Annotated in this window: 51 protein-coding genes and 2 pseudogenes (2 of these 53 running past the window's edge); 32 read left to right on the top strand and 21 right to left on the bottom strand. The window is 60.9% G+C overall.

Annotated features, from left to right (window positions below):
• A protein-coding gene (locus OKW40_RS16750) for an XRE family transcriptional regulator (RefSeq protein ID WP_184060937.1) crosses the window boundary here: on the bottom strand, nt 1–48 show its beginning. The gene continues 216 nt to the left of window position 1, outside the view; 48 of the gene's 264 nt are visible here — the first part of the coding sequence; its start codon is at nt 46–48; the stop codon falls past the left edge of the window.
• Nucleotides 49–865: 817 nt separating this feature from the next.
• Between OKW40_RS16750 and phaP the strand changes: the two genes are divergently transcribed.
• Together phaP and OKW40_RS16740 are read left to right on the top strand one after the other, a co-directional pair.
• Nucleotides 866–1,438 (top strand): TIGR01841 family phasin, encoded by a 573-nt coding sequence (phaP, locus tag OKW40_RS16745; RefSeq protein ID WP_184060938.1) that lies wholly within the window; start codon nt 866–868, stop codon nt 1,436–1,438.
• Nucleotides 1,439–1,849: 411 nt separating this feature from the next.
• Nucleotides 1,850–1,957, top strand: a pseudogene (locus OKW40_RS16740) (cold-shock protein); the annotation flags it as partial.
• A gap of 442 nt (nt 1,958–2,399) precedes the next feature.
• Here OKW40_RS16740 and OKW40_RS16735 read toward each other — a convergent pair.
• A pseudogene (locus OKW40_RS16735) lies at nt 2,400–2,642 on the bottom strand (hypothetical protein); the annotation flags it as partial.
• Nucleotides 2,643–3,063: 421 nt separating this feature from the next.
• Between OKW40_RS16735 and OKW40_RS16730 the strand changes: the two are divergent.
• Both OKW40_RS16730 and OKW40_RS16725 read left to right on the top strand, forming a co-directional pair.
• On the top strand, nt 3,064–3,615 hold the full coding sequence (locus tag OKW40_RS16730; protein ID WP_429490568.1) for a hypothetical protein: 552 nt from the start codon (nt 3,064–3,066) through the stop codon (nt 3,613–3,615).
• A gap of 372 nt (nt 3,616–3,987) precedes the next feature.
• Nucleotides 3,988–5,763 (top strand): SWIM zinc finger family protein, encoded by a 1,776-nt coding sequence (locus OKW40_RS16725; protein ID WP_429491990.1) that lies wholly within the window; start codon nt 3,988–3,990, stop codon nt 5,761–5,763.
• Between the two features lie 10 nt (nt 5,764–5,773).
• Here the strand turns inward: OKW40_RS16725 and OKW40_RS16720 are convergent, their stop codons facing one another.
• Both OKW40_RS16720 and OKW40_RS16715 read right to left on the bottom strand, forming a co-directional pair.
• A complete protein-coding gene (locus OKW40_RS16720) occupies nt 5,774–7,300 on the bottom strand; it encodes a hybrid sensor histidine kinase/response regulator (protein WP_429490566.1) in 1,527 nt (508 codons plus the stop codon).
• A 186-nt stretch (nt 7,301–7,486) separates the two neighbouring features.
• Nucleotides 7,487–7,747, bottom strand: coding sequence for a hypothetical protein (locus OKW40_RS16715; protein WP_260321171.1), 261 nt, complete (start codon nt 7,745–7,747; stop codon nt 7,487–7,489).
• 197 nt (nt 7,748–7,944) lie between these two features.
• On the opposite strand from OKW40_RS16715, the gene OKW40_RS16710 reads away from it, so the two are divergent.
• A complete protein-coding gene (locus tag OKW40_RS16710; protein WP_429490564.1) occupies nt 7,945–8,778 on the top strand; it encodes a transporter substrate-binding domain-containing protein in 834 nt (277 codons plus the stop codon).
• A gap of 272 nt (nt 8,779–9,050) precedes the next feature.
• On the opposite strand, the gene OKW40_RS16705 is transcribed toward OKW40_RS16710, so the two are convergent.
• From OKW40_RS16705 to betC, 3 genes are all read right to left on the bottom strand, one after another.
• Nucleotides 9,051–9,941: a substrate-binding periplasmic protein gene (locus OKW40_RS16705; RefSeq protein WP_429490562.1), complete on the bottom strand. Its 891-nt coding sequence runs from the start codon at nt 9,939–9,941 to the stop codon at nt 9,051–9,053.
• A 179-nt stretch (nt 9,942–10,120) separates the two neighbouring features.
• Nucleotides 10,121–10,846, bottom strand: a complete 726-nt coding sequence (locus tag OKW40_RS16700; RefSeq protein WP_184060942.1) for a GntR family transcriptional regulator — start codon at nt 10,844–10,846, stop codon at nt 10,121–10,123.
• A 104-nt stretch (nt 10,847–10,950) separates the two neighbouring features.
• Nucleotides 10,951–12,501, bottom strand: coding sequence for a choline-sulfatase (betC, locus tag OKW40_RS16695; protein WP_429490560.1), 1,551 nt, complete (start codon nt 12,499–12,501; stop codon nt 10,951–10,953).
• Nucleotides 12,502–12,991: 490 nt separating this feature from the next.
• Between betC and OKW40_RS16690 the strand changes: the two genes are divergently transcribed.
• The 10 genes from OKW40_RS16690 (at nt 12,992) to OKW40_RS16645 (ending at nt 23,375) form a co-directional block, all read left to right on the top strand.
• Nucleotides 12,992–14,122 (top strand): porin, encoded by a 1,131-nt coding sequence (locus OKW40_RS16690; RefSeq protein ID WP_260321173.1) that lies wholly within the window; start codon nt 12,992–12,994, stop codon nt 14,120–14,122.
• 466 nt (nt 14,123–14,588) lie between these two features.
• Nucleotides 14,589–15,422: an amino acid ABC transporter ATP-binding protein gene (locus tag OKW40_RS16685; RefSeq protein ID WP_184060944.1), complete on the top strand. Its 834-nt coding sequence runs from the start codon at nt 14,589–14,591 to the stop codon at nt 15,420–15,422.
• Nucleotides 15,423–15,432: 10 nt separating this feature from the next.
• Nucleotides 15,433–16,104, top strand: a complete 672-nt coding sequence (locus tag OKW40_RS16680) for an amino acid ABC transporter permease (protein ID WP_184060945.1) — start codon at nt 15,433–15,435, stop codon at nt 16,102–16,104.
• Between the two features lie 10 nt (nt 16,105–16,114).
• A complete protein-coding gene (locus OKW40_RS16675; RefSeq protein WP_429490558.1) occupies nt 16,115–16,780 on the top strand; it encodes an amino acid ABC transporter permease in 666 nt (221 codons plus the stop codon).
• A gap of 41 nt (nt 16,781–16,821) precedes the next feature.
• Nucleotides 16,822–17,694: a dihydrodipicolinate synthase family protein gene (locus tag OKW40_RS16670; RefSeq protein WP_260321174.1), complete on the top strand. Its 873-nt coding sequence runs from the start codon at nt 16,822–16,824 to the stop codon at nt 17,692–17,694.
• 56 nt (nt 17,695–17,750) lie between these two features.
• Entirely contained in the window at nt 17,751–18,767 is a 1,017-nt protein-coding gene (locus tag OKW40_RS16665) for a 4-hydroxyproline epimerase (RefSeq protein ID WP_429490556.1), read from the top strand.
• Nucleotides 18,764–20,056, top strand: coding sequence for an NAD(P)/FAD-dependent oxidoreductase (locus OKW40_RS16660; protein ID WP_429490554.1), 1,293 nt, complete (start codon nt 18,764–18,766; stop codon nt 20,054–20,056). Before OKW40_RS16665 ends, OKW40_RS16660 begins: the two co-directional genes overlap by 4 nt.
• 13 nt (nt 20,057–20,069) lie before the next feature.
• A complete protein-coding gene (locus tag OKW40_RS16655) occupies nt 20,070–21,551 on the top strand; it encodes an aldehyde dehydrogenase family protein (protein WP_184060950.1) in 1,482 nt (493 codons plus the stop codon).
• Between the two features lie 12 nt (nt 21,552–21,563).
• Nucleotides 21,564–22,595, top strand: a complete 1,032-nt coding sequence (locus tag OKW40_RS16650; protein WP_429490552.1) for a proline racemase family protein — start codon at nt 21,564–21,566, stop codon at nt 22,593–22,595.
• A 72-nt stretch (nt 22,596–22,667) separates the two neighbouring features.
• Nucleotides 22,668–23,375 carry a GntR family transcriptional regulator gene (locus OKW40_RS16645; RefSeq protein WP_429490550.1) on the top strand — a complete coding sequence of 236 codons (708 nt, stop codon included), beginning with the start codon at nt 22,668–22,670 and terminating at the stop codon, nt 23,373–23,375.
• 48 nt (nt 23,376–23,423) lie between these two features.
• On the opposite strand, the gene OKW40_RS16640 is transcribed toward OKW40_RS16645, so the two are convergent.
• Nucleotides 23,424–24,836, bottom strand: coding sequence for a PLP-dependent aminotransferase family protein (locus OKW40_RS16640; RefSeq protein WP_429490548.1), 1,413 nt, complete (start codon nt 24,834–24,836; stop codon nt 23,424–23,426).
• Nucleotides 24,837–24,950: 114 nt separating this feature from the next.
• Here OKW40_RS16640 and OKW40_RS16635 point away from each other — a divergent pair, with 114 nt between their 5' ends.
• From OKW40_RS16635 to OKW40_RS16625, 3 genes are all read left to right on the top strand, one after another.
• Nucleotides 24,951–26,279, top strand: coding sequence for an aspartate aminotransferase family protein (locus OKW40_RS16635; RefSeq protein ID WP_184060954.1), 1,329 nt, complete (start codon nt 24,951–24,953; stop codon nt 26,277–26,279).
• 49 nt (nt 26,280–26,328) lie between these two features.
• The gene (locus OKW40_RS16630; protein ID WP_429491988.1) at nt 26,329–27,852 is read left to right on the top strand and encodes a CoA-acylating methylmalonate-semialdehyde dehydrogenase; all 1,524 of its coding nucleotides are present in this window, start codon (nt 26,329–26,331) and stop codon (nt 27,850–27,852) included.
• 159 nt (nt 27,853–28,011) lie between these two features.
• Nucleotides 28,012–28,176: a hypothetical protein gene (locus OKW40_RS16625; RefSeq protein ID WP_429490546.1), complete on the top strand. Its 165-nt coding sequence runs from the start codon at nt 28,012–28,014 to the stop codon at nt 28,174–28,176.
• A gap of 805 nt (nt 28,177–28,981) precedes the next feature.
• On the opposite strand, the gene gyrB is transcribed toward OKW40_RS16625, so the two are convergent.
• The 3 genes from gyrB to dnaA form a co-directional block, all read right to left on the bottom strand.
• The gene (gyrB, locus tag OKW40_RS16620; protein WP_429407884.1) at nt 28,982–31,453 is read right to left on the bottom strand and encodes a DNA topoisomerase (ATP-hydrolyzing) subunit B; all 2,472 of its coding nucleotides are present in this window, start codon (nt 31,451–31,453) and stop codon (nt 28,982–28,984) included.
• 114 nt (nt 31,454–31,567) lie between these two features.
• The gene (gene dnaN, locus OKW40_RS16615; protein WP_090802283.1) at nt 31,568–32,671 is read right to left on the bottom strand and encodes a DNA polymerase III subunit beta; all 1,104 of its coding nucleotides are present in this window, start codon (nt 32,669–32,671) and stop codon (nt 31,568–31,570) included.
• 531 nt (nt 32,672–33,202) lie between these two features.
• Nucleotides 33,203–34,792, bottom strand: a complete 1,590-nt coding sequence (dnaA, locus tag OKW40_RS16610; protein WP_429490544.1) for a chromosomal replication initiator protein DnaA — start codon at nt 34,790–34,792, stop codon at nt 33,203–33,205.
• A 383-nt stretch (nt 34,793–35,175) separates the two neighbouring features.
• On the opposite strand from dnaA, the gene rpmH reads away from it, so the two are divergent.
• The 4 genes from rpmH to yidC all read left to right on the top strand — a co-directional run bounded on the left by rpmH (nt 35,176) and on the right by yidC (nt 37,841).
• Nucleotides 35,176–35,310 carry a 50S ribosomal protein L34 gene (gene rpmH, locus OKW40_RS16605; RefSeq protein WP_004198824.1) on the top strand — a complete coding sequence of 45 codons (135 nt, stop codon included), beginning with the start codon at nt 35,176–35,178 and terminating at the stop codon, nt 35,308–35,310.
• A gap of 19 nt (nt 35,311–35,329) precedes the next feature.
• Nucleotides 35,330–35,809 (top strand): ribonuclease P protein component, encoded by a 480-nt coding sequence (locus tag OKW40_RS16600; RefSeq protein WP_429407888.1) that lies wholly within the window; start codon nt 35,330–35,332, stop codon nt 35,807–35,809.
• A 112-nt stretch (nt 35,810–35,921) separates the two neighbouring features.
• Nucleotides 35,922–36,152 (top strand): membrane protein insertion efficiency factor YidD, encoded by a 231-nt coding sequence (gene yidD, locus OKW40_RS16595; RefSeq protein ID WP_167050029.1) that lies wholly within the window; start codon nt 35,922–35,924, stop codon nt 36,150–36,152.
• Nucleotides 36,153–36,182: 30 nt separating this feature from the next.
• Entirely contained in the window at nt 36,183–37,841 is a 1,659-nt protein-coding gene (gene yidC, locus OKW40_RS16590) for a membrane protein insertase YidC (protein ID WP_184060959.1), read from the top strand.
• A 137-nt stretch (nt 37,842–37,978) separates the two neighbouring features.
• Here yidC and OKW40_RS16585 read toward each other — a convergent pair whose 3' ends face one another.
• The gene (locus OKW40_RS16585; RefSeq protein ID WP_018418931.1) at nt 37,979–38,386 is read right to left on the bottom strand and encodes a helix-turn-helix domain-containing protein; all 408 of its coding nucleotides are present in this window, start codon (nt 38,384–38,386) and stop codon (nt 37,979–37,981) included.
• 381 nt (nt 38,387–38,767) lie between these two features.
• Between OKW40_RS16585 and mnmE the strand changes: the two genes are divergently transcribed.
• The 3 genes from mnmE to OKW40_RS16570 all read left to right on the top strand — a co-directional run bounded on the left by mnmE (nt 38,768) and on the right by OKW40_RS16570 (nt 41,944).
• Nucleotides 38,768–40,162 carry a tRNA uridine-5-carboxymethylaminomethyl(34) synthesis GTPase MnmE gene (mnmE, locus tag OKW40_RS16580; protein WP_090802291.1) on the top strand — a complete coding sequence of 465 codons (1,395 nt, stop codon included), beginning with the start codon at nt 38,768–38,770 and terminating at the stop codon, nt 40,160–40,162.
• A 184-nt stretch (nt 40,163–40,346) separates the two neighbouring features.
• A complete protein-coding gene (locus tag OKW40_RS16575) occupies nt 40,347–41,516 on the top strand; it encodes a tyrosine-type recombinase/integrase (RefSeq protein ID WP_429490542.1) in 1,170 nt (389 codons plus the stop codon).
• A 266-nt stretch (nt 41,517–41,782) separates the two neighbouring features.
• Nucleotides 41,783–41,944, top strand: a complete 162-nt coding sequence (locus OKW40_RS16570; protein WP_184036753.1) for a hypothetical protein — start codon at nt 41,783–41,785, stop codon at nt 41,942–41,944.
• Between the two features lie 99 nt (nt 41,945–42,043).
• Here the strand turns inward: OKW40_RS16570 and OKW40_RS16565 are convergent, their stop codons facing one another.
• Nucleotides 42,044–42,373: an ecotin precursor gene (locus tag OKW40_RS16565; RefSeq protein ID WP_090802296.1), complete on the bottom strand. Its 330-nt coding sequence runs from the start codon at nt 42,371–42,373 to the stop codon at nt 42,044–42,046.
• Between the two features lie 285 nt (nt 42,374–42,658).
• On the opposite strand from OKW40_RS16565, the gene OKW40_RS16560 reads away from it, so the two are divergent.
• Nucleotides 42,659–43,774 carry a diguanylate cyclase gene (locus tag OKW40_RS16560; RefSeq protein ID WP_429490540.1) on the top strand — a complete coding sequence of 372 codons (1,116 nt, stop codon included), beginning with the start codon at nt 42,659–42,661 and terminating at the stop codon, nt 43,772–43,774.
• Between the two features lie 29 nt (nt 43,775–43,803).
• Here OKW40_RS16560 and OKW40_RS16555 read toward each other — a convergent pair whose 3' ends face one another.
• Nucleotides 43,804–44,643, bottom strand: coding sequence for an SDR family NAD(P)-dependent oxidoreductase (locus OKW40_RS16555; protein ID WP_184069921.1), 840 nt, complete (start codon nt 44,641–44,643; stop codon nt 43,804–43,806).
• Nucleotides 44,644–44,818: 175 nt separating this feature from the next.
• Between OKW40_RS16555 and OKW40_RS16550 the strand changes: the two genes are divergently transcribed.
• Both OKW40_RS16550 and OKW40_RS16545 read left to right on the top strand, forming a co-directional pair.
• Nucleotides 44,819–45,754, top strand: coding sequence for a GlxA family transcriptional regulator (locus OKW40_RS16550; RefSeq protein WP_429490538.1), 936 nt, complete (start codon nt 44,819–44,821; stop codon nt 45,752–45,754).
• 101 nt (nt 45,755–45,855) lie between these two features.
• The gene (locus tag OKW40_RS16545; protein WP_090805510.1) at nt 45,856–46,281 is read left to right on the top strand and encodes an HIT family protein; all 426 of its coding nucleotides are present in this window, start codon (nt 45,856–45,858) and stop codon (nt 46,279–46,281) included.
• Between the two features lie 205 nt (nt 46,282–46,486).
• Here the strand turns inward: OKW40_RS16545 and OKW40_RS16540 are convergent, their stop codons facing one another.
• Nucleotides 46,487–46,666, bottom strand: a complete 180-nt coding sequence (locus OKW40_RS16540) for a hypothetical protein (RefSeq protein WP_090805511.1) — start codon at nt 46,664–46,666, stop codon at nt 46,487–46,489.
• Between the two features lie 622 nt (nt 46,667–47,288).
• Between OKW40_RS16540 and sap1 the strand changes: the two genes are divergently transcribed.
• Complete coding sequence (gene sap1 / locus OKW40_RS16535; RefSeq protein WP_018418921.1) at nt 47,289–47,627, top strand: surface attachment protein Sap1; 339 nt, start codon at nt 47,289–47,291, stop codon at nt 47,625–47,627.
• A 60-nt stretch (nt 47,628–47,687) separates the two neighbouring features.
• Here the strand turns inward: sap1 and OKW40_RS16530 are convergent, their stop codons facing one another.
• The 5 genes from OKW40_RS16530 to OKW40_RS16510 form a co-directional block, all read right to left on the bottom strand.
• A complete protein-coding gene (locus OKW40_RS16530; protein ID WP_429490536.1) occupies nt 47,688–47,828 on the bottom strand; it encodes a hypothetical protein in 141 nt (46 codons plus the stop codon).
• Nucleotides 47,829–47,881: 53 nt separating this feature from the next.
• Entirely contained in the window at nt 47,882–48,886 is a 1,005-nt protein-coding gene (gene araH, locus OKW40_RS16525) for an L-arabinose ABC transporter permease AraH (protein ID WP_184060966.1), read from the bottom strand.
• 74 nt (nt 48,887–48,960) lie between these two features.
• Nucleotides 48,961–50,520 carry an L-arabinose ABC transporter ATP-binding protein AraG gene (gene araG / locus OKW40_RS16520; RefSeq protein WP_184060967.1) on the bottom strand — a complete coding sequence of 520 codons (1,560 nt, stop codon included), beginning with the start codon at nt 50,518–50,520 and terminating at the stop codon, nt 48,961–48,963.
• Between the two features lie 92 nt (nt 50,521–50,612).
• Nucleotides 50,613–51,617 (bottom strand): arabinose ABC transporter substrate-binding protein, encoded by a 1,005-nt coding sequence (locus tag OKW40_RS16515; RefSeq protein WP_429490534.1) that lies wholly within the window; start codon nt 51,615–51,617, stop codon nt 50,613–50,615.
• A 160-nt stretch (nt 51,618–51,777) separates the two neighbouring features.
• Nucleotides 51,778–53,226 (bottom strand): aldehyde dehydrogenase family protein, encoded by a 1,449-nt coding sequence (locus OKW40_RS16510; protein ID WP_429491987.1) that lies wholly within the window; start codon nt 53,224–53,226, stop codon nt 51,778–51,780.
• A 172-nt stretch (nt 53,227–53,398) separates the two neighbouring features.
• Here OKW40_RS16510 and OKW40_RS16505 point away from each other — a divergent pair, with 172 nt between their 5' ends.
• Together OKW40_RS16505 and OKW40_RS16500 are read left to right on the top strand one after the other, a co-directional pair.
• Complete coding sequence (locus OKW40_RS16505) at nt 53,399–54,376, top strand: LysR family transcriptional regulator (RefSeq protein ID WP_184060969.1); 978 nt, start codon at nt 53,399–53,401, stop codon at nt 54,374–54,376.
• 142 nt (nt 54,377–54,518) lie between these two features.
• Nucleotides 54,519–55,073 carry a YaeQ family protein gene (locus tag OKW40_RS16500; protein ID WP_026228986.1) on the top strand — a complete coding sequence of 185 codons (555 nt, stop codon included), beginning with the start codon at nt 54,519–54,521 and terminating at the stop codon, nt 55,071–55,073.
• Between the two features lie 44 nt (nt 55,074–55,117).
• Here the strand turns inward: OKW40_RS16500 and OKW40_RS16495 are convergent, their stop codons facing one another.
• Nucleotides 55,118–55,543, bottom strand: a complete 426-nt coding sequence (locus OKW40_RS16495; RefSeq protein WP_184060970.1) for a VOC family protein — start codon at nt 55,541–55,543, stop codon at nt 55,118–55,120.
• A gap of 463 nt (nt 55,544–56,006) precedes the next feature.
• Between OKW40_RS16495 and ada the strand changes: the two genes are divergently transcribed.
• On the top strand, nt 56,007–56,468 hold the start of the coding sequence (gene ada / locus OKW40_RS16490; protein WP_429490532.1) for a bifunctional DNA-binding transcriptional regulator/O6-methylguanine-DNA methyltransferase Ada. Its footprint extends 729 nt past the window's final position; 462 of the gene's 1,191 nt are visible here — the first part of the coding sequence; it begins with the start codon at nt 56,007–56,009; its stop codon lies beyond the right edge, outside the window.

Below are 56,468 nucleotides of genomic sequence, written 5' to 3'. Positions count from 1 at the left end.
TTTGAGAGTGCCTTGCAGATGTACATCAAGATTCGGACGACGATTCATGACGTGCAATGCTCCTGTAACTCATCGTGACCAAACCTACGTGCTTCAGGCTACGAAGGTGTGACACGACTTCGATGTTGATGCTTGCGGTCGAACGCCATCACTCGGGCTGGCATGTCGTTCGCGTGAACTTCACTGCACCTGAACGCCCGTTGCGGCGCGCCTTCCCCGCTCTGACTTAACGCTTTAAATGCCCGGTGTAATCGACACGGATACCGTTTTCCCTATCCCGTACGTGGCCAGAAGTCACTCCGCCGCTTTCTTCGAGTGAAGTAGCAGCGCAATGACAACGCTCGCAGACGTAGGTCTGTCGGAAAACCTACCCGGAGGTCGGCACCTGTTCGTGCGTCACCGGCTTTGGTCACCAGCAGGTCCGGGAAGTTCCAGTGGCGAATATCTGCTTGCGTGGAAAAGAGCGGCGTGCTGTTCCACGACCTCGTCACACATCGCGATGATGGTCTCCGGCGAAAGCGCCATCGCAATAAGGACGCAGACGCATCCAGCAGGTGGCGGCGAGAGAAAAAACACCCTTTTTCAAGTGTGCCCCAGATAGGCAGATTCAATTGGCGCCCCGACCGCTGCCGTCCTGTAATTGTATTTTCGTCGTTTGCAGTTCCTGCATCTGTCGACGTCCGCAGAGCACCCTTACGCAGCCCAGTGCTGAGGACGTTGTACGGGCTCGTGGCCAAGACCAATACGCCTGCGGAGCCGGTGTCGAAAATGCAGCTGCTCGGGAGCTTCCATACGACGCGCTTCATCAGTTGGTCACCGTTGCCGAACATGCTGGGCGTTGGGCATACATCTTCCGGAGGCGAACATGGCTGATTTTCAGGGACAGGCTGCTACAGCGCAGCAAGCTAATCTTGACTTCTTTTTCGGCCTGGCCAGCAGAATGCTGGAGGGCGAGGAAAAGCTCGTCAGACTGAATCTGGATACGGCCAAAACGACGCTTGCCGATTGGCACCAACGCGAGCAAGACGGGCTGGCGAAGAAGGACCGACAGGAAGTTACCGGTCTGCAAGATGCGCTGGCGCTGCACTCGGCGGAGAAGGTCCTGACGTACGAACGTCAGGTTGCGGAAATTGCGTCGACCACGCAAACGCAACTGGCAGAGGTCGTCAATGCGCGGTACCAGGAGGTCAGCCGCCAGGTTCAATCGTTCGTCGAGAATCTCGCGCAAAACGCCCCGGTCGGCTCCGAAGCCGCAATCGCATTTCTGAAACAAGCTATCACGCTGGCCAACACCACTCAGGAAAGCGTGCAAAAGGCCACGAAGCAGGCAGTCGAAGTCGCGCAAAGTAACCTGGACGCCGCAACAAAAGCCGCATCGGAGGTGACCGAAGCGGCTGACCAGGCAGTCGAGAAAGCAGCAAAAGCGGCGAAGCAATAATTTGAAGGAACGTTGAACCCGTGGTCGCACGGCGCGGCGACCTAACGCGCCTGGCCGCACACTGCGACCTGGCCGCTATCGGACAAGCCCAGCTCTCGTGGGCGCTGGTCGGCCGTTCGGGCGCACGTCATGTCCGCCCACGTCTGTTACCAGGCTCGCGCCGAGACGGGTGCTCTTCAAATTTTGTCGGGAACGGACGTCCCACGTAAAAAAACAGCCTCGTACAGAGGCGGCAAGTCACTACTTGGGAATACTGGGCGATGAAATCTCCCCTTAACGCTAAAGGGGCCTCAGACGTTCGAGTGAGCTGTGCGCCTATTGGACTTCCACTCAGAGAACATTGCGCAACGGGTATTGTTTCGTCAAAGCCATCCAATCCAAAACCGTGGGAGGATCTGTTGCGCACTTCCCGAGGTTCAGGCAAAAGGCTTCAAATCGCTGCAGGAAAACCAGAAGGTAAGCTTTGGCCGGAAGCAAGGCCCGAAGGGTAAGCAGGCAGCGAAAATCTATCCAAGCTAACACCTCAGCGCAACTCGCTGACACGCAAAAGAATGGCCTTAGCTCAATCGCAGTTACGTTATCCGAGACTCCGACAGTGAAGTTGTAGTCTGCTGTGGTACATGGGTCAATCCGGGTAAAACGCCGATTCTGAGCGCTCGACATTTCGCTCGTTCCCGGCGCGGCCGCGTCGAGATGCTTAGCAGCAAAACTCAGAACTCGTTCAGTTCCCGTCGCTCGGGCGGTCTGCACCTGCATAGCTCACGCTTGCTCGATTTGTGCCGGGACGGCCGAGGCGCCGTGCAGTGGCGCCCCACGTGTCCGTGGACTTCGCTCATCTTACGAAAATGCGGCTCGATAGCCGTGCACCGGCCCGAAACCAGATTGAATCCCGAGCGCCGCGATTGAGCGCGGCGAACTCGTGACCGTCATCAAAAGGTGGCGGCGGGGCCCCCTGCACGAGAGGGTGCTCTGCAGTTGACTTCCGCCTATTGGCAGTGGGCGGGAACACGCTCCACCTGCCGTCATCGTGCCTGAAGAAAAACAACGCGCGCGCTCCGGCTGGTGACGACGTTTCGACGCACACGTAGCGTCTCCCATTCCCTGCGGTGCGACTGAATCTGGTTACATGAACGTGCATCGTGGGAGCCGGTGCGAGCCACTTTTCGACCTGACAACGCAGGGACTGCCCGTTCGTGTTTTTCATGTTCCGCTCCAGCAGGTTTTCCGTTCAGGTAACGGGACGGTTTTCACCGTTCATCTCCTTAACGCCGCAGACGCCCGCAATGTTGACCAGGGATTTGTGATTTCTGAAACCGGATATTTCGAGGTGAGTGGGCCTCAGAGAATTGCCAGGAGCTGGACGGCCGACGGCACAGGCCGGCCCGAACCCTGACCATCGACATCCGCGGCGCCCGCGTTGCCTGAGGGCGACTCCTGTCGCCTCGCCATGCATCGGCAGTTCCGGGTTGCTGATAAATCGACAGGATGGACGCCTTGTCAGACAGGTCCGCGAAGAAGTCCGAGTTTTTGCCGCTCAAGGAAAACGCGAACACCGTGCCTCTCACAGCGCTGCGCGACGGGCAAGCTAGAATTGTGCTTCGACTCACGTAGAGAGAAATGAGCAGATGAATGATGCATTCGAGCGCCGTGCCTTGTTGCTTCACCTTGGAGATGTACTGGAGGTCGTGAACCGTCTCCTGAAATGTGGTGACGGCCACAAGACCGTACGCGAACTGGCCGCAGCGCACGACCCGCTTGGAGGCTTCCCGCTCCTCGAACAGGTATCGCCGCGGATGACAGCAGAGCAGTTTGTTCAGCGAGTGTCAGACGCCTTCTTCGCATGGCCACGGGAACTGCTTGAGCCTGAGCTGAATCGCAAGCGTCTTGCTTCCACTGTTCGACGGAGCCTGTTTGCCGACAACGCAAACGGATGGCGTGCGTACGTCGCAGCGTTGCGTAGCGACGTTCGGTGGTTCGGTGTGGGCCTGCCGTCGGTGAAAGCTGGCGAGGACGTGTGCGCTGATTCGACCGATGGCAGTTCCGAAAGCTTGCAGGCGGACGAGGCTCCGAGGGCTGGCGATGTCGAGCGTAATGGCGGACAAGCCGAGGACCAACGGGAGAGCGTTGAAAGCAGTGGGCGAGTCTACCCCTCATGGCCGTGGAAGTCCGACGCGTAAGTTGTGGAGACGACGTGAGGATGGGTGAACGGTTCGCTTGACCTGACTCCACGTCGCCGCTGATTCCGCTGCGTTCGTCGACGTCGACAGGGTCCGAATTGTGCGCTCCGCCGCTCTACGGGAGCGTTACGCTTGGGGCGCTGACAAACCGTGCTGGTAGTACCCCTCGACTGCTTATATCTGTCGTATCGCTCAAGGAAAGACGTAGTACCAACGGACGCGCCTGGTCCCTCCCGAAATTGGAATTCCTCCTGCAGAGTCAGGGAATTTCGCATGCGACGGGCGCCTTTGGGTGGCCGTTGGTTTTGCGGATTCGTGCCACAGCCGATTGGCTCGTGCATCCTTCTTTCTCGCATATCTCCAACGTACGCCATGTCCAGCCAGTCACCACTTCACGACATCATTACCCTCGCCGAAATCCAGTCGCTCGCGGACACGAAAACGTTCGGGCGCGGCAAGGCGTATTTTCATGAGGGCGCCGTATCACGCCTCGAAGAGCGCGATGGTGTCCTTCGCGCGAACGTACGTGGCACGCACAGGTACCGCGTCGAACTTGGCGCGGGCGACGACGGCGAGCTGACCTACGAATGCGACTGTCCGGTCGGCGAGGACGGTATCTTCTGCAAGCACGGGGTCGCGGTCGCCCTGTCGTGGCTCGAGAATACCGGCGCGGAAGTGTTTCATGCCGATGAGTCAAAGCCGGCAAAGCCTCGTAAAAAGCGCAAGACGTACGAGGAGCAGATTCGTGAATATGTTGCGACGCTGAATGCGGAAGCCGTGCGCGAACTGTTGCTGGAAGCGGTCGAGCGCGACATGGCGCTGCGCGACAGGCTGTTGCTCGCGGCGCGTGCGGCAAACGCCAGTGACCTCTCGGGCATGAAGACCGCGGTACGACAGGCGACGCGCATTTCGCGGCCGCTCGACTGGCGCGAAGCCGGCGCGTACGGCGACGGCCTGATGGCGCTCGCGGACATGCTGCGGCAGCGGCTTGCCAGTCCTCAGGCCGCCCAGGTGGTCGAGCTTGCGGAACTGGCGATTGCCGGCGCCGAAGCAAGTCTCGAGCAGATTGATGACTCCGGGGGTGATGTGATGCCGGCCATCATGGAGCTTGCCGCCGTACATCTCGAAGCATGTCGACAGACGCGACCGGACCCAACGAAGCTCGCGGAGCGACTGTTCCGGTTCCAGACCGACGGCGTGTGGGATACCTTCTACGATGTGTTGCCGGCTTACGCCGAACCGCTCGGCGACCTTGGGATTCATCGGTACCGCATGCTTGTAGAAAACGGATGGGACGGCCTGCCGGCACTGGCGCCGAGCAATGAGTTTCGCCGGTCGTTCGACCCGCTACGCATGCGACTGGAACGCGCGATGGAGGCGCTGGCCGACCTCGACGGCGATGTGGACGCACTGGTTCGCATCCGGTCAAAGGACCTGTCGAGTCCCTACCGCTTCCTGCTGGTCGCAGAGCTTTGCGCGAAGCACGGGCGCTACGACGAAGGACTCGCGTGGGCCGAACGCGGCCTCATGGAGTCAGGCAAGAACGTGGACCAGCGTCTGCTCGACTTCTGCATCCAGGAGCACCTGCGGCGCGGCGAATTCGAGAAGGCTGATGTGCTCGCGTGGCAGCGTTTCGGGATGCACCCGGGTGCAGAAGCATTCGCCGCCCTGATGGATGTCGCCAGCGCGACTGGCCAGCATGATATGACACGCGAGCGCGCGCTCAATCATCTGTGGAGTCTTGTTCGTGCTGAAGAGGCGCCGACCAAAGCGAAGCGCAATTCCTGGCAGATGCCGACGCGAACCGAACTGGTCAAAATCTTTCTCACCGGGCGCGAGTACGACACGGGGTGGAAGACGTTCTGCGGCGGTCCCGTGGCGACAACTATGTGGGCAACGATGGCATCCATTCGCTCAAAGACCCATCCGCACGACGCCATTGTCCTGTATCACCGCCTGCTACCCATCGCCGCCGAGAGTGGAACGCGTAACGCCCGTTATGAGGAGGCGTTCGGCATCGTGCGGACTATCGGGAAATTGCGAGCAGAACTGAAGGAGCATGCGCAGTTCGCCGATGAACTGCAGACCATCCGCGAGACCTATCGTGCCAAGCGCAACTTCATGAAGCTGCTGGCGACACTGGGTTAGTCGTGGCTGTCTACTCAAGCGCGCGGCCAATCAGGTCCTGGGGCATGCGCTTCGCCCCCGGTTTCGAAGCTGGCGACGATGCGGGAATCCTTGATGAGTTTTGTTCCCTGCACAATACTCCCGCCGACGGCATATTGGCCGTTCGGGGCGATGGCATGTCCCGTGAGGGGTAGCCTCCTTTATATGTTCCGGATACCGTCCTCGATGTGTCACGAGCGGTGCCAGTCTTTACGATGTCGGGTCGCGTCCCAACGTCTGTGCCAGATTTTCGTAACCAGTGAGTCGGCGGAATTAGCCTGCCCGGGAATGATGCCGTCCCCATCGACACTTTCCGCCGACCGCGACGCCATGAGCGCATGACATCCGCGAGGTCATCGAGCGACAGCGGTTTGATGAGATGGCAGTCAAATATCCGCTCATCAATCTGAGGTCTGCCTGGGGCATCGGTACTGCCGGTCAATGCGACCAGTTTCGTCAGGGAGCATTGGGCGCGAAGGCGAAGTAGTTGTGCGAGCTCGATGCCATCCATCCCTGGCATCGTGATATCAATCAGCGCAACGTCCGGCGTGAATGATTCCACTATCGAGAGCGCGTCGGGTCCGCTCTGTGCCCGCTTCACCTCGTGCCCCTCCAGCTCCAGCAATGTGCCGAGCGCCGCCGTGGCGTCTGCGTTGTCGTCCACGAGAAGGATGCGAGCCGGTGCCATGGTGCGTGTCGCGGACGCGACGGGGGCACTCGTGCTTTTGCAGACAATGGGGAGCTGCACGGTGACTTCCGTCCCTTGGCCTTCACCGTCGCTCGCAACGATAACCGTGCCGTTGTGTGCGGCAACCAGATGCTTCACGACCGCCAGTCCGATTCCGAGTCCGCCTTCTGCCTTTCCGCGTGCTGACGCCGACTGGGCAAACATCTCGAAGACGTGTGGCAGCAGTGACGGCGAAATGCCCGCGCCGTTGTCCCTCACCGTGATGACCGCAGTGCGGGGCGATGAATCGTGTATCGGCTCGATGCTCAGGTCCGGTGCCTCGACTGACAAAGTGATGTCGCCGCCGGGAGGGGTGTATTTCACTGCATTCGTCAGCAGATTCGATATGACCTGGGTGAGTCGGGCAGCGTCGGCGTGAACGGTCACCGGAAACGGCGGAATGGTCACATGGATGCGGTGCTCACCGTTTTTGACGTCGGCTTTCATCGCCGTCACTGCATCGGCCACGATATCCTGGAGCAGCCCGTATGAAGGGCGAGTGGAGAGCTTTCCATGCCTTATCCGGGACGCGTCGAGCAGGTCGCCGACGAGTCGTTTGAGTATCCGCATCTGCCTGTCGGCGATGCCGAGCGCAGACAACACGGCGGGATTATCTGTAGCGAGCTTTCGTGCGGCCGTCAGGGCACTGTCAATGGGTGCGAGAGGATTGCGCAGTTCATGGCTCAGCAACGCAATGAAGTCGTCCTTGCGTGCTTCGGCGAGAGTCAGAGCATTCCTTGATGCCTCCGCCTCTGACGCGCGCGCTTCGGCGTCGGCCTTTGCCCGGGTCATCGTGAGCGCTGCACAGGTGAAGTTCGCGAGACTGGTGAGGATTCTACGGTCCTCGGTATCGAAAACGCGTTCCCTGTCGTGAGACATCACCCACAGGGTGCCCCACGGGTCAGGTTCGCCCGGAATCGGTACGACCAGTTCTTCGATAATCTCGGGGGCAATGTGTTTCAGAAAGGCGAAGTGGCGCTAGGGAAAGGAAAAGAGTTGCCCCGTTGCCAGTTCAAGCGTCACGCCGCCTGGACTCTCCGCAATCGGGATGGTGCTGCCCACGGCGGCAAGGCATGCACCCGAAACCGCGACCCAGCGGAAGATGGGCGTGCCGTCGGTGTCCGTTTCCACTAGGCCGATGCCCGCGCTGCCCGCATCACACACCCTCAGTGCCATATCCGAGAGCGTCTGCAGCATGGTGCCGTCCCACAACGTCAGTGCCTGTGCCAGACGGTGCATCGCGCTGCTTTGCCGCCTCCGCTTCTACCGCCCGGCTTTTGCGTCGGCCTTCGCCCGGAAGGCCAGGGCAATCGCCTAGTTGACAAGTCGAATTTTGACTTCCTATTATGCATACACAGGTGCACACATCTAAGCACACATAGTTGTGTGACGTACGCATGTTCGTCGCCGGGATTCCCCTTGTTTGAGAGGTCATCATGGTTCGGCTGTCTCGTTTTACCCGTCAAGCTTTGTTGTGTCTGGTTGCCGCTGGTTGCGTCATTGCCAGTGTGCCGGCTCGCGCTGACGACTCCTCCGCATGGCAGAGCGTGAAAAAGGCAGGTGTCCTGCGATGCGGCGCGGCGGTCGCGCCTCCGTATGTGATGCGCGACCCGAAGACCGCGGAATACAGCGGCTTCTTCTCCGAGCTTTGCCGAAACTTCGGACAGAACGTCCTGAAGGTGAAGGTCGAGTTCGTCGACACCACGTGGGACAACATCGTTGCAGGTCTGCAGTCGGAAAAGTGGGACCTTTCGATGGCGCTGAACGACACACCGGACCGCGAAAAGGCGATTTCCTTCTCGGTGCCGGCAACGGATTACAACGTTTCGTTCGTCTATAACAAGAACAACCCGAAAATTCCGAAGGGTGCTCACACTGTTGCGGAAATTGACAAGCAGGGCGTGACTATCGCGGTCATGTCAGGAACTGCGCAAGACAAGGCTATTTCGGCAGTTATCAAACAGGCTCAAATCATGCGCTTGCCAGGCAACGATGAGACGCGTCTTGCTCTCATGTCGAAACGCGCTGACCTTCTTGCTGACGCCAACATCACTAACATGCTGTTGACCGAGGCGCATCCCGAATGGGCGGCCACCGTCCAGCCGACCCCGCCTCTTGCTCAGCAGGAAGTCGCATTCGGCGTTCGGAAAGAGACGCCTGCGGCTGACATCGCCGTCCTGAACAAGTACGTCAATGAGCAGGTCAAATCGGGCGCCGTCAATCGCCTCATCAAGACATCGGTCCAGGCCATGCTCACCTCGAACAAGTAACACATAGAGAAGTAATACACCGAGCGCTGCGATGGCCCTGCCGGCATCGCGGCGCCGTTCCATTTGCGATGCGTACAAGTTGCGCAAGTCCTCTCTCCCTGTTCCATTTGCATGGCGCTGCAGCCCAGCCCATTTCAATGACTGTTCGGCTACCTGCGGCTTCAGAGTGGCCTCGAGTTATGCGCTCTCGTCGGGGCGCTGTTCAATCAGTCTCCAATCAGACCGCCAACGGGGTTTTTTAGAGGTCGTTGGCGGCTTGAATACGGAAGTTGTTACTTTGCGGCGTCGAGCATTTGTTGAACCGAAGCCTTCACAAGCTTGTCGACCGACCCAGACTTCACCTGAGACGCAATGAAGTCGTTGAGAACTGCAACGTCCGCAGGCGGAGTACCCTTGCGAAGACCAAACGCAACGTTCTGGTGCGCGAGTGGGGGCGTTGGGCTGAACGCTGCTGCCCAGTCCGGGTGCGCCTGCGTAAGAAGCATGTTCGTGATGCTCGGGTCTGCAACCAAATCTGCTCGGCGGGAAAGAAGGGAAAGCCGTACCTCATCGTCCCCCGGCAAGCGAACAATCTCTGCCTGCTTCAGGGCAGCAGTAATGGCTTTGTCCGCGGCGGTGCCAGACATGACGGCAATTCTGATGTCCTTCTTGTCGATGTCGGCAAGGGAGTGGATACCTCCCGCGAACTTGGGATTCTTCTTGTTGTACGCGAACGACAGGCTGTAGTCGATGGCCGGAGCGGAAAAATCGATGGCTTCCCGTCGGGCAGGCGTGTCGTTGAGCGCCATGGAGAGGTCCCACTTTTCCGACTGCAAGCCGGCGACGATGTTGTCCCACGTAGTGTCAACGAACTCCACTTTGACCTTCAGAATCTTCTCACCGAAGTCACGGCACAGGCTGCTGAAGAATCCGCTGTGCGTCCCGGTACTGGGGTCGCGCATAACATAGGGAGGTGCGACAGCGGCGCCACAGCGAAGTACGCCCGCCTTTTTGACGGCTTGCCACGTGTTTGCATCATCGGCCTTGGCCGGCATGCTTGCGAGGGCAGCGGAGAGAAATGCCGCACATGCTGCGGCACCAAGAGTCAAGCGAGAGTTACCTAACATGTCGACCCCAAAAAAGAAAGTGATGGTGTGGTCAATCAATCCGTTCGAATGGTGCACATCAGTGCATTGAGCTTCTTCACCTGGCAATATTTGACTGGAAATCCGACAAATTAAAATGTCGTCCTAACAAAACTGTCTGAAGCCCGTACCTCCAGTTGACGTAACCCGCTTGTTAAAGGCGACAACCGCCGGATGTCGCGTTCAATACGTCAACCAGCCGACCCAGAACAGGCACCTCATGACCCCTCGACGGTTTTGCTCAGGTCAACCTCAGAGACCTGGTCGCTTCGCATGAATTCGAAAAAGCTCTCCCGAAAGTGCCTTGTCTGTTCCAGCGCCAGGTTGTCTGCCAGGTCGGGTTCGCAGGCGCGGATGGCTTTCAACATCATCTCGTGCTGTTGATACAACTGATTCGCATCGTGTGTCTGTCCCAGGTGCTCGATGTGCAGATTGAACATCCGACGGCGTTCGTCGAGCAGGCGCTCATAGAACGCAGCCAGGTAGGGATTCCGGCCTGCACGCGCTGTCGCCATATTGCAGTTCTTGTGGGCCGCAGAAACGCTGAGATAGTCACCTGTTGCGATTGTCTCGAGCAATTCCTTGTTAGCAGCCGCAATCATGACCAGATCCTCGTCCGTACGATTTGTCGCGGCGAGTCTGCAGTTCAGGCGATGAGCGATACCGAGCGCCTCGACGTACTTCGGGAACGCCTCCAGTTCGATTGGCGACACAATCGTGCTTCGGTTGGGAAGCACGACTGCAAGACCGTCGCCGACCAGCCGAATCAACGCTTCGCGTATCGGGGAACGGGACATCTGAAACCGGTCGGCCAGCGTTGCCTCGTCAAGAAGCCTTCCTGGTCGTTGCGCAAGGTTCAGAATCTCGGTGCGAAGCGTCTGATACACCGTTTTGGTGCTGGTTACCTTTCCTCGGCGCTCGTCGTCAGTTAGGAGAGTGTTCATAGCATGCTTCGTTTTGATTGGATACCGCAGTCAATCTGGTTTGTTCGGGAAGATTGCGGAGAGCCTTCCAGGACTTCCCGACTATCTGGGTCGCCGGGCCGTGTTCAATCGCTGTCGGGCAATCTCAGGTACGACCGCTGTTCTACCTCGGGGAAATACTCTCCGCGACGAACAAACTTCGTGTGGTCGCGAACCGCATTCGGATAAGTTTCCCAGTCGATAACCCGACCAGTCTGCAGCGAGCGCATCAGGAACTGCCTAGTTCGCTGATTGGCCGCGACTTCTTCCCGAAGGTCTTCAAGGTTCCACGTTTCCGCCAGAATCGTCTTGAGTTCTTCGAGGATGGGGCGAGCCTCCGGGTCGTCGGCGAGGTTATTGACCTCACCCGGGTCTGCATCAAGATTATAAAGCTGGGAAGGATACGCCCTGGAATAGACCAGCTTGTACTTTCCCTTTCGCACCATGACGCGTGGAGCTTTCGTCCCGCCGTCAAGGTGCTCAGCAAGAACCACCCGGTCGGGCTCATCTTTCTTCATCAAAGACAGAAGGCTGCTGCCTTCGTAGGCCGTCACGATGGCTTTCTCGTCTCCATTAGCAATGTCAACCAGAGTGGGGAGCACATCGACGAGTGATACGGGGGCCTTTACGCGTCCGGAACCCTTTGCGCGCGGGTCGTAGAAGAAGAGCGGTATGGATAGCGCGGGTTCGAACAGGTTTTTCTTGAACCATAGACCGCGCTCGCCAACCATGTCGCCGTGGTCCGACGTGAACATCAGAATCGTGTCTTTTGCCATCCCGGTGGCTTCGAGGGCCGCCCGTAGTTCTCCCACGCGCTGGTCGATATAGGAAATCATAGCGTAGTAGCCATGCCGCGCGCGCCGATAGACTTCGTCAGTCACGTTGTACTTGTCGAGACCGTAGTGAAAGTACAGGCCGCGGCTATGGGGGTCCATCTTGTCGAGTTCAATTTCGGCGACGCGAGGCTCGTCGATTTCCTCGTCCTTGTAGAGATTCCAGAACTCGGGAGTCGAGACGTACGGGTCGTGAGGCTGCGTGAACGAAACTGTCATGAATAGAGGGCGACCGTCACCATATCGACGCCAGTCGTAGATTTGCTGAACCGCACGCCTGGCGACTTCATCGTCGTAGTCGATTTGGAGTGACCGCGCGACGGCATTCGCGTCGGCGACCGTTTCAACGCTTGACACGCCCTGGGTCTTGACATGCGTTTCCGGGTGCTCCGGGTCGCCGACCTCGTCATAAGTCAGCGGCGTCCAGCTGAAATCCGCGGGGTAAATTTCGGTGGTCAGACGGTCCTCGAACCCATGGTGCTGGTCGGGGCCGACGAAATGCATCTTGCCGGACAGACACGTGTAATAGCCAGCGTCCCTAAGGTAGTGAGCGAATGTGGGAACCGACGCGGGAAACTCGGCCGCGTTGTCGTAAGCGCCAATCCGGGAAGGGAGGCGCCCACTCATTAAAGCAAAGCGCGATGGCGCGCAGAGCGGGTACGGACAGTATGCGTGCTCGAAAACGGTGCCCTCAGACGCTAGCTTGTCCAGATGCGGCGTTTTGCAGACTTTGTTGCCATACGCAGGGAGCGCGTAAGCCGTCAACTGGTCGGCCATGATGAACACAATGTTGGGCTTCTTCATCGAACGTTCCTTGTCACCTCGTCTCACGGCACACCCAGCATCGGTTTTTCGAGGGTTGAGCCATCCCTGTGCTATCCGTTGCATCCCGTTTGGGCCTTCCGGATTTCCTGCAATCATTTTGTCGACTAAAATTCGACAAGTAAACTGTTTTTTTGGGTCGCCACCGGTTTTTCACCTCCGCGTTAACCCGATATATCGCGACACTTCGGTTCGAGCGGTACCTATCCGGTTTTTGTTCGCTTGACCTTGTCGAAAATTGGGCGACATAATCGGCGCAAGTTGCACACTTTGATGTATACACTGCAGCGTTTGAATATCTGAGAGCGCTGTTAGCCGGGCGGTTCGTGGAAGCGAGGCCGGCGGTTCCTCAGGGTGGTGCTGCTGTCGGAGGCGGCAACAGATGTCGACTCCGTGCATGGTGCGGCAGGTCTCCTGCAGGTTGGGTCTTCGTAACGCAAGCTGATTTAAACAATATATTGAGGAGTCCGATATGAAAGCTTCACGGCTGTTTGGCGCTGCTATTGCAATGATGCTCGCAAATGTCGCCAACGCTCAGAGCGGCGCCACCTTGTACGGAATTATCGACGCGGGATTCAACTACGTGAGCAATCTCAAAACCGGCAACGGTGCGCACGCGTTTATGTTGTCCGATGGCCCTCCGCAGGCAAGTCGATTCGGCCTGAAGGGGGCAGAGGATATCGGGGCTGGGAACAAGGTTATCTTTCAGCTCGAGAATGGTTTTAGCGTGGCGAACGGCAATCTCGGCCAAGGTGGCCGGATATTCGGGCGCCTCGCCTGGGTGGGGATGTCGGGGCAGTCTTGGGGTAAGGTTACCCTCGGTCGTCAGTACGACCCGGTTGTTGACTACCTTTATCCGCTGACTTCGTGCGGCACCTACGGCGGCGGATACATGTGCCATCCGTTCGACAGTGACAACATCGGCAACGACTTCCGCGTCAACAATTCCGTCAAGTACACGAGTCCGAACCTGGGTGGTTTCACGTTCGGAACGATGTACGGGATGAGTAATCAGGCCGGAGGGTTCAAGCAAAACCGTGCGTATAGCGTTGGAGGTTCCTATGCGAACGGGCCTATCTATCTCGGCGCGGCATTCGAGCAACTGGATAATCCAGGCACAAACGCCGATGGCGCTGTTTCATCCAATGCAGACGCTCCGTTCGTCGCAGCCCGTCAGCGCATCTACGGTGCGGGTGGAACGTACACGATTGGCCCCGTGAAGCTGGCAGCGTCATGGGCCCGGACGGTGCTTGATGGCATCAAGTCAGGCCCCATCGTTTCCAGCTACCTGCGACTCGACAATTACGAAGTAAACGCGACCTACACGTTCACACCGAGCGTCCTTTTGTCCGGCGGCTACTATTTCACGAGCGGCAATCAAGCTTCCGCAACCGGGGACCTGCATCCGAAATGGCACGAATTTAACGTGATGCTGGATTACATCCTTTCAAAGCGCACGGACGTATTCGCAATGGCCATTTACCAGAAGGCAGCCGGGGATGCGACCTTTGCGAGCATCTACGCAATCGGGCCCACCGCGACGGAGGCACCGGGAAGCGCCCGCCAGACCGTAGTGCGGCTGGGTATCCGTCACAAGTTCTAAATCAAATTAAAGGCTTTCGCATCAGCGGAGGCCTCTTTGCGCACCTTAGCACGCACCGTCTCCCAGGCATCGCAGCGATGCAGTGAGCATGGAGCGGCCGCAGCTGACGTGTTTTTCAACCTTTCACTTTTGCCTGAATTGCTGTCGATATAAGCCTCTCAGCAGCAAGAAATCACTGGCAATTCTGTGCTGCGGGTTAACCCCCTGAGCGGTTTCCCTGAAAACCTCGAATAGAGGTTGACAGTGCAAATTTCAGCCGCCTAAACTGTGTGCAACGCTGCATACATCGAAGAATGCAATGTAGCACGCGGCGAGATGTATGGTGAAGGGCGGTCCGCCCGAAACCCTCCCTGCCGGGTACCAGCCGCCGGACATGAGCGCCTCGGCCGGAGTTGCTTGAAGACCGTCAGTTTTGGCTCGCTTACTTATTCAGGCGCATCGCACGCGCTTCGCTGGAGAGACTTCAATGTTGTCACCCCAAACCATGGCCATTCAACCCAACGGACAATCCGCCGTCCATGACGTTCCCGTCTCCACAACCGGAGACTTCGTCCAGTTTCGCCAGGTGTACAAGTCTTACGGCGAGAACCTTGTCGTCATGGACAAGATGGACCTCGACATGCGTGCTGACGACCGCCTTGTCATCATCGGCCCTAGCGGAAGCGGAAAAAGCTCCCTGCTGCGCGTCATGATGGGCCTCGAGGGAATTCAAAGTGGCGAGATTGGCTTCCGAGGCCAGCCCTACATTCGAGGCGCTGATGCAGGACGTGCAAAACGCATTGACGCCAAGCTCCAGAAGCAAATCGGCATGGTGTTTCAGCACTACACTCTCTTTCCTCATCTGTCGGTGCTCGGCAACCTCATTCTCGCCCCCGTCAAGGCTGGCGGCCTGTCGAAAGCAGAGGCCACCGAGCGTGCGCGGATATATCTCGCCCGGCTGGGGCTGGAAAGCAAGCTGCATGCATATCCGAGCCAGCTCTCCGGCGGTCAGAAGCAGCGCGTTGCAATCGCCCGCGCATTGATGCTCGAGCCAAAGCTGATGCTGTTCGACGAAGTCACGTCGGCACTCGACCCGGAAATGGTCGTTGAAGTGCAGAACGTAATGCTGCAGTTGGCTGAACAGACGATGGCCATGATTATCGTCACGCACGATATGCATTTTGCGCGTGATATCGGCACTCGTGTGGTGTTCTGCGCAAGCGGAAAAATCGTGGAACAGGGCGCACCTGCCGAAATGTTCAAATGTCCGAAAGAGGCTCGCACTCGCGAGTTCCTCGAGAAAGTTCTGCATCTCGACTGAGGTTAAAGCCATGAACTACCACTTTGACTTTAGTTTTCTTGAAGGCAGTGTTGGGGCATTGCTTTCTGGCCTCAGGGTGACGTTGGAGCTGGCTATTGCCTCCAACGCCATGGGCCTTGTTCTGGGCTTCCTTCTTTGTCTCTTGGCGATGAGCCGCTGGGCAGTCGTTCGATGGCCGGCTCAGCTCTTCATCGAGTTTTTCCGCTGCACACCCGCACTGCTGCAGATTGTGTGGTTCTTCTACTGCATTCCGATGCTCGCAGATGTGTTCATCGACCCCATCGTTATGGGCGTGCTTGCGCTCGGCCTGAATCTCACTGCCTTCAACGCGGAAGCGTATCGAGCCGGTGTCCAGGCAGTTCCCAAGGAGCATCTCGACGCGTGCGTTGCGTTGGGACTGCGTCCCTGGCAGCGTACGTTCTACGTCGTGCTGCCACAAGCCCTGCGAAATGCGATGCCTGTTCTGATGACCAACGGCATCGGCAGTCTTCAGCAAAGTGCTCTGGTTGCCATCGTTGCTGTTGCTGACCTGATGTACGTCGCCAAGAGTCTCGCGACTGAAGCTTATCGTCCTCTCGAGACTTACTCCGTCGTGGCGCTGATTTACTTTGCACTAACCTTGCCCATCTCGAAGCTAGTGCATCTTGTCGAGCGCCGGCAGGACGCGGCTATGCAGCGATAAGGAACTGAACATGAGCCTCAACTTTTTTGCCGTCTTTCCCTATTGGCACGTCCTGCTTAAGGGGCTGGGCATTACGCTGGCTTTTACAAGCAGCTGTGCAGTGATAGGGAGCCTCGCAGGATTCATGTTGAGCCTGCTGCGGATGTCGCCGACACCATGGGTTAAAGGGCTGACCACTTTTTATGTCCAGTTCTTCCGCGGCACGCCACTGCTGATTCAGCTTTTCTGGGTCTTCTTTTGCTTCCCGGTTATTTTCCGGATACCGATTCCTCCGTACCTGTCAGTCGTTATCTCACTGACCATGTACATGGCAGCGGTTACGAGCGAGACCTTCCGTGGAGCCCTGAAATCAATTTCGGCCGAACAGCATGACGCATGTACCGCCCTCAGCCTCACACCGCAAGCGAAGGTTCTCTATGTGATTTTTCCACAGGCACTGCTCAGGGCGGTTCCGCCGCTCCTTTCGAACATTGTCAGCCTGTTCAAGGAGAGCGCGCTCATCTCGTCGGTGGGTGTCGCAGACCTGATGTTTGTTGGAGAGAGCATTTCCAACAGCACGGCTCGGCCGGTGGAGTTCCTGACCGCAGTTGCAATTATTTACTTCCTTGTCGCGTTCCCGCTGACACGTCTGGTCGGGCTGGTTGAATCGCGCTTCCTCAGACGTTTTGCCTATTAACCCAACCAGTATTTTTGATTGTCGGAGTAACTCAAATGCAGATGAAAGGTATCCTGCCCGCACTCGTCACCCCGTTCAATGTGTCCGGTGCGGTCGACCACGACACGCTTGCGTCCATCCTCGAGTTCCAGCTCAAGGCTGGCGTCAGTGGATTCGTTCCGCTGGGCTCGACGGGCGAATACTACGCGCTTACGCACGACGAGCGACGCGCCATCCTGAAGACGGTCCTTGAAGTCGTGGGTGACCGCGGCATGCTCATCGGCGGCGCAAACGGCTCGTGCACGCGCGAAGTCATCGAACAGGTCCAACTGGTCCGCGACGCGGGCTACAAGAACGTTCTCATTGCTCCGCCGTACTACGCGCTGCCGTCGCAGGAAGAGCTTATCGGCCACTACGAAGCCATCCTGAAAGCAGTTCCGGACGTCGACATCGTCCTGTACAACTACCCTGTTCGCACGAATGTCGAAGTGGGCTTCGGCGTGCTGGACGCGTTCAAGGACAACCCGCGCGTCATCGGCATCAAGGAAAGTAGCGGCAACCTGTTGCGCGCCATCGAAATCGGCGAGAAGTACAAGGACAATTACCAACTGTCGTGCGGCTCGGACGACCAGGCGCTCGACTTCTTCCTCTGGGGCGCGAGCAGCTGGATTTGCGGTCCGGCAAACTGCTTCGTGAAGCCGGTGGTTGATTTCTACAACAAGTTCACCGCTGGCGATATCCGCGGCGCGCAGGACGTGATGCGTTCTCTGTTTCCGGTTATGGCGACCATGGAAGCAGGCAAGTTTGTGCAGAAGGTGAAGTACGGTTGCGAACTCGCCGGCTTCAAGGTCGGTCCTGCACGTATGCCGCTCAAGCCGCTCACGGACGAAGAAAAGACAGCGTTCCGCGCTGTTTTTGAGGCCGCCCAGGTCTGACGCACGCGCGCCGACGGACACATTCCGTAGGCGCATTTCTTTCACGAGACATCGGAATGACGAGACATAGTTTCAGGTGCATCGAAGGGCACGCAGAGGGCATGCCAGTCCGCATGGTGATTGACGGCGCGCCTCAGCTTACGGGGAAGTCGATGAACGAGCGCCGTGAAGAGTTCGTCGCGACGTACGACTGGATTCGTCGTTCTCTTATGCTCGAGCCCCGCGGGCACTCTCACATGTCGGGCACCATCCTCTATCCGGCATTGTCTGCTGGGTCGGATATGAGCCTGCTCTTCATAGAGACGTCTGGTTGCCTCCCCATGTGTGGGCATGCGTCAATCGGATCCATTTCGTTCGCACTTGAAGCGGGTCTTGTTCATCCGAAGTCGCCCGGCAAGGTCGTTGTCGATGTGCCTGCCGGGCAGCTTACTGCTCACTATGAGACGGAAGGCAGGCGTTTGACCTCCGTCCGCTTTACAAATGTACCGAGCTTCCTGCTGTATCGCGATGTGGAAGTGGTCCATCCGCGGTTCGGCAAACTGACCATCGATATTGCCTACGGTGGCAACTTCTATCCGATAGTCGAGGTGCAGCCGAACTTCCCTGGCTGCGAGCATTTCTCCCCCGAGGAACTGCTTGATTGCGGCCGCCAGATGCAGGTCTTGGTCAACCACACGGTCGATGTTGTTCACCCCGACAACCCGAACATTCGCGGCGTCAAGCACTGTATGTGGACGGGTGCTCCGATTTCGAAGGACGCCGATGCTCGCGCCGTCGTCATCGCAGGTGACAGCCTGATTGACCGTTCGCCTTGTGGAACGGGCACGTCGGCGCGCGTGGCTCAGCGCCATGCAATGGGGCTGCTGCAGCAAGGAGAGACTTTCACCCATCAAAGCCTCATCGGTAGCCATTTTATCGGCCGTGTTGAATCTACGCTGAAGTTAGAAAGTGGTATCGATGCCGTGCTGCCGAGTGTTGAGGGACGCGCCTGGATGACTGGGCGTTCGGAGCACTACGTCGATGACTCGCAACCCTACGCGCATGGCTTTGACCTGCAGGAGTTCTCCAAGTGAACGCCGTTCCTCGTGATTCTTTCACGGCCAGCCAGGCTCCTGTAGTGCAGGAGTCCGCCGCTGTCGTCGGTGGCGGCATCGTCGGAGTCTGCTGCGCACTCTATCTTCAGCGCGGTGGCTACGCCGTTACGCTGGTTGACCCCGAAGCGCCAGGCAACAGTACGGCGAAATGGAGTTGTGGCCAGATGGCGGTGAGCGAAATCATCCCGTTGTCGAAACCCGGCATTTTGATGAAGGTACCTGGCTGGTTGATGGACCAGAAAGGTCCTCTTGCATTGCGCCCAAGTGCACTGCCGGGCATCGTGCCGTGGTTTTTCCGTTTTCTCATGTGCGCGCGCCATTCGAAGATTGCCGACATTGCGCAGTCAATGGCGACGCTCACGCACGACGTGTATGCCGACTATGCACCGTTGCTTGATGCCTGTGAGGACAAGACCCTGATGGGCGAGCGTCCGATTCTTGAAGTCTTCGACAATCCAGCGGGCATCACCCACGAGCAACCACACCTCGACCTGCGCGCATCCCTCGGCTTCAAATCGCAGCGGCTGAACGCAAAAGAAATCGGTGACCTTGAGCCCGCATTGGCAGGACGCTTCGCTCACGGTTTGCTCTTTCCTGACTGGCGAGCGGTCAGCGACACAGAGGGCTTCGTTGCCGCGCTCACGGAAAGTTTCGTTGCCCAGGGTGGTCGGCGCATTCGCGCGGAGGTCACCCGCATCGACGAGTCGAATGGGCGAGCAACGGGTGTCACGCTAGCAAACGGCCAACGCGTGCAGGCCAGTGCGGTTGTTGTGGCCTCTGGCATCGGTTCGCGACGGTTTTTCGACGCACTAGGTGTCAGCATCCCGCTCGAGGGTATTGCAGGCTACCAGGCCGTACTTGCGAATCCGGGCGTCGAAATCCGTCATTCCACAATCTATGCGGACGGAGGCTTCTGCTTCAGCCCGATGACGCGTGGCCTTCAGATTGGCGGCACGATTGAATTCGCTGGACGCGACGCGAAACCGAACTTCAGGCGCGCCGACATCATCCTTGAAAAAGCAAAGCGGGTGTTACCGGAACTCCAGACGGACGATGTCGAGTATGGCGTTGGCTATCGTCCCTTCCTGCCAGACACTAAACCCATCATCGACCGTTCACGTCGTCTGCAGAACGTGTTTATGGCATTCGGCCACGGCCAGCTCGGTCTCACATTAGGCGCAACAACTGGACGTCTGATTGCAGACATGGTTGCCGGGCACCCGACGAAACAGAACCTCACACCATTCAGCGCCTACCGCTTCTCCTGACGGGACGAATTCGATGAAATCGTACGAGCATCTCTATATCAACGGCCAATGGGTTTCGCCCCTGCAGGGTGGGACTTTCGATACGGTTGACCCGAGCAATGAGAAGGTGATTGCAAAGGTCGCTGCCGCAACCTCGGAAGACGTCGACCTTGCAGTCAACGCTGCCCGCAAAGCATTCGACGAAGGCCCATGGCCCCGTATGAGCGGCGCCGAGCGCGCCGCTGTCCTTCGCAGAATCGGCAAGGGCATTCGTGACCGTTTGCAGGAGCTTGCGGAAATCGAAGTTCGCGACAATGGCAAACCGCTTCCGGAGGCCCTATGGGACCTGGGCGATGCAGCCGGTTGCTTCGAATTCTATGCGAGTCTCGCCGAGAGGCTGGATGCCGATGCCGAGAAGCCTGTTCCGCTTTCCGATGACCGCTTCAGCTCGGTTGCGCGCAAGGAACCGGTCGGTGTCGCGGGGGCCATCATCCCCTGGAACTTTCCGATGTTGATGGCCGCATGGAAGGTCGCGCCTGCTCTCGCAGCTGGCTGTACCATGGTCCTGAAACCGTCGGAGCTCACGCCTCTGACTGCGCTTGAGCTCGCCGACATTGCGGCCGGTGCTGAACTTCCTCCCGGCGTGCTCAACGTGGTCACCGGTCTTGGCAAGGACGCAGGCGCCCCGCTGAGCGAGCATCCGGGTATCGACAAGCTGGCGTTCACCGGTAGCGTTCCGACCGGTAGCCGAATCATGCAGGCCGCTGCGCGCGACATCAAGAATGTGAGCCTCGAACTGGGCGGCAAGTCGCCGTTCATTGTCTTCGAAGATAGCGATATCGATGCGGCCGTCGAATGGATTATGTTCGGCATCTTCTGGAACCAGGGAGAGGTTTGCTCTGCGACGTCGCGCGTTCTCGTGCAGCGCGAAATTTACGGGCGCCTGCTCGAGCGGCTGGAAGAGGAAACGCGCAAAATCACTATCGGGAACGGTCTTGAGGACGGCGTGCTGCTTGGACCACTCGTTAGCGAGGGGCAGTATGAGAAAGTGCTCGAAGCCGTCGCGCGTGGCAAGGAAGAAGGCGCGCGACTGGTAACTGGCGGAGAACGACCCGCACACCTCGATAAGGGTTACTTTATGGAGCCCGTCGTTTTTGCCGATGTACCGGAAGAAAGCTGGGTCTGGCGTGAGGAAATCTTCGGGCCGGTCGTATGCATTCGACCGTTCGACACTGAGGCGGACGCGGTGCGGTCCGCAAACGATTCGCGCTTCGGCCTTGCTGCGGCGGTGATGTCGCGCGATAACGAGCGCTGCGAACGTGTCGCGCGAGCGCTGCGCGCCGGCATTGTCTGGATTAACTGCTCGCAACCGACTTTTACGGAAGCTCCATGGGGTGGCTATAAGCAAAGCGGTATCGGCCGCGAACTTGGCGAATGGGGCCTTAACAACTATCTGGAAACAAAACAGATTACGCGGTACGACAGTGACAAGCCATGGGGCTGGTACATCAAGTAAGGTGGGTCAATCATGCGCTGGAAAAAGACACTCCAACTCGTAGACGTGCACTGCGAAGGCGAGATTGGCAAGGTTATCACGGCAGGAGTCGTCGGCATCCCCGGTGAGACCATGCTCGACAAGATGAACTACATCAACGAGGTGGACGACAGTCTGCGCAGACTGGTCGTGCTTGAGCCGCGAGGCTGCCTGCAGATGTCGGTCAATCTCCTGCTGCCGCCGACTCGTCCTGAAGCACACGCCGGATTCATCGTGCTGCAGGCGGACAAGGCGCATCCGATGTCGGGCAGCAATGCCATTTGCGTGGTCACAACGTTGCTTGAACTCGGTATGGTCGAGATGCAGGAGCCGGAAACGACTGTGGTGCTCGACACGCCAGCGGGATTGGTTACCGCCCGCGCGAGCTGTAAGGACGGGCGTTGCACCGAGGTCTCACTCGACATGATGCCGTCGTTTGTCGAACAGCTGGACTTTAGCTTCCAGACGTCGCACTTCGGAACAATCAAGGCGGACATCGCGTTCGGGGGCGTCTATTACGCGCTCATCGACGTCGAACAGGTTGGGCTGGAGATTGCGCCAGAGAAGGCCCGCGAGCTTGCCGAGCTTGGCGTGTCGCTGAAGGATGTCATCAACGGGCAGATCCGGATACAGCATCCGCTCTACCCACAGATTAACGAGGTCGCCTACGTGATGTTCCGCAATCGCGTGACTGACGAACTGTATCAGACGTGCACGACACTGCCTCCTGGTCGGGTCGACAGGTCACCGTGCGGAACGGGAAGCTCGGCCAATCTGGCGACGCTGGCCGCCCGAGGCCTGGCGGACGTTGGCAGTCGGCTGAAATCGCGCTCGACAATCGGAGGCGAATTTACCATCGAGCTCCTCGGCAAAACCGAGGTAGGAGGCAGGCCGGCGGTGCTCCCGCGTGTTCAAGGGCGGGCGTGGGTCTACGGAATCCAGCAGATTGGGGTCGACCCTGACGACCCGCTCGCCGCCGGCTTCATGCTGAGCGACACCTGGGGCTCGGGTTTCCTGAAGGCCTGAGGCGGAGTGCGCGCGATGATAAACTTGAATGCGCGCCCGTCTTTCCGGGCCCACGATGATGGCGGTGAAACGATGAGCAAAGGCACGACAGAGACTGAGACCAACGTGCGCCGGCATGGCGGACGGTACATCTACGAGGAGTTGCGAAAGCAGATTCTGACGCTGCAACTCAAGCCAGGCGCCCCGCTGGACGAGGTATCGCTTGCGGAGCAGTTTGGCCTTTCGCGTTCGCCGGTGCGCGATGCGCTTGCGCGACTGACTAGCGAAGGCCTGGTGACCATTCTTCCGAACCGCACGACTCTTGTCACGCCGTTCGAAATTGAAGAATTCCCCAAATACATTTCGGCACTTGACCTCATCCAGCGAGCGGTCACGCGGTTGGCAGCACTGCACCGAACCGATACCGACCTCGCCCGCATCCGTAAGGCAGATGACGTGTACATGCAGGCGGTGGAAAGTGGCGATTTCCAGGCGATGTCCGAAACGAACAAGGCTCTGCACATGGCCATCGCGCATGCGGCGAACAACCCTTACTTCGTCGGATATTACGAGCGGCTATTGGGTGAAGGCCAGCGACTGTTGCATCTGCATTTTGACTTCACGGTCACTTCGCCGACAGCGGCGAAGCTCGGACGCGACCACGACGAACTGATAGAGGCGATAGCGAGGAAAGACGCCGAGGCGGCGGAAAAGGCCGCGCACGAGCACACCATGCTGTTCCAGAAACGGTTTCTTGATTACATGCGACAGAACATGACGGAATCGATGGCCGTTCTGTGACCCGTTGCAGGCAGCTTTGGTCTCTCCAAGTCTGCCTTTTTCGCAAAGCTAGGCGGCGCCGCTGGTCAGCCCCTTCATAAACGTCCACAGTTCCGGAACGTCGGACGCCGCTGCATTGAATCTGAACCACTCAGATGCGGGCTCCCCTGGTCGGAAATATGAGCCAGGAGCAAGCCAGATGCCCTTGCTCAACGCATCATTTGCAACTGCGATGCTGTCTTCCGGCCGAATAGGCAACTTCGCCCACAAAAATAGCCCTGCATTGGGCGCGTGGAATATTTCGAGGCCGGCTCTGGCCATGGACTCAGTCACGCGCGCGTGCGCATTGAACAGCCGTTCCCGGATGTGAGCGGTATGACGGTCGTAGTGCCCTTCTATAAGGACGGTCGCGACAGCACGCTCGGTAACTTCGGATGAGGTAAGGCCGACCGCCATCTTTGTCAGGGCGAACCGCGAAACGAGGTCTCGGCTGGCGGCGATATATCCGACTCGCATTGCGGGTGTGATGGTTTTTGAAAAGCCTGATACGTAGATGACCCGTTGCAGACCTTCCATCGCCGCGAGGCATGGCGCGCCAGGCGGAGCGAGCTCTCTGGAGATATCGTCTTCAACAATCCACAGACCTTCGCGGTCGGCAATCTGAAGCAGGCGGAACGCTGACGAAGCGCTAAGCGATGTTCCCGAAGGATTCTGCAACACGGTATTGATGAACAGGCCCTTCGGGCGATGTCGCTTCACCACCTCTTCAAGTTGCGCGCTATCGATGCCGTCAGGTGTACGCGGAACACTCACCACGTTGACGAATGCCACCTTGAGAATCTGCAGCAGATTGCAATAGCACGGGTCTTCAACAATCACCGTGTCACCGGGCCGAAGAAGAGTCCGAACGACGAGGTCCAGCGCCTGAGTGACGCCTTGCGTCAACAGAACGTCAGTGGTACCTACGGACAGCGAATATCTACGCAACGAATTAGCGATATGCTCGCGCAGTCTCGCGAGTCCGTACGGATGGCCGTAGCCTCCGATGCGGGGTCCTGGCACGCGGCTTACTACGCGCAACGCGTGTTGAACGTCACTCTCGTTTATCCAGTCGTTTGGAATCCACCCGCATCCCGCCTTGATGGGCACAGACTGGTCCGCAAAAACGTCGGACAGTAGCCACGCGGCGTTTAAACTTGGAGCGCTCCAGACAGGCGCAGCAGGCGCTTTGGCTGCTGGAGTTGCGACACGGTAACCTGCTCCGGCACGGGCGTTCACAAGCCCTAGCGAAACAAGCCGTTGGTATGCTTCAGAGACTGTGTACGTGCTCAGGTTATGAGCTTTCGCAAGCGTTCGTACAGAAGGCAGCATGGTGCCGGCGGGGTACGTACCCTGTCTCAGTTCCTGCTCGATTGACGAGACAATCTGGTCGACCAGCGTACCTTCGTTCTTCCTGACGCGGGACAGGTTCAGTTCGAACATTTCAATACAGTCCGGGAGAAGTAGTTAGTACAGTCTGACCGTTTGTTTTCGGCTGTCCAGTGATTGTAGCGTGCGAAGTCGATAGAGTTGACTCCATATTCACGGAGTCATCTCATGAGCACAACGCAAACCGGGCCGGACCTCTCGAACTTCTGGATGCCCTTCACGGCGAACCGGCAATTCAAGGCAGCACCCCGACTGTTCAAATCTGCGAAGGGCATGTACTACACGACCGTGGACGACCGTCCCGTGCTCGACGCGACGGCAGGTCTTTGGTGCGTGAACGCGGGCCATGGCCGCTCGGAAATCACGGAGGCTGTCGCTGAGCAACTCGCAACGATGGACTATGCGCCGACGTTTCAGATGGGCCACCCGCTCGCATTCGAAGCAGCGACCGCGGTCGCCGAATTGATGCCGGTGGGCCTCGACCGTATCTTCTTTACAAACTCGGGTTCGGAGTCGGTCGACACAGCGCTGAAGATAGCACTCGCCTATCATCGTGCGCGCGGTGAAGGGCAACGTACCCGCTTCATCGGCCGGGAGCGTGGTTATCACGGTGTTGGGTTCGGCGGCATTTCAGTCGGTGGCATCCTGGCAAACCGCAAGACGTTCTCCGGTAACCTGATGCCACATGTGGACCACCTTCCGCATACGCTGAACATCGCGGAGGCAGCGTTCACGCGTGGCCAACCGACCTGGGGTGGACATCTGGCAGATGAGCTTGAGCGGCTCGTCGCGCTCCACGACGCCTCGACCATCGCCGCCGTTATAGTCGAACCGCTTGCAGGGTCGACTGGCGTAATCGTTCCTCCGAAGGGCTACCTTGAGCGACTCCGCGAGCTGTGCACCAGGCACGGCATCCTGCTGATTTTCGACGAGGTGATTACCGGATTCGGGCGCTTGGGCGCGCCGACGGCGAGCGAATATTTCGGCGTAGTTCCGGACGTCCTCACGATGGCGAAGGCAATCAATAACGCGGCCATTCCAATGGGTGCCGTTGCGGCCAGCCGCGCGGTCCATGACACGGTGGTCAATGCAGGAGCGGAGAATGCTATCGAGTTTTTTCATGGCTACACCTACACTGCGCATCCCGCCGCGGCAGCAGCTGCTATTGCAACGCTCGATATCTACAAGCGGGACCGACTCTTCGAGCGTGCAAAAGAGTTGTCCGGCGTTTTCGAAGATGCTGTACACGAGCTGCATGGCTCACCGTACGTGAAGGACATCCGGAACCTCGGTCTGGTCGCCGGTATCGAGCTCGAATCGCGTCCGGGTGCACCGGGTGCACGCGGATACGACGTATTCCTGAAATGCTTCGAGGCTGGCGTACTCGTGCGTTACACCGGTGACATTCTTGCCTTCTCGCCGCCACTGATTATCGACGAGCAGAAGATTGACCAGATTTTCTCAACGGTGCAAGACGTACTGCGCAACGCTGCCTGATTTTAACCACCAGGCCGCCATCGGCCAGACAAGCATCTGGAGTTCCGAAATGAATGTAGCAAATGAAACAGCGAACCTCTCTATCAAGCAGGTTAGCCACTTCATCAACGGTCAAATCGTTGTGCCGTCGAGCGACCGCTTCAAGGATATTTTCAACCCCGCAACCGGAGAGGTGACCGGCGGAGTGGCCCTTGCCTCCGTCGAAGAAGTCGACCAGGCGGTGCAGGCAGCCGCGGCAGCTTTCCCGAGCTGGAGCGAGACTGCTCCGCTCAAGCGTGCGCGCATCCTGTTCAAGTTCAAGGAACTGCTGAACAAGCACCACGACGAGCTGGCGATGCTCATCACGCGTGAGCACGGCAAGGTCTTCACCGATGCGCAGGGCGAAGTGGTACGTGGCATCGAAGTTGTCGAATTCGCTTGCGGCATTCCCAATCTCCTGAAGACGGACTTCACCGACCAGATTGGCGGCGGCATCGATAACTGGAACCTGCGTCAGCCGTTGGGCGTGGTGGCGGGCATTACGCCGTTCAATTTCCCCGTGATGGTGCCGATGTGGATGTTCCCGGTTGCGCTGGCCTGCGGCAACACGTTCTTGTTGAAGCCGTCCGAGCGCGACCCGTCCGCTTCGGTGCGCCTCGCCGAACTGCTCAAGGAAGCTGGCTTGCCGGATGGCGTCTTCAACGTGGTCAATGGCGACAAGGTGGCAGTCGACGCGCTCATCGACCATCCGGACGTCGCCGCCCTGTCGTTCGTCGGCTCGACGCCGATTGCGGAGTACATCCATACGGAAGCGTCGCGTCGCGGCAAGCGCGTGCAGGCGTTGGGCGGCGCGAAGAATCACCTCGTGGTGATGCCGGACGCAGACCTGGACCAGGCGGTGGATGCGCTGATTGGTGCCGCCTACGGCTCCGCCGGCGAGCGCTGTATGGCTATCTCGGTGGCGGTCGCCGTGGGTGACACCGGGGACCCCCTCATCGAGAAGTTAATTCCGCGCGTCAAATCGCTTGTTATCAAGAATGGCGAGAAACTCGACGCTGAAATGGGGCCGCTCGTGACGGCCGAACACAAGGCGAAAGTGGCCGGCTACATCGCTTCCGGCGAAGCCGAAGGTGCCAGGCTCATCGTTGACGGGCGAACTCACCCGGTCTATTCGAGGCCAGGGTATTTCATCGGCGGTACCCTCTTCGACGACGTTCGGACGGACATGAAAATCTACAAGGAAGAGATATTTGGGCCTGTTCTTGCGGTGATTCGAGTGCCCGATTTCGCGAGCGCAGTGAAGCTAATTAACGCGCATGAGTTCGCGAACGGTGTCTCGCTTTACACGTCGGACGGCGGCGTGGCCCGGGCGTTCGCGCGACAGATTCAGGTCGGCATGGTCGGCGTGAACGTGCCCATCCCGGTTCCGATGGCATGGCATTCGTTCGGCGGCTGGAAGCGTTCCCTTTTTGGCGACCATCATGCTTACGGCGAAGAAGGCGTACGCTTCTATACGCGCTACAAGAGCGTCATGCAGCGTTGGCCGGATAGCATTGCCAAGGGAGCCGAGTTCACAATGCCCGTTGCGAAGTAAGCTCATGACTTGGCGCGGTCGGCGGTTGCGGATGGCGTCCACTGGCCGAGCCGAGCCAGGCTCAGTCGCTTGGGTCATACCACAACAAGGTTGTAGTGGCGGCAAGCGCGCCCCCGCGTTTCAACGCGGGCGCCAGAAGTCGCATGGAGGATTGAAAACATGGAGGCTTGGATGTTTCGTCGCGGTCCTCTCAAGTGGCTCTTGGGGGCGAACCGCGACGAGACGGCGCTGCAGATGCAAGATGCGGTGGATTTGCTGGCAAGGGGGTGGCCGGAAGATTATCCGGCCGGAACGGTGGAATGGTTGATTGCGGGACAGGTTTGACCCAGTGAGTTCGAGCGGGCTCTGATGGTGCCTGTAGACCCATCCGCGATTCGTACGGAGGGCTTTCACGCCTCGCGTGACGCTTCGGAGCCCCCTCCCTAAAAGTGTCCCTCGGCCGCCCTGCGCCCAAAAAATTCAAAGAAAACGGGGGGTAAAAAGACGAGCCACTCGATGATTACATGCGCTACCGAATAAATGCGTCCCTAGCCATAGCTGACAAGGCTTTGACCGTTTCGGCACTCTCCGTCAGGGAGGCTTCCATGACGAGGTCGAGGGACACTTTCTTTTTTGCCGGGCACACGGGATGCCGGCCAGCGCCCACGCACTCCACCGTCACCGACTTCGCCAGATTCCAGGTTTTTGCCGGCGTCAGATAGGAGCGCATCAACGGCCATCGCCGCTAGGAGTCGTTCTGAGGCGGTCAGCGCAGTGCGTCTATCTAAAAGAGGCGCATTCGCTAGAGAAGCAAACCGGGTCACCCCAACTACGATGCTCTGGCGCGACCAACGAAGCCGCTGTGCGTGAGCTGGGCGATGCTGTCGCAGGCGAAATCGTTTTCAGTACATTGGGCGGGAGCACAGACGAAAACCGCGGACCAGCGGACGCAGCAGAAGTCCGGCTGAAAAGCCCCCCTGATTGTTGCCGAGACCGAAAAAACTACGGCCACCTCAACACTGTGGCCGTCATTCGTGCGGCTGTGACGTTAGTAAGGTGCCGTCATGTGAGCTATCGGAGCGCGTCCATCGATAAATGTCTCAATGGATGCTTCCCAAAATCTCAGGTTATGACTCCTGCTACAACACCCTCAAACGTCGATATTCCCCGCCCTCAACGCATTCGACTCAATAAAAGCCCTGCGCGGCTCCACATCATCCCCCATGAGCGTAGTAAAGATGCCATCAGCAGCAATAGCATCCTCAATCTGCACCCGAAGAAGACGCCGCACCGCAGGATCCATAGTCGTCTCCCAAAGCTGCTCCGGATTCATCTCCCCGAGGCCTTTATAGCGCTGCTTGGACATATTCCTCTCAGCATCAGCCAGCAGCCACTTCATTGCACTCTTAAAGTCGGTGACAGCCATACTCCGCTCCCCACGCTTGATCACAGCGCCAGAGCCGATCAACCCCTTGAACGTATTAGCGGTGGTCACAAGCTGCTGATAATCCGCAGTCAACTGAAACTCTTCATCGATCACAGAAATCTTCTGATTCCCATGATGCGTCCGCGCGACGCGCAGCGAGCGCAGTTCCCGCACCGGGTCATACATCGTCGTAACGCGCACTTCCGGCTTCAGCGCATCATCCCGCAGCTTCGCCTCAAGCGCGCGAGCCGAAGCTTCGGCCGCCTGCTCGCTGGAGAGGTCGATAACGACGCCGTCCATCACGGCCTCGAGCGCACCCGCGTCATACAGCCGGCTCAACCGATCAACCACTGCCTGCGCCAACAGATAAGCCCGAGCCAACTCACCCAACGCATCCCCGGTAATCGGAGTCGCACCTTCAGAAGCCACCAACTCCGACCCCTGCAACGCGAGCCGAAGAATATGAGCGTTGACTTCCGACTCATCCTTCAGATACCGCTCATCCTTCCCCGCCTTGATCTTGTAAAGCGGCGGCTGCGCGATATAGATATACCCGCGCTCGATCATCTCCGGCATCTGCCGATAGAAGAACGTCAACAACAGCGTCCGGATGTGCGCGCCATCGACGTCAGCATCGGTCATGATGATGATGCGGTGATAGCGCAGCTTGTCGAGGTTGTAATCTTCCTTGCCGATCCCGCAGCCAAGCGCGGTAATCAGCGTAACGATCTGCTCGGAAGAAAGCAGCTTGTCGTAGCGCGCCTTCTCGACGTTCAGCACCTTGCCGCGCAGCGGCAAGATAGCCTGAAACTTCCGATCACGCCCCTGCTTCGCCGACCCTCCCGCCGAGTCACCCTCGACGATATAAATCTCCGACTTCGCCGGATCCTTCTCCTGGCAATCGGCGAGCTTGCCGGGCAAACCGACGCCATCGAGCACGCCCTTACGGCGCGTCATCTCACGCGCCTTGCGCGCCGCATCGCGGGCACGCGCCGCATCGACGATCTTGCCGCAGATGATCTTCGCGTCGCCCGGCGTCTCGAGCAGGAATTCCTCGAGCGCCTTTGCGACCACTTCTTCCACCTGCGCGCGCACTTCCGACGACACGAGCTTGTCCTTCGTCTGCGAGCTGAACTTCGGCTCCGGCACCTTCACCGACAGCACGCACGACAGCCCTTCACGCATGTCATCGCCCGACGTTTCGACCTTCGCCTTCTTCGCGACTTCGTGATCGGCGATGTACTTGTTCAGCACGCGCGTCATCGCCGCACGCAGACCGGTAAGGTGCGTGCCGCCATCGCGCTGCGGAATGTTGTTCGTGAAGCACAGCACGTTTTCGTTGTAGCTGTCGTTCCACTGCATCGCCACTTCGACGCCCACACCATCCTTCTCGCCGATGATGTGGAAGATGTTCGGGTGCAGCACGGACTTGTTCTTGTTGATGTACTCGACAAAACCCTTCACGCCGCCGACGAACGCGAAATCCTCTTCCTTGCCCGAGCGCTGATCCACCAATCGAATCCGCACGCCGTTATTGAGGAACGAAAGCTCACGAATCCGCTTCGCGAGAATGTCGTAGTGGTATTCAACATTGCCGAAAATCTTTTCATCGGCCATGAAATGCACTTCGGTGCCGCGGTTTTCGGTGTCGCCGATCACCTGTATCGGCGACGTGGTCACGCCGTCGATCTCTTCGAGCACGCGGTTCTGCGGCACACCACGGTGGAATTCCATGAAGTGCTTCTTGCCGTCGCGGCGCACGGTGAGGCGCAACCACGCCGACAGCGCGTTCACGCACGACACGCCCACGCCGTGCAGGCCGCCCGACACCTTGTAGCTGTTCTGGTCGAACTTGCCGCCGGCGTGCAGCTCGGTCATCACGATTTCGGCGGCGCTGCGCTTCGGATCGTGCTTGTCGTCCATCTTGAGGCCGGTCGGCACGCCGCGGCCGTTGTCGGTGATCGACACGGAGTTGTCCGCGTGGATGATCACCTGGATGTCGTTGCAATGGCCGGCGAGCGCTTCGTCGATGGAGTTGTCGAGCACTTCGAACACGAGGTGGTGCAAACCGGTGCCATCCGATGTATCCCCGATGTACATCCCAGGCCGCTTGCGCACGGCTTCCAGACCTTCGAGGATCTGGATGGACGAGGCGCCGTAGCTGTTATCGGGCTGCGTATTGTTCGTTTCAGTCATGGATTTTTTCCGGTTCTGCGTTACTGCAAGGTTGCTGCTCTGGACTTTTCAAAACGCCATAAAAACGCCAAAGGGGCGCTGCGCCCCTTGGTGTTCTTCTTGATGTTGGACGCGTCAGATGCGCATCGGCATCACCACGTACTTGAATTCGTCGTTCTCGGGAATCGTGATCAACGCGCTGGAGCTGGCATCACCCAGGCTCACCTGCAGCATGTCGACCTTCAAATTCGCGAGCACGTCGAGCAGATACGTGACGTTGAACCCGATATCGACGCTGTCGCCGTCGTATGCGATTTCCAGTTCTTCCTGCGCCTCTTCCTGATCGGCGTTGGTCGACATGATCTTCAACTGGCCCGGCTCGACGATGCAGCGCACGCCCTTGAACTTATCCGACGTCAGAATCGCCGCGCGTTGCAGCGAACGCTGCAGTTCTTCGCGGCCAATCTGGAATTTATTCTTGTGCGACTTCGGAATCACGCGCTGGAAGTCGGGGAACTTGCCTTCCACGAGCTTCGACACGAGTTCAACCTGACCGAACGTGAACTTGACCTGCGTCTGCGCGATGTCGATCTTCAGCGTGTCGTCGATGTCTTCGAGCAGGCGCTGCAGTTCGAGAATCGTCTTGCGCGGAATGATCACTTCGTGGCGCGCGAAGGAGCCCTCGATCTTCATCGACGAGAACGCGAGACGGTGACCGTCGGTCGCGACCGCCATCAGCTGATCGCCGTCCACCACCAGCAGCATGCCGTTCAGGTAGTAGCGGATGTCCTGCTGGGCCATCGAGAAATGGACCATGCCGAGCAGCTGGCGGAACGTCTTTTGAGGAACCACCAGGCTCGCGCCGTAGTCTTTGGCCTGAGCGACGGTCGGGAATTCGTCCGCGGCGAGCGTCTGCAGCGCAAAGCGGCTCTTGCCGGATTGCACGGTCAGACGCTTGTCGTTCAGCGTCAGCGTGACCTGGCCGTCAGGCATCGCGCGCAGAATGTCGAGGAGCTTGCGCGCCGCCACCGTGGTCGCGACCGAATCGCCGCCCACGCCGAAATCGGCGCGCGTGGTGATCTGCAACTCCAGGTCGGTCGACAGGAACGATACGTCAGGACCGTTCTTGGTGATCAGCAAATTGGCGAGGATCGGCAACGTATGGCGGCGTTCGACGATGCCGCTCACGGTTTGCAGCGGCCTGAGGAGGTTGTCGCGTTCGGTCTTGACCAGTTGCATAGGGTTCCTTCGTTGATATAACGGCCTGCACGCCTTACGGGACAAGCTTTTCAGCGCGCAGCCACGGCTCCCCGCCGGCGCCCTGAAAAGCGCCCGACACGGCGTGAAATCCGCCCGTCGCCGCCGGGCGGTTAAACCTGTATTGTGCCTGAAAACGGGACCGCCTCACTAAAATGGGGGCGAGTTCGGGAATAAACAGGTCGATTTTGTAGGGCGTGGTCCGGGCTGCCGCCGACTTGTCGCGCCGCTGCGCGGCGCTACCGGTTCGCAGGCTCGTTGTTCCGCCACTTCTGGCCGGTTGCGCCGCAAATTCGTCACGGGTTTGCCGCGCTTTTTACGTCGCTTCTGCCCGCTTACCGTCGCGTTCCTTGTCATTTCCCGTTCGGACCCGACAGCGCCGCGGGGTTGTGGGTCCCCTGCCCGTTTCTCGATTTACAGCGTTGTTCGCGGCCTCATTCAAACCACTGCGTAGCCGCTTCCAGCGTTTCCTGCCGCCGACGTCCGTTTCACGGTCGCGTGCGGCCAGCCCGTTTAGCCCTTCAGCGTCTGCTCCAGCACGTGCAGTTCGTGATTCAGCTGCGCGTCCTTGCTGCGCTCGTCGGCGATCTTGCGCACCGCGTGCAGCACCGTCGTGTGGTCGCGCCCGCCGAAAAGCTCACCGATTTCCGGCAGACTCTTCTGCGTCAATTCCTTCGCCAGGTACATCGCGATCTGCCGCGGCCGCGCGATGTTCGCCGGACGCTTCTTCGAATACATGTCCGCGACCTTGATGCTGTAGAAGTCGGCGACCGTTTTCTGGATGTTTTCCACCGAAATCTGCCGGTTCTGCACCGTCAGCAGGTCTTTCAGCGCTTCCTTGGTCAGTTCGATCGTGATTTCGCGGCCGTGGAACTTCGAATACGCGAGGATCTTGCGCAGCGCGCCCTCGAGCTCGCGCACGTTCGAGCGGAGATGCTTCGCGACGAAGAACGCGACGTCCTCATTGAGGCTCACGAACTCCGATTGCGCCTTGCGCATCAGAATCGCGACGCGCATTTCGAGTTCGGGCGGCTCGATCGCCACCGTCAGGCCGGAGTCGAAGCGCGAGATCAGGCGATCGTCGATACCCGAGATTTCCTTCGGATACGTATCGCTCGTGATGATCACTTGCGCCTTGTTGGCGACCAGCGCCTCAAAAGCGTAGAAGAATTCCTCCTGCGTGCGCGACTTGCCCGAAAAGAACTGAATATCGTCGATCAGCAGCAGGTCGAGCGAGTGGTAGTAGCGCTTGAAGTCGTCGAACGCCTTGCGCTGGTACGCCTTCACGACATCGGAGACGTACTGTTCCGCGTGGATGTAGCGAATGCGCGCGCCGGGTTTGTCCATCAGCAACTGATTTCCGATAGCATGGATCAGGTGTGTCTTGCCGAGGCCCACGCCACCGTACAGGAACAGCGGGTTATACGAAATGCCGGGGTTGTCGGCGACCTGGATCGCCGCGGCGCGCGCGAGCTGATTCGCCTTACCGGTCACGAAGTTGTCGAAGGTCAGCACGGGGTTCAGCTTCGAGCGCTCGTACATCGAGTCGCTCTCGCTGGATGCCGTCGCGCCCACGCCTTGGCCTGGGCGCCACGTGCGACGTCCGGCGGCGGCTTCGTTCGCGTCCAGGCTCGGCAGATCGAGATCTGCGACGTCTTCGGCGGCGCTGCGCGAATTCGCGTTTTGCGCTGCGAGCGCCGCAGCCGCGGCTGCGGGATTCGCGCGCGCGGCATGCACGGCGCCGACAGCCGCATCGACGGCCGCGACGCCGCCGGCATTACCGCCCTGCGGCGCGGCCGAAGCCGGGCGTGCCGACGCCGGAGCCGGCGCCGCGGCCGTTGGGCTACGCATACCGGCCTTCGGATCCAATACGAATTGCACGTCCACCGGCGCATGCCAGAAATCGCGGGCCATATCCGCGATGCGGCCGGAGAACTGGCTCTTGACCCAGTCGAGCTTGAAGCGGTTCGGCGCGGCAATGCTCAACGTGTTCGCATCGGCGTCGAAGGCGACCGGGGCCAAGGGTTTGATCCACGTCACGTACTGCTGGGGCGTAAGCTCACGCTCCAGCAATGCGGAACAGTGTTGCCAGAATTCGTTCATCAAGTTGCTATCGTTATGGTGTGCACGGCGGTCGCCGCTGCCCCTGTCGCGCACGCGCAACAAGGCCCTGAGCAGCCAGGCGTAACAGCCCCAGGCGCCTGTGCCACAAGGGTCTGCGGGACAAGCGTGCCGGAGCGGCGTGCAACATTTTTGGGAAGTAAGGCGAGATTCTAACGCCAAAACGAACCCGAAAGTGAGTTATCCACAGGGACCGATCGCTTGGTCCGGCAACCCCCGGCTGCGCCAGACGACGGCTAAACTATTGACGGCCAACGGAAAACCAGTTTAAATAGCGGGTTCCGCGAAAACCAATTTCAGTAAACCACCGGCCATTGCGCTTTCAGCGATGATCGCGCGGTTTTTTTCGATCAAGTGAGAGCAACATGAAACGTACTTACCAACCTTCCGTTACCCGTCGCAAGCGCACCCATGGCTTCCGCGTTCGCATGAAGACCGCTGGCGGCCGCAAGGTCATCAACGCACGTCGCGCGAAGGGCCGCAAGCGCCTCGCGATCTAAGGCAAGCGGATTGCGCGCTGTGACCGAAACCCGCGGCGAAGCGGGAGCGGCCGGGGCGCAGCAACCGGGCTCGGTTCCGTTGCGAGCGCAAGCCGCCTTCCCCAAAGCCGCAAGGCTGCTAAAAACGGATGAATTTTCATCCGTTTTTCGTTTGCGGCCGTGGCGCCGTACCGCACACTTCGTCGTGTACGGCCGGCCCACCGGCAACGAGGCGCGTCTTGGCCTCGTGATCGGTAAGAAGTATGCGCCGCGCGCGGCCACGCGGAATCTGGTGCGCCGGATCGCGCGCGAAGCCTTCCGGCTGCGTCGCGCGGAATTCGGCGGTTGGGATGTGCTGCTGCGTCTACACACGCGTTTCGACAAAAAAGCTTTGCCGAGCGCGTCATCGCCGCCGTTGAAGGCGCTGTGCCGCAGCGAAATCGAGGCGCTGCTCGACAAGGCAGCGCGCGAAATTACCCGTCGTCAGGCGCCGCCCGCGGAGGCGCCCAAGACGGAATGACGCAGTGACCGCCCGCACCACGGTCGCCGCAATGGGCGTTGCGCCGGCAGCTTCAGAGCGCGGGCGTCGTCCTGTACTTCACGTTGCGCGGCGCCGTACGGCCGCACCTGCCATGCAAACGGTACTCTTCGCTTTATTGCGCTTTTACAAGCTTGCCGTGAGCCCCATGCTCGGCAACCGGTGCCGTTTTTACCCTTCCTGCTCTGATTACGCGCGCGAGGCAATCCAGTATCATGGCGCCGCGCGCGGGACTTATCTCGCCGTGAGGCGTGTTTGCCGCTGCCACCCGTTTTCCGCGGGCGGCATCGATCTCGTCCCGCCACCCACTTCTGAAAAGCGCTGACGCGCCGTTCCATCGACACTGAGACAACGCATGGATATCAAACGCACCGTCCTATGGGTCATCTTTTTCATGTCAGCTGTCATGCTGTTCGACAACTGGCAACGCGACCACGGACGCCCGTCGATGTTCTTCCCGAGCACGACGCCGACCCAGACCGCCGGCAGCGCCACGCCGGGCACCACGACACCGGGCACCCAGCCGGCCGATCTGCCGACAACCAACGCGGCCGCGCCGGGCAACGCGCCAGCGGCCGAGCAATCGCAGCTCGTGAAGTTCGGCACCGACGTCTATAGCGGCGAAATCGACACCCGCGGTGGCACATTGTCGCGCCTGTCGCTCGTCAAGCAGGGCGACGGCAAGCAGCCGGATCTCGTGATCACGCTGTTCGACAAAACGAACAATCACACGTATCTGGCGCGCACTGGCCTGCTCGGCGGTGACTTCCCGAATCACAACGACATCTTTACGCTGATGCCGAATCAGCCGACCCATCTGGCCGACGGCCAGAACTCGTTCCAGATGAGCTTCGAGTCGCCGGAAAAGGGCGGCCTCCGGGTCATCAAGACGTATACGTTCACGCGCGGCAGCTACGTGATCGGCGTCGAGACGAAGGTCCAGAACGTCGGCACCACACCGGTGACGCCGCAACTCTATATGGAACTCGTGCGCGACGACCAGCCGGTCGAAACGCCGCGCTTCTCGCACACGTTCATCGGACCGGCTGTCTACACGAACGAGCATCACTTCCAGAAGATGACGTTCAGCGATCTCGACAAGAACAAGCAGAACTTCGCGACGTCGGCCAACGACGGCTGGGTCGCGATGGTCCAGCACTACTTCGCGTCGGCCTGGATTCCGCAGGAAGGCGTGAAGCGCGAGTTCTACGCCGAGAAGATCGATCCGTCGCTGTATCGCGTCGGCATGAAGGAGGCGATGCCGACCATCCAGCCGGGCCAGACCGTCAGCGTGTCCGCGCGTCTGTTCGCCGGTCCGGAAGAAGAAAAGATGCTCGCAGGTATCGCGCCGGGTCTCGATCTGGTGAAGGACTACGGCTGGGTCACGATCATCGCGAAGCCGCTGTTCTGGCTGCTGTCGAAGATCCACGGCTATGTCGGCAACTGGGGCTGGTCGATCGTGCTGCTCACGGTGCTGATCAAGGCGGTGTTCTTCCCGCTGTCGGCCGCGAGCTACAAGTCAATGGCGCGCATGAAGGCGATCACGCCGCGCATGCAGGCGCTGCGCGAGCGTTTCAAGGGCGATCCGCAGAAGATGAACGCGGCGCTGATGGAGCTGTACAAGACCGAGAAGGTCAATCCGTTCGGCGGCTGTCTGCCGGTCGTGATCCAGATCCCGGTGTTCATCTCGTTGTACTGGGTGTTGCTGTCGTCGGTGGAAATGCGCGGCGCGCCGTGGATTCTATGGATCCATGATCTGTCACAGCAGGACCCGTACTTCATCCTGCCGATCCTGATGGCCGTGTCGATGTTCCTGCAGACCCGCTTGAACCCGACGCCGCCGGACCCAGTCCAGGCGAAGATGATGATGTTCATGCCGATCGCGTTCTCGGTGATGTTCTTCTTCTTCCCCGCAGGTCTCGTGTTGTACTACGTCGTGAACAACGTGCTGTCGATCGCGCAGCAGTACTACATCACGCGGATGATGGGCAGCTCGAAGGTGAAGCCGGCCTGATGTTCCGTCCGGTGGCGGCCCGCAGGGCCGCCGTGACGCAAGCTCAAAACGAAAAGCCGCCCGGTGCGAACCGGGCGGCTTTTTTTATGGTGCGGCTGAAGGAAATGCGGCGGGCGGCTGCGCTTGAGTTTCGTCGTTCACTCTTCGTCGGAATCTTCGCCGTAAAAACGCACGATCATTTCCTCGACCAGATTCCGGTCCTTCGGGGTCAACGATGCGATCTTCGAAGCGAGTTCGATCGTTTCGGGTGTCGGCGGATATTTTTCGCCACGTGCCATCGGTCGTGCGCTGGCGCCGGGCGGTGGTCCGTAATGGAGCCAGTGCTCCTTGACGTTCAACCATTCGGCGAGCGTGCGCAACTTGTCCGGCTTCGGGATCGTCGTGCCCGTCAGCCATTTGTGTGCGGTCTGGGGCGTCACGGGCCGCTCGCCGTAATAGCGAAGATTGAATTGCTCGGCGAGTTTGGTCCCGCCGCGGATTTTCAGCGGCTCGAGCAGATCCTTCAGCCTCTTGGCGAAGGCGGCTTTTTCTTTGTCGGTCGGCATGGGCCAGATTGTGCAATTCGGAGTTCAGCCAGTTGACAACCGATCAAGCTTTGTTTTCTCTTATTTGAGATAGTTTTAGCTTGTAGCGCGCGCCCCGTAACGCGTTGCGCGAATTTGATTTTTTGATCTCTCGATTGCCAGGCTTGGCTTTGCCTGAACCGCAGTTCCTGCCGAGTCTCAACAATTCCTAAGTAGCGCGGTAACAATCCTAGCTTAATTGAGATAAATCTGAGTTGTTCAAACAATAGAGGCGAACGGGCACGTCATCCGCTTCGCGTCCTTGTCGCCAGCGCTTCCGTGCGAAGCGCGCGCGTTACAATGCCTCGCGCCGGTTCGACCGACGCGGCCCTGCTCCTCCCCTCCCGTTTCACCCGACTTCACATGCTCACGACCGACTCCGATCCCATCGTTGCCATTGCTACCGCGCCCGGCCGGGGAGGCATCGGCGTCGTGCGGATTTCGTTCGGCCGCGCTGGCGCGGCGGCGGCCCAGCCGTTGATGCAGGCCCTCACCGGCCAGACGCTCGCGGCGCGTCACGCGAGCTACGTGCCGTTTCTCGACGCGAGCGGCAATCCGCTCGATCGCGGCATCGCGCTGTACTTTCCGGCGCCGCACTCGTACACCGGCGAGCACGTGCTTGAACTGCAAGGCCATGGCGGCCCGGTCGTGCTGCAATTGGTCCTGCAGCGCTGCATCGACGCCGGCCGCGCGTTCGGTCTACGGCTCGCCGAGCCCGGCGAATTCACGCGTCGCGCGTTTCTGAACGACAAGCTCGACCTCGCGCAGGCCGAGGCCGTCGCCGATCTGATCGAGGCAAGCACCGAGGCCGCCGCGCGTTCGGCCGGCCGATCGCTCGACGGCGCGTTCTCGCGCGACATCCACGCGCTGGTCGAAGAGGTGATCACGCTGCGGATGCTGGTCGAAGCGACGCTCGACTTCCCGGAAGAGGAAATCGACTTCCTCGAAGCCGCCGACGCGCGCGGCAAGCTCGTGCGCATACGCGAGCGTCTCGCGCACGTGCTGAGCGAGGCGCGCCAGGGCGCGTTGCTGCGCGAAGGTTTGTCGGTCGTGCTGGCGGGGCAGCCGAACGTCGGCAAGTCGTCGTTGCTGAATGCGCTCGCCGGCGCCGAACTCGCGATCGTCACGCCGATCGCCGGCACGACGCGCGACAAGGTCGCGCAGACGATCCAGATCGAAGGCATCCCGCTGCACGTGATCGACACGGCCGGCCTGCGCGAGACCGAGGACGAGGTCGAGAAGATCGGCATCGAGCGCACGTGGGGCGAGATCGAGCGCGCGGACGTGGTGCTGCATCTGCTCGACGCGCGCGCCGGAATGACGGCCGGCGACGAAACGATCGCCGGACGCTTTCCGCGCGGCGTGCCCGTCGTCCGCGTGCTGAACAAGACCGACCTGACAGGGCTCGCGCCCGCGACGCAGGCGCTCGACGCCGACCTCGAACTTAGCGAGGTGCGGCTGTCGGCGAAGAAGGGTGACGGCGTCGCGCTGCTGCGCGACGAACTGCTGCGGATTGCCGGCTGGCAGGCGGGCGCGGAGAGCGTCTATCTCGCGCGCGAGCGGCACCTGATCGCGTTGCGCGCGGCCGACGAGCATCTGGCGACCGCCGCCGTGCATGCGGAGCAGAACGCGCAGGCGCTCGATCTGTTCGCCGAGGAATTGCGGCTCGCGCAGGATCAACTGAACTCGATCACCGGTGAGTTCAGTTCGGACGATCTGCTCGGCGTGATTTTCAGCCGATTCTGTATCGGCAAGTAACGCCGAACTTGTGCGTCGCCGCAATGCGGCCGTCATATAGGCTCTCGCGGCCGAATCGGTGCCGCTGCCGCACACGCGAAAATCGCACTCCGTCGACCAAAAACCCACCGGATTTTTGGTACACAACCGGGCAAAGGATTTAGAATCCAGCTGTCCGAGCCTAAACGTACAGCGCCCCCAAAGCATGCCCCGCCTCGCCACCCCGCTCACCGAATCCGAGATCCGCGCGCTCGAACCGCGCGCGACCCGCTACTGCGTCGCCGACGGCAACGGCCTCGTGATCGAGGTCATGACGACCGGCACCAAGGTCTGGCGCTTCCGCTATACGTTGAACGGCAAGCGTCAGCCGCTCGCGACCATCGGCGATTACCGGATGATTTCGCTGCGCGTCGCGCGCGCGAAGGCGCAGAAGTACGCGGCGCTCGTCGCGCAGGGCATCTCGCCGGTCGCCACCGCGCGGCGCGATCGCGGTGCCGAGAGCAAGGCCGACGTGCTGCGCGAAGCGGCCGAGCTTTATCTCGCGACGACGCTGGCCGGCAAGTCGGATGAATATCGCCGCACCACGCGGCGCGCGCTCGACAAGGACGTGCTGCCCGCGATCGGCAACAAGCCGATCGGCGCGGTCACCGCTGACGACGTCGTCGCGATCTGCGAGCGCATCAAAAGCCGCGGCTCGCCGAAAATGGCGCTGCACACGCGCAACGTCGTGAAGCGCCTGTACGCATATCTGATCGCGCGCCAGCTCGCGACCAGCAATCCCGCGGAAGTCGTACCGGCGCGCTCGATCGCGACCTTCGACAGCCGCACCCGCGTGCTGTCCGGCGCCGAGATCGGTGTCATGCTGCGCACGATCGACACATCCAATATCCGCCGTCCGCTGAAGCTCGCGCTGCATCTGCTGGTGCTGACGATGGCACGCAAAGCGGACCTCGTCGAATCGACATGGGCCGAGTTCGATCTCGACGACGCGCTGTGGACGATCCCCGCCGCGCGCCTGAACGCGCGCGAGGACCGCGTCGTCCGTCTGCCGCGTCAGGCGGTTGCGCTGCTGCGCGAGCTGCAGCGCGGGCGCACCAGCGAGACGTTCGTGTTCCCGAGCGTCAGGGGCGACGATCGGCCGATCGCGAAAAGCACGCTGAACCAGGCAGTCAAGGCATTGGGGCTCGACGTGGAGCATTTCGTGCTGCATGACTTTCGTCGCACCGCATCGTCGCATCTGCGCGACATGGAACAGCAAACAGCTGCGGGGGGCGACATCGCGAAGCGTGAAGCAACCGACGAAGCGGCGTGGCAGGGTCGCATGCTTCAGAGTTGGGCGGACTTTGTCGATAGCCAGATGGAAGTCGCGCGGTAGACGGCGAACGGGACGGCTTGACGGCATTGTCATGGGTTTTGGCGTCATGTGACGCTTGCCGTCAGGCCGGTAACAGGATGGTACACAGGCTAAGGCGACCTCGCCCAGACGCTAGGCAAATAAAGGAAAAATCATCAAAAAACAGGTTTCCAAACCGGGCGCAAATGCGCCTTTTTTCGCTTCTCTGGACCGTTTGACATCGTCGTTCTTTCCCCGCTTCCTTCGCCTACACTGAGAGATGGATGCAAGCCGATACGGAGGTTCCGATGCCTGAATCAATGCTCGCTTATCTGATGGGGCCCGCCGTCATGCTGGTGGTCGGCCTTGCCATCTGGATGATGTCGCGTCACCGCGACCCGTCCAGGCCGCCCAGGCTCGAGCGCTGGCTCGACACGCATTACGCGGAGTGGCTGCATCACAAGCATTAAGCCGTGCCTCAAATGGAAAAAGGCCGTCGCATTGGGCGACGGCCTTTTTGTCTGCGCGTTGTTCGGCTGAATCATCCGCGCATCAGAGCCTGGCCGCGCTCACCACTGCGGCTCGGGTTGCGGTTGCGCATAGCCGTACTGTCCGGGCGGCGGTGCGCCGCACGCGACATAGGCGCGCTGATACTGGTCGTAGCAATATCCGGGCGGCGGTGCCACGTAAGCCGGCGCGGGCTGGTACGCGGGCTCGGCATAGACCGGCTGCGGATACGCGACCACCGGCGCCGGCGTCAACGCCGAGGTGACCACCGCGCCCAGCACCGCGCCGCCAATCAGCGCACCCACCACATCACCGCCGTGTCCGTGCGCGGACGCCTGGCCCGCCACCGTCAAACTACCCGCCATTACCAACGCCACTGCGATCTTTTTCATATTGAGCTCCCGCCGTTCAGGCATGGACGAATTGTCGCCGGCGCGCGCGGAAATAGATGCTGCAGTTGGTAACCGGAGATTAACTCTGTAACAGGTGCATAACGTTGGACGCGTTAACCCACGCGAGGCATTGCGCTGCTTTTCATCCAGGCATCGCGGGGAAGATCGCCGCGCTGGCCTTGATGCGGGCGCCGACTATTATCTGACCAAGGGCAGTGGTCAACGAGCGCCTCGCCTCCCCGCAAGCTGACGTGCCCTCCCTGAACTTCATCCTGGCCGAGCCACATGGACACCTCTAAACCGCCCCAGAACGCCGCAACGCTGCATCCCGCAGACGACGTGAGCCCGCAGGCGCACGCGCTCGTCGCGGAGGATGCGCCCAGTCTCGCCAGCGACGACGCGCTCGCGCGCATCCTCGCCGACCCGCCGGCGGCCGAGTGCCCGATCATGGTGCTGCTGGTCGGCGACCAGGCGGTCATCGCCGAGGGGGTGCGCGAGGCGCTCGCCGACGAGCCGGGCATCGACTTTCGCTACTGCGCGTCATGGGAAGACGCGGTGCGCTGCGCCGAGGAAACGCGCGCGACGGTGATCCTGCAAGATCTCGTGATGCCGGGCACCGACGGTCTGACGCTGGTGCGGCAATACCGGCTGAATGCCGCCACTCGCGACATCCCGATCGTCGTGCTGTCGACCAACGAAGAGCCGCTCGTCAAAAGCGCGGCGTTCGCAGCCGGTTCGAGCGACTACCTCGTGAAGCTGCCCGACCGCATCGAACTGATAGCGCGCATCCGCTATCACTCGTGCTCGTATCTACACCTGCTGCAACGCGACGAGGCGTACCGCGCGCTGCGGCAATCTCAGCGGCAACTGCTGGCGACGAATCTGGAGTTGCAGCGGCTCACGCATTCGGACGGTCTGACCGGCCTGTCGAACCGCCGCTACCTCGACCAGTATCTGGCCGCCGAATGGCACCGTGGCACCCGCGACAAGACCGGCCTCGGCCTCCTGATGATCGACGTCGATCACTTCAAGGCCTACAACGACACCTACGGGCACGTCGCCGGCGACGAAGTGCTGAAGAGCGTCGCGCATACGATCGAAGCGTGCCTCGGCCATTCACTGGATCTCGCCGCGCGCTTCGGCGGCGAGGAGTTCGCGGTGGTCGTCCCGGACACGTCGGCGGGTGGCTTGCGCCTGCTCGCGGAGAAAATCCGCATCGCGGTCGAAGACCGCGCGATCACCCATGCGGGCTCGGCAGAGGGCGTCGTCACGATCAGCATCGGCGCGGCGATGGTGGTGCCGTCGGCCGCCGAACCGGTCACGACGCTGATCGAGGCCGCCGGCGTCGGCCTGTATCGCGCGAAACACGACGGCAAGAATCAGGTGGCCGTGAGCGGCTGAGTCTGGCGCCGCCCTCCTCGACCTTCGGCTTACGCGGCCACGGCGCGCGTATAGCGCTCGGCCGGCGCGCTGCGCGACAGATTCGGCTGCAGATGCAAACGCGCGCTGTTCAGACGCTCCCAGTCGGCGGCATCGGGCAACGACGGGATCGTCACCAGTTCGCCCTGATCGAGACCGGCAAGCGCCGCGTCGACCATGTCCTCGGCGCTCATCACGATCTGCGAAGGCAGGTTCTCGACCGCGAGACCCGCGCGATCCCAGAACGCGGTGCTCGTCGCGCCCGGCAGCACCGCTTGCAGCCGCACGCCCTTGCCGCCCACCTCGTGATGCAGCGACTGCGTGAGGTTCAACACGTAGGCCTTGGTGCCGCTATAGGTGCCGTTCAACAATTCCGGCGCCAGCGCGACGATCGACGAGATATTGATCACCGTACCGGCGCCGCGCGCGATGAAGCCCGGCAACACCGCCGCCGTCAGGCGCGTGAGCGAGGTCACGTTCAGCTCGATCATCTGCTCGAGTTCATCGATGTCGGAGTCGAGCAGCGTCGCGGTCGCGCCGACGCCCGCGTTGTTGATCAGCATCGTGATGCCGCGCTCGGCGCGCAACTGGTTCTCGATGCGGCGCACGTCGGCCTTGTTGGTCAGATCGGCGCTGACGGTGCTCACGCGGCGGCCGGTTTCCTTCGTCAGCCGGTCGGCGAGGCTGCTGAGGCGTGCGCCGTCGCGCGCGATCAGCAGCAGGTCGTAGCCGCGTCGCGCGAGCCGGTCCGCGTAGACCGCGCCGATACCCGACGATGCGCCCGTGACCACCGCCGTACCCTTGCCTTCGTTCGAATTGCCTTGTACGCCCTTGTCTGCCTGCGTTGCCATTGAAGCTCTCCTTGCGGGCTGCGCATGATGCGGCCGCCCTGTCCGGTGAATGGGAACATCCGTGAACTCGCCGCCTGGCGGCATTTGCGCTGATACGGCGGGGTTGACGAGCTGAGTTTAGGCGCGTACTGTTTTGTCTCAAATGTCGCATTTCCCTCGTTTCCGGACATCGCAAATGAAACGCATCGCCGTGGTGGTCTTTCCGGGCTTTCAGATCCTCGACATGGTCGCGGTATCGATTTTCGAACTCGCCAATCAGGACACCGGCGAGCCCGCGTACGACGTCGCGTTGATCTCCGAGCACGGCGGCATGGTGCGCAGCTCGGCGGGCGTCGAGGTCGCGACGCGCCCGTTCGGCGATCCCGCCTACGACACGGTGATCGTCACCGGCGCGATGGAGATCGCGCCGTCGTCGCCGGGGCTCCTCGCGTTTCTGAACGACGCCCTCGCCGCCTCACGCCGCACCGCGAGCATCTGCACCGGCGCGTTCGTGCTCGCCGAAGCGGGCATCCTCGACGGCCGCCACGCGACTACGCACTGGGCGCATGCGCGCGATTTGCAACGGCGCTTTCCGCGCGCGCGGGTCGACGAGGACCGCATCTTCATCGTCGACGGCTCGGTGTGGACGTCGGCCGGCATGACCGCGTGTATCGATCTGTGCCTCGCGCTCGTCGAGAACGACCTCGGCGTCGCGGTTTCGCGCGCGATCGCGAAGAAGCTCGTGGTCTATCACCGGCGCACCGGCGGGCAATCGCAGTACTCTGCGATGCTCGATCTCGAACCGAAATCCGATCGGATCCAGAACGCGCTGTCGTATGCGAAGAGCCATCTGCGCGAGCCGCTGACCGTCGAGCAGCTCGCCGACGTCGCGCATCTGAGCCCGCGCCAGTTCAGCCGCGCGTTTCGCGACGAGACGCGCCAGTCGCCGGCCCGCGCGATCGAGGCGCTGCGTGTCGAAGCGGCTCGCACGATGCTCGAAACCGGCCGTCATTCGATCGAAACCGTTGCAGCCGACACTGGCTTCATCGACCCCGAGCGGATGCGGCGCGCGTTTTTGCGCGCGTTCGGCCAGCCACCTCAAGCGATCCGGCGTGCCGCACGCGTGGCGTAAGCGTTCGGGTAGAGAATAGGAAACCCGCGGTGCGAAGCTACGCAAAAAAAGTATCCCGCTCGACCCGTGAATCGAACCCAGCCCAAATGAAAGGAAACGCGATGAGCTACAACGACAGCAACCCGTTCGCCAAAATCTTGCGCGGCGAACTACCGTGCATCAAGGTGGCCGAAAACGACCAGGCGCTGGCTTTCATGGACTTGATGCCGCAGGCCGACGGCCATCTGCTCGTCGTGCCGAAGGAAGCGGTCGCGGAAATTTTCGATCTGTCGGATGCGGCGCTCGTCGCGTCGACGCGCATGGCGCAAAAGCTCGCGATCGCGGTGCGCGCGGCACTGCGTCCTGACGGCGTGTTCATCGGCCAGTTCAACGGCGCGGCGGCGGGACAGACAGTGCCGCACGTCCATTTCCACGTGATTCCGCGCTGGGAAGGCCAACCGCTGAAGCTGCATGCGCGCGAGGTCGCCGATCCGGACACGCTCGAAGCGCTCGCCAAACGGATTCGCGCGCACTGGCGCGCCCACTGAAGCGCGACGCGAGGCCTGCCGATGCAACGTCGCGCCCCGCATTACGGTCACGCCCGGTAACAACTGTAAAAGCCGTTGAAACCACCGATTAGCGTGTCGCGACTAGACTGCTATTGCCTTGTGTTCAAGGCATTGAGTGTGGATCTCTTTTTTTCAGCCTGCCCCTGTGGCAGGCTTTTTTTCTTTGGGGACCCGCTTCGCAATCTCAGAGCCGCTCCCGCGAACGGCGTAGCGGATGCCGCCAGTCGATGCGTCGGCGACGCGCTCGCAACGGCCGTCCGTCGTGCAGGTCTCGATGCTCCTGCCACAGTTCGTCGGAAAAAAGAAACATGACGATCAGCAGCGGAACGACTAGAAAAATCCCGAGTATGACGTGCTCGTTCACGATAGCCTCCGGGTGCAGGAGATTCATTTTCATTGTAGAGCACCGCCTGTACCCGCATACCGGCTCGACGAAGATCCACCTGGATTCAGGCCGCACGCGAAGGGTACATCGCACTGCGATCGCGCCCCCTCGCCTGTCCATGCGGCTTTGCGCCGCGCGGCTTTTTTTCATGCGTTTTCGGCAATGGCGCGTTGCAAGCGTTTCACCAGGGCCCGTGAGATACGGCTGGCACTGTTTATTTTCTGCACTTGCCTCGTTATTGCGCATCGCAGCTTTTGCCTGTGGAATGACTTTGTGTGCGATGCACAAACCCGTTGATTAAATTGTATTAAATCGCTTAATTGACGCTACACGTTTACGTGAATGCGCGCGCAAAGCTTTACCAGCTAAGGCATATGCGAGTGTGGATTTTTAGTTATTCATTTCATTGCCATTCGGTCAGGCGTGTGCTCAAGCTTTAATCAGCTTCGACAGCAGGTGCGACAATTCGCCACTGTTGCGATCGCACACAAGATGTGCTTGTCGTTCTCATCGGTTCTCCTAGAGTGCGAGATGCGGGTCCACCGTTAAAGTTAAATACATAGCTAACCGAGATTTTTTTCGGCCCGCCCCGGAGGAACGAATGAAAACTCGAATTGCCGTTGTTTTCGCCATCGCGGGTTTGGCTGCCGCTAGCGTTCAGGCGCAAGACGTCGTGATCAAGCCGCAGCAAACGATCCAGTTCAAGGCCAATGCGTATGGCTGCGTATCGAAGGACAAGCTCGATGCCGCCGATCACCACGCGCAAGCCGGTGAACAGCAGCAGATGCAGGAATTCTTCTCCGGATATCAATGCGTGTCGACTCCGACCGACTCGAGTTTTCGCGTGGTGCGCGTGGTCGGCCACGACGTCGAGTTCGTGAATTCAGCCAATAGCGATACCGAGGGGCTCTGGGCGAACGACCGATTCATCAAGCAATAAGTACAACACCGGTATTCCGGCAAAAGCCGGAATACCGTCGCATGCGTATCCGCTGCGGCTTTAAAAGTCGCAGGCGTGAACGCGTGAGCTAAAAGAGACGGCTTGGGCATTCCGATGCCAAGCCGTTTTTTTTATTGCTTTTGATACTTGCCAGGCTTCACCTGCAATAAAAAAGCCGATGCGGGTTTTATCGACCCGCATCGGCAGTACGCCTTCTCGCAAAGCGCAGGAAACCGGCCACGAGCAACGGCGCGTCAGTGCACGCGCTTGCTGCGGCGGAACTGGTCGAACAGAACCGCGAGCAGCAGGATGCCGCCGCGAATCAGGTACTGGTAGAACGTCGGTACGTTCAGCAGGCTCATGGCGTCCTGTACCGAGCCCATGATCAGCACGCCGACCAGCACGCCGGAGATCGTCGCGACACCGCCCGTCAGCGACACACCTCCGAGCACGCACGCGGAAATCACGCCGAGCTCGAGCCCGACCGACGTCTTCGGATCGCCGAGGCTCATGCGCGACGCGAGCATCACGCCCGCGAAGCCGGTCACGAGGCCTTGCAGCACGAACACGGTGATCTTGATCCGCGTGACGGGCAGCCCCGCGAGCACAGCCGCTTCGCTATTGCCGCCGACGGCCAGCACGTTCTTGCCGAACACGGTCTTTTTCAGCAGGAAGCCGAACAGAACGAAGCCGACGATGTTGCTCCAGATCGGATAAGAAATGCCGAGGAACGAGCCGCCGCCGAGGTCGAAGAAGCGCTCCTCGGAGATCATCACCGCGTCGCCGTTCGAGGTGATGTACGCGAGGCCGCGCACGACCTCCATCATCGCGAGCGTGACGATCAGCGAGTTGATCTTGTAGCGCGCGACCAGCGTGCCGTTGACGAGCCCGACCGCGCCGCCCGCGAGCACGCCGGCCGTGATGCCGACTAACACGCTGTGCGTCGCGGTGATCAGCACGGAAGCCACCACGCCCGAAAACGCGACGATCGACGCCACCGACAGGTCCACCTCGCCGAGCGCGAGCACGAACATCATCGTGACGGAGATCGAGCCGATCAGCGTGACCGACAGCAGCAGGCCCTGGATATTGCGCGTGCTCAGAAAGTCTGGGACCGTGAACGACAGCACCGCGAACAGGATGACGAACACCATCACGATGCCGGATTTGTTGATCAGGTCCCAGGTGCGCGCGGCGCGCGCGGCCAAGCCCACGGAGGCGACGGCGGGGGTCGAGGAATCGGTGGAAGGTGTATTCATGATGTCTGTTCCATTCAATGCCGTTTTCGTTGCGATATTCGGTAAGAGGTCTGGTGGCGCGATCCGTTGGGCGATCAGCGCGGCAATGCCAGCTTGATCAGCGCATCCGGCGTGGCCTGCGCCTTCGGCAGATCGCCGACGATGCGGCCTTCCTTCATCACGATCACGCGATCGGTCACGCCGATCACCTCGGCGAGATCGCTCGACACGACGATGACCGTGCGGCCCGCCTCGGCGAGCCCATACAGCAGCCCATAGATCTCGCTGCGCGCCCCGACGTCGATGCCGCGCGTCGGCTCGTCCATCAGGAACACGTCGATCTCTTCGGCGAGCCAGCGCGACAGGATCACCTTCTGCTGATTGCCGCCGGACAGCGTGCCGATCGGCGTGTCGCCGTTGCGCGTCTTGATCGCGAGCTTGCCGATGAACTCACGCGTGGTCTGCGCTTCCTTGCGGCCGTTGAGCACGCTGAAGCGGCTGAAGTGGCGGCGGCAGCTGATGTTCAGGTTGTCCGACACCGACGCGATCGACACGATGCCTTCCTGCTTGCGATCCTCGGGACACAGCGCGACACCGGCGCGCACCGCGTCGCGCGGCGTGGCGAACTGCACGCGCTTGCCCTTCAGCGCGACCTCGCCGGCGCTCGGCTTGACCGCGCCGTAGATCAGCTTCATCAGCTCGGAGCGGCCCGCGCCGACGAGCCCGAAGAAGCCGACGATCTCGCCCTTGCGCGCCGAAAACGATGCCGGTTCGCGCAGGCCCGGTCCCATCAGGCCGTCGACCTGAAGCTGCACGTCGCCGTGCTCGCGCGCGCGATAGCCGTACACATCGGTGATCGAGCGCCCCACCATGCAGCTGATCAGCCGATCGCGATCGAGTCCCGCGCCGGCCTCGAAGGTGTCGATGCGGCGGCCGTCGCGAAACACCGTGACGCGATCGCACAGTTCGTAGACTTCATCCATCCGGTGCGTGACGTAGATGATCGCGCGGCCTTCGGCCTTCAGCGCGCGGATGATGCGGAACAGTTGCGTGGTTTCGCGCGACGACAGCGAGCTGGTCGGTTCGTCGAACGCGATCACGCGCGCGTCGCGCATCAGCGCCTTGCCGATTTCGATCATCTGCCGCTGACCGATCGACAGATGCTTGACCTGCTGCGACGGATCGAGCTTTTCGCCGAGCCGTTCGAGCTCGCGCATCGCACGCGCGACCAAAGCCTTTTCGTCCAGTACGCCGAAGCGATTCGGCAGGGCGCCGAGCATCAGATTCTCGGCGACCGTCAGCTCCGGCACCAGATGCAGTTCCTGATAGATGATCGCGATGCCCGCGGCGATCGCCGCCTTGGTCGTCGCGAACTGCTGCTCGACGCCGTCGAGCGACAACGTGCCCGAGACAGGATGATTGACGCCGGACAGCACCTTCAGCAGCGTCGATTTGCCGGCGCCGTTTTCGCCCATCAGGCCGTGCACCTCGCCGCGGCGCACTTCCAGCGAGACCTGGTCGAGCGCGAGCACGCCCGGAAAGCGCACGGTGATGCCGTCGAGCCGGAGATAGGGGGCGTCGGATGCGGGCGTCGATGCAGGCGAGGGCGTGCGCACCGCCTCGCTGGCATGAGACCCGGTGAATAAGGACGTCATCGAAAAACCTCGAACGGATGAAAGCTGAGCGGGCCGCGCTCGCGCTAAACGCGAGGCACGAGGCGGCCCGCCGTCTGCTGCGAGAACCTCGCTTAAATACCCAGTTCCTTGCGCACGTCCAGCCAGTTGCCGCGCACCATCAGCTTGCCGGTGGTCTGCGTGTCGGCGGGCGGCTGCTTGCCGTCCTTGATCCACTCGATAAGGTTCTCGGTGCTTTCCTTGCCGTGGTTCGTCGAGCTGACCGCGATCGTGCCGTAGAAGCCCGTCGGTTCCTTCTTCTGGAACTCGGCGAACGCCTCGCCCGCGCCGTTGATGCCGACGCCGATCACGTCCGCGGCCGGAATATGCAGCTGTTCGGTCGCGCGCACGCCGCCAAGCACGCTTTCCTCGTTGAGCGCGAAGATCACCCACTTCTTGATGTTCGGATGCTGCGCGAGCACCGGCGACACCGCGTTGAAGCCGCCTTCGTCGTCGGTGGTTTTCTGCGGCGCGTCGAAGACGTTTTCCTTCTTGAAGCCGCCGGCGAGCAGCGACTGCGTCGCGCCGTCGGTGCGCAGCTTCGCGGTCGGCAGCTCATAGTCCGTGATACGCAGCGCGCCGACTTCCTCAGGCTTCCAGCCGCGGCGCTTCATTTCGTCGGTGATCGCCTGGCCCACCTGGTTGCCGATCTTGAAGGCCGACATGCCGAGGTGCGGCACGTTCGCCAGCGGCTTGCCGGTCGAATCGACCAGTTGGTCGTCGACGGTCACGAACTTCATGTTGTAGCGCTTCGCGCGCGCCTGAATCGCCGGTCCGAGGCGCACGTCGGGCGCGCAGATCACGAAGCCTTTCGCGCCTTGCGCGCCGAGGTTGTCGATCGCGGCCAGCACCTTTTCGCCGTCGGGCGTGCCGATGTTGACGACCGAGAAGCCGTCCTTCTTACCGAGCGCGGTCGCGGCTTTCTGTTCGTTGATGAACCACGCCTGTTCGGGCATCTTCACGAGGAAGCCGACTTTGAGCGGCTCATCCGCGTGGGCGGACAGTTGTGCGGCGAACGGGGCGGCGAGGGCGGCGGCGGCCATCGCGGTCAGGGTCAAACGGCGAAGCTTGCTGGTCATCTACTGTCTCCTGAGGGTGAAAAGCTGCATTGATGTCGTGTAGTTGCAGCGGGGTAACGCGGGCGGCGTCAGCCATCGCGCGAATCGGGGCGGATCTGCGCGCGGCACGCCGGGCGGTTCGCGCAAGTCGCGGTGAAAACGGTGGCGTGGCTCATTGCTTCTAGCTCGCCAGGTACGCCGTTTTCACGGCGGTCCAGAACGCGGCATCGCTCGCGCCATAGGCCGACGCCTTGCGCCCGCCGCCGGGTCCATGATGCTCGACGGTCGTGGTCGGCAGATTGATCGTGACGAGACCGCTCTGCACGTGGCGGCGAAAATGCCGCGCGCGTTCGAGCGAGCGCGTACAGATGCCGGCGCACAGTCCGTAGGCGGTGTCGTTCGCGAGATGTAGCGCGTGTTCGTAATCGTCCGCGCGCAGCACGACCGCGAGCGGCCCGAAAATCTCTTCACGAGCGATCCGATGCTCCGATTCGCCGATAAACAGCGCCGGCTCGAAAAAATAGCCGCGCGTCGCGCGCTCCAGTCGCCGCCCGCCGCGCAGCAACTGCGCGCCTTCCTGCTCGCCGACGCGCACGTAGTCGAGATTGCGTTCGAGCTGCGCGGCGTTCGCCACCGGGCCGATATCGGTGCCGTGCTTCAACGCGTGATCGACGGTGAGTTTCGCGAGCTTTGCCTGCAACGCGTCGACGAACGGCGCGAACACCGCGCGTTCGACGATTAGCCGCGCGGCAGCCGTGCTGCGCTGGCCGGTCGCGCTGAAGGCACCGCTGAGCGCCGCGTCGACCGCGCCGTCGAGATCGGCGTCGGCCAGCACGACGAACGGATTCTTGCCACCCATCTCGAGCTGCACGCGCGCCTGGCGCGTCGCGGCGGCCTGCAGCACGCGCGTGCCGGTGTCGGACGAACCGGTGAAGCTGATCGCCGCGACGAGCGGATGCGCGACGATGCGCGCGCCGACCTTGCGCCCGCTGCCCATCACGAGGTTGAACACGCCGGCCGGCAAGCCCGCGCGACTGACGATCGACGCGAGCGCCGCCGCGCAGGCCGGCGCCGATTCGGCCGGCTTGTAGACGACGCAGTTGCCGTGCGCGAGCGCGGCGCCGATCTTCGCCGCGGCGATCGCGAGCGGCGCGCTCCAAGGCGCGATGATGCCGACCACCCCGAGCGGCTCGCGCGTCACGTCGATTTCGACGCCGGCACGCGCCGACGCGTGCGGCTCGACGAACGCGCGCAGCGCCTCGGCCGCGAATAGCTTGAACAGTTGCCCTGCGCGCGTCGCTTCGGCGAGCGCCTCGGGCAGCACCTTGCCGACTTCACGCGCGAGCAGCCGGGCCAGTTCCTCGCGGCGCGCGAGCATTTCGCTGCCGATCGCGTCGAGCGCGTCGGCGCGGCGCTGTGCGGAGGCGAGCGACCAGTCGCGAAACGCCGCGTGCGCAGCCTCGATCGCGCTGTCGGTCTGCCGCACGTCCGCGCGCACGTATTCGCCGACCGGCTCGTCGAGATCCGACGGATTGAGCGACACGCCCGTGGTCGCGCCAGTCTCCCATCCGCCATTGATGTAATGGCGAAACGGGCTGGCAACGAGGGGGACGAGCGGATCGCGGTTCATCGGCGAAAAAAGGCGCACCGTAAGTTCACAAAAGTCCACGAATGGTATGAGCCGGCCCAATAACTTTCCAATCCCTTTTTAGGCTTCTCCGATATCAGTTTCGGTATGGCATCATGGAGCTTCAGAGGAAGAACGTACAAAAATCGCTCGTAAAGACCCAGGAGACCCTGCGATGACGCGTAGCTATTCGAACTGGTTCGTGCGCGCGCGGCTGAAGACGCGCCAGTTGCTGCTGCTTGCCGCGATGGAGGAGGAGGGCAACGTGCGCCGCGCGGCCGACGTGCTCGGCATGACGCAGCCGGCCGCGTCGCGCCTGTTGAAAGAGCTCGAGGACATGCTCGGCGTGAGCCTGTTCGACCGCACGCCGCACGGTATGCACGCGACGCTGTACGGCGAGGTGATGATCCGCCACGCGCGCATGGTGCTGTCGAACCTGAGCCAGGCGCACGACGAAATCTCGGCGCTGCGCGCGGGGCTCGCGGGTCAGGTGCGTATCGGCGTGATCGCCGCGGCGGCCGCGACGATGGTGCCGCGCGCGATCGCGAGCGTGAAGGCGCGTTATCCGCAGTTGCAGATCTGGACCGAGGTCGAGACCTCCGACGTGATGCTGCCGCGGCTCGCCGAAGGCGATCTCGACATCATGATCGGCCGCGTGCTCGAAAGGCAGAACCAGTTCAAGACCGACGTGCGCTACGAACCGCTCGCCGACGAACCGCTGTGCGTGGTCGCGCGTCCCGGCCATCCGCTCGAAAATGAAACGGGATTGACGCTGCGCGGCATCGTCAACGCGAGCTGGGTGCTGCATCCGCCGGGCAGCGTGCTGCGCCATCGCTTCGACCTGATGTTTTCGCAGATCGGCCTGAATCCGCCGCAGAACGTCGTCAATACGAACAACTTCCTCGCGATTTCGAGCCTGCTGCTGCAAAGCGAGATGTTGGCGGTTTTGCCCGATGAAGTGGCGCGCCAGTACCAACAGTACGGGGTATTGAAGCGCGTACCGATCGATTTGCCTTGCAGGATGGATACATTCGGTATCATCACGCGCCAGTCGCATCTGTTGTCGCCGGCGGCCGCCGTCGTGCTCGACGCGCTGCGAGATGCGGCTCGCGACGTGTACGGCACGGCCACGGAACCCGCGGTGGCCCGGTAAATGCTTCCTTCTGTGTCATAGGCACCGGCTGACGGCGCGGGAGGAACATACGATGTACAGCAAACACAAGAAACGGCAACGCGCCGTCGACGATTCATTTTCGCTGCGCTCCGGTGGAGCGAGCGCCTGGTTTAGCAACGGCATGGCTCTCAAATCGACGATATACAAGGCGGAACTGCAGATCGCTGACATGGACCGGCACTATTACGCCGACCATTCGCTGACGATCGCCCGTCACCCCTCCGAAACCGACGAACGGATGATGGTCCGCGTCGCCGCGTTCGCGCTGTTCGCGCAGGAACGGCTGGAGTTCTGCAAAGGTTTGTCGGATGTCGACGAACCGGATCTGTGGGCGAAGGATCTGACCGGCGCGATCGACACGTGGATCGAGGTCGGCCAGCCCGATGAGCGCCGCATCGCCAAGGCGAGCGGGCGGGCGAATCACGTGGTCGTGATCGCGTATGGCGGGCGTACTTCGGAAATCTGGTGGCAGGGCGTGCGCAACAAGGTCGAGCGCCTGCGCAACGTGACGGTCTGGACACTCGGCGAAGACGTCGCGGCATCGCTCGGCTCGCTTGCCGAACGCACGATGCGGCTGCAATGCACGGTGCAGGACGGCGAAGCATGGCTCGGCAGCGCCGAAGCCGATGCGGTGAAGATCGACTGGACCGTACTGAAGGCCCCCGCCGATGCGTGACGGCTCAGGTCTGAACCAGTTTTTGCGCCGCTTCGTTCTCGCATTCAGAGCGACGTGACCCGTGCCGCTTCCGGCGGCCCCTTCAGCTCGACCATATTGCCCTCCGGGTCGAACAGATACAGCGACGGCCCGAAGCCGTCCGCGCCATAACGCACTCCCTGTTCGCCGAGCCGCGCGCCATGCGCGCTCAAATGCGCCTTCAACGCGTCGGCGTCGAACGACTCGACGCGCAGACACAGGTGGTCCATGTTGCGCCCCGTGCCCGCCGCGCCGTTTTCCGCGCGATCGAGCTTCGCGCCGACCTGCAGCAGATCGATCAGCGATCGGCCCGCGCGCAGTTGCGTGAGGCCGAGTTCGCGCTGCTCCTTTTCAACACTGCAACCGAGTACGTCGCAGTAAAAGCGCGCGAGGGTTTCGACCTGCGTCGCCCGGATCACGACGTGGTCGATCTCGCGAATGTGGATTTTCATGTCGAACGCCCTTTCGCTAGTTCGGAGAACCGATTAGGAAGTGTAGGAGAAAGGAAAGGGCGGGGTGGATCGGCGGGAAGTCGTGGGCGAACCGGACCAAATGCAAACCAGGCGCGGACAAAAACCGCAGGCAAAAAAAAGCCCGCTCAAGTGGAGCGGGCTGAATCCATATCAGGAGGAGACATGGAGGAGACAAGCACTAATATACACATCGGCTTGGTGCGACGCAATAACTTTTTAAGGGAAAACCCGATATCGTGCGAAATTGCCGCAGTTTGAGGCAAAACATCCGGCCGCAGGGCATTCCAAGGCGCTTCGGATTGCGATTTGCCGGGTTTGACCCCACTACGGGTACGGACAAGCGCGTCCGAATGACAGAGCAAGATCCGGCGCGTACTGTGTAGCGTTCGGGCCTAGATTGATGAGCATCGACACTGCCTGCCCATCCGGGCCCCAGGACATCATGAACGCCACCACTCGCCATTCCGTCCCCATGCGCACCGCCGCCGACCTCGACACCACCCAGTGGCGCACCGACGACGAACGCTGGGACGCCGTCACCCACCGCGACCGCGATGCCGACGGCGCATTCTTCTACGCGGTCAGGACGACCGGCGTGTTCTGCCGGCCGTCGTGCGCGTCGCGCCAGCCGCGCCGCGAAAACGTCGCTTTCTTCACCGATGCCGCCGCCGCGCGCGCCGCGGGCTTTCGCGATTGCAAGCGCTGCCAGCCCGGCGGTCTGCCGCGCGAGCTCGACATCGTCGCCAGGGCGTGCGCAGCGCTCGACGCCGATCCGCAGCAGCGCCTCACGCTCGCGCAACTGAGCGATGCCGTGCACGTGAGCCCGTTCCATTTGCAGCGCCTGTTCAAGCGCGTGGTCGGCGTCTCGCCGCGTCAATACCAGGCCGCGCAGCGCGGCGCCGCG

This window comes from Paraburkholderia sp. RAU6.4a, from assembly GCF_050435625.1.
In the GTDB taxonomy this organism is placed as follows: domain Bacteria; phylum Pseudomonadota; class Gammaproteobacteria; order Burkholderiales; family Burkholderiaceae; genus Paraburkholderia; species Paraburkholderia tuberum.
The sequence above is the reverse complement of the archived record's forward strand: the minus strand, read 5'-3'. Positions and strand labels throughout refer to the sequence as shown.

Excerpts from the sequence above, each read along its gene's own strand:
- phaP (WP_184060938.1), top strand. The coding sequence starts at position 866 with ATGGCTGATTTTCAGGGACAGGCTGCTACAGCGCAGCAAGCTAATCTT.
- OKW40_RS16730 (WP_429490568.1), top strand. The coding sequence starts at position 3,064 with ATGAATGATGCATTCGAGCGCCGTGCCTTGTTGCTTCACCTTGGAGAT.
- OKW40_RS16725 (WP_429491990.1), top strand. The coding sequence starts at position 3,988 with ATGTCCAGCCAGTCACCACTTCACGACATCATTACCCTCGCCGAAATC.
- OKW40_RS16720 (WP_429490566.1), bottom strand. The coding sequence starts at position 7,300 with ATGACCCGGGCAAAGGCCGACGCCGAAGCGCGCGCGTCAGAGGCGGAG.
- OKW40_RS16715 (WP_260321171.1), bottom strand. The coding sequence starts at position 7,747 with ATGCACCGTCTGGCACAGGCACTGACGTTGTGGGACGGCACCATGCTG.
- OKW40_RS16710 (WP_429490564.1), top strand. The coding sequence starts at position 7,945 with ATGGTTCGGCTGTCTCGTTTTACCCGTCAAGCTTTGTTGTGTCTGGTT.
- OKW40_RS16700 (WP_184060942.1), bottom strand. The coding sequence starts at position 10,846 with ATGAACACTCTCCTAACTGACGACGAGCGCCGAGGAAAGGTAACCAGC.
- betC (WP_429490560.1), bottom strand. The coding sequence starts at position 12,501 with ATGAAGAAGCCCAACATTGTGTTCATCATGGCCGACCAGTTGACGGCT.
- OKW40_RS16690 (WP_260321173.1), top strand. The coding sequence starts at position 12,992 with ATGAAAGCTTCACGGCTGTTTGGCGCTGCTATTGCAATGATGCTCGCA.
- OKW40_RS16685 (WP_184060944.1), top strand. The coding sequence starts at position 14,589 with ATGTTGTCACCCCAAACCATGGCCATTCAACCCAACGGACAATCCGCC.
- OKW40_RS16680 (WP_184060945.1), top strand. The coding sequence starts at position 15,433 with ATGAACTACCACTTTGACTTTAGTTTTCTTGAAGGCAGTGTTGGGGCA.
- OKW40_RS16675 (WP_429490558.1), top strand. The coding sequence starts at position 16,115 with ATGAGCCTCAACTTTTTTGCCGTCTTTCCCTATTGGCACGTCCTGCTT.
- OKW40_RS16670 (WP_260321174.1), top strand. The coding sequence starts at position 16,822 with ATGAAAGGTATCCTGCCCGCACTCGTCACCCCGTTCAATGTGTCCGGT.
- OKW40_RS16665 (WP_429490556.1), top strand. The coding sequence starts at position 17,751 with ATGACGAGACATAGTTTCAGGTGCATCGAAGGGCACGCAGAGGGCATG.
- OKW40_RS16655 (WP_184060950.1), top strand. The coding sequence starts at position 20,070 with ATGAAATCGTACGAGCATCTCTATATCAACGGCCAATGGGTTTCGCCC.
- OKW40_RS16650 (WP_429490552.1), top strand. The coding sequence starts at position 21,564 with ATGCGCTGGAAAAAGACACTCCAACTCGTAGACGTGCACTGCGAAGGC.
- OKW40_RS16645 (WP_429490550.1), top strand. The coding sequence starts at position 22,668 with ATGAGCAAAGGCACGACAGAGACTGAGACCAACGTGCGCCGGCATGGC.
- OKW40_RS16640 (WP_429490548.1), bottom strand. The coding sequence starts at position 24,836 with ATGTTCGAACTGAACCTGTCCCGCGTCAGGAAGAACGAAGGTACGCTG.
- OKW40_RS16635 (WP_184060954.1), top strand. The coding sequence starts at position 24,951 with ATGAGCACAACGCAAACCGGGCCGGACCTCTCGAACTTCTGGATGCCC.
- OKW40_RS16630 (WP_429491988.1), top strand. The coding sequence starts at position 26,329 with ATGAATGTAGCAAATGAAACAGCGAACCTCTCTATCAAGCAGGTTAGC.
- OKW40_RS16625 (WP_429490546.1), top strand. The coding sequence starts at position 28,012 with ATGGAGGCTTGGATGTTTCGTCGCGGTCCTCTCAAGTGGCTCTTGGGG.
- gyrB (WP_429407884.1), bottom strand. The coding sequence starts at position 31,453 with ATGACTGAAACGAACAATACGCAGCCCGATAACAGCTACGGCGCCTCG.
- dnaN (WP_090802283.1), bottom strand. The coding sequence starts at position 32,671 with ATGCAACTGGTCAAGACCGAACGCGACAACCTCCTCAGGCCGCTGCAA.
- dnaA (WP_429490544.1), bottom strand. The coding sequence starts at position 34,792 with ATGAACGAATTCTGGCAACACTGTTCCGCATTGCTGGAGCGTGAGCTT.
- rpmH (WP_004198824.1), top strand. The coding sequence starts at position 35,176 with ATGAAACGTACTTACCAACCTTCCGTTACCCGTCGCAAGCGCACCCAT.
- yidD (WP_167050029.1), top strand. The coding sequence starts at position 35,922 with ATGCAAACGGTACTCTTCGCTTTATTGCGCTTTTACAAGCTTGCCGTG.
- yidC (WP_184060959.1), top strand. The coding sequence starts at position 36,183 with ATGGATATCAAACGCACCGTCCTATGGGTCATCTTTTTCATGTCAGCT.
- OKW40_RS16585 (WP_018418931.1), bottom strand. The coding sequence starts at position 38,386 with ATGCCGACCGACAAAGAAAAAGCCGCCTTCGCCAAGAGGCTGAAGGAT.
- mnmE (WP_090802291.1), top strand. The coding sequence starts at position 38,768 with ATGCTCACGACCGACTCCGATCCCATCGTTGCCATTGCTACCGCGCCC.
- OKW40_RS16575 (WP_429490542.1), top strand. The coding sequence starts at position 40,347 with ATGCCCCGCCTCGCCACCCCGCTCACCGAATCCGAGATCCGCGCGCTC.
- OKW40_RS16570 (WP_184036753.1), top strand. The coding sequence starts at position 41,783 with ATGCCTGAATCAATGCTCGCTTATCTGATGGGGCCCGCCGTCATGCTG.
- OKW40_RS16565 (WP_090802296.1), bottom strand. The coding sequence starts at position 42,373 with ATGAAAAAGATCGCAGTGGCGTTGGTAATGGCGGGTAGTTTGACGGTG.
- OKW40_RS16560 (WP_429490540.1), top strand. The coding sequence starts at position 42,659 with ATGGACACCTCTAAACCGCCCCAGAACGCCGCAACGCTGCATCCCGCA.
- OKW40_RS16555 (WP_184069921.1), bottom strand. The coding sequence starts at position 44,643 with ATGGCAACGCAGGCAGACAAGGGCGTACAAGGCAATTCGAACGAAGGC.
- OKW40_RS16550 (WP_429490538.1), top strand. The coding sequence starts at position 44,819 with ATGAAACGCATCGCCGTGGTGGTCTTTCCGGGCTTTCAGATCCTCGAC.
- OKW40_RS16545 (WP_090805510.1), top strand. The coding sequence starts at position 45,856 with ATGAGCTACAACGACAGCAACCCGTTCGCCAAAATCTTGCGCGGCGAA.
- sap1 (WP_018418921.1), top strand. The coding sequence starts at position 47,289 with ATGAAAACTCGAATTGCCGTTGTTTTCGCCATCGCGGGTTTGGCTGCC.
- OKW40_RS16530 (WP_429490536.1), bottom strand. The coding sequence starts at position 47,828 with ATGCGGGTCGATAAAACCCGCATCGGCTTTTTTATTGCAGGTGAAGCC.
- araH (WP_184060966.1), bottom strand. The coding sequence starts at position 48,886 with ATGAATACACCTTCCACCGATTCCTCGACCCCCGCCGTCGCCTCCGTG.
- araG (WP_184060967.1), bottom strand. The coding sequence starts at position 50,520 with ATGACGTCCTTATTCACCGGGTCTCATGCCAGCGAGGCGGTGCGCACG.
- OKW40_RS16515 (WP_429490534.1), bottom strand. The coding sequence starts at position 51,617 with ATGACCAGCAAGCTTCGCCGTTTGACCCTGACCGCGATGGCCGCCGCC.
- OKW40_RS16510 (WP_429491987.1), bottom strand. The coding sequence starts at position 53,226 with ATGAACCGCGATCCGCTCGTCCCCCTCGTTGCCAGCCCGTTTCGCCAT.
- OKW40_RS16505 (WP_184060969.1), top strand. The coding sequence starts at position 53,399 with ATGACGCGTAGCTATTCGAACTGGTTCGTGCGCGCGCGGCTGAAGACG.
- OKW40_RS16500 (WP_026228986.1), top strand. The coding sequence starts at position 54,519 with ATGGCTCTCAAATCGACGATATACAAGGCGGAACTGCAGATCGCTGAC.
- OKW40_RS16495 (WP_184060970.1), bottom strand. The coding sequence starts at position 55,543 with ATGAAAATCCACATTCGCGAGATCGACCACGTCGTGATCCGGGCGACG.